A 57,671-nucleotide genomic window follows, 5' to 3' on the forward strand; every position below is an offset into this window, starting at 1 on the left:
CGGTGGTGATAGTGGTGGGGAAACGCCCGGTTAACCGTTCCGATCCCGGTAGCTAAGCCCATTCGCGCTGATGGTACTGCAACTTGGTGGTTGTGGGAGAGTAGGTGACTGCCGCAATATTCTTTGCAGGAAAGGGGCTCCATCCTGACTGGTGAAAACCGGTTCGGATGGAGCCCCTTTCTGATATTCACGAACGGAAACCATGACAACTATTGAGACCCTGCAGAACGAACTCGCACAGCACGGCCGTGTAGAGATCCGCTTCGGACGGACCAAACAGTTCCTCCGCTCTGCCGGCACGGCACTGCGACTGCGTCGATCCGAATCGGCAGGCCCGCAGGTCATCATCAGTGACCACGGACTCTGGGCCGATACTCACGATTTCCCCGACACGGTCGTCCCATGGGCTCGCATCCTCGAAGTTCACCTCACCAAAGTCAACGTGAGTTCCTACATCGACGTGAGCATCCGCAGCGCCGACAGCCCCGGTCGCCGGCGGACGCTGCGGCTGCCTCACATGCTCACCGTCGATCCCGAGGCCCTTGCCAAATGGATCGTCATGGAATCGATGGTGCGAGGCGATCCCATCTGAAGCGTGTGTGGTCGACATGATTTCTGTAGTGTGGGGGCCACATCACTATGGAAGGACCTGACCATGATCGACAAGCTTCATGATGCGTTGAGGCTTCGCACGAACCCGGCCATCTTCTTTTCCTCGGCCGCAGTGATCATCATCTTCGTCCTCGGCACGATCTTCTTCACCGACCAGCTCGACGCCGGTGTCTCCGTCGCCTCCGACTGGCTGTTGACGAACCTCGGCTGGTTCTACATCCTCGGCGTCACCGTCTTCCTGGGCTTCCTCATCTACATCGCCGCCTCCCGCTACGGACGAGCGAAGCTCGGCCCCGATGACGAACCGCCCGAACACTCCAACGGGGCCTGGTTCGCGATGCTCTTCGCCGCCGGCATCGGCTCGATCCTCATGTTCTGGGGCGTGGCCGAACCCGTCAGTCACTTCGGCGACCCACCGCGCGCCTCGTTGGGCATCGAAGCGGGCACACCAGCCGCCGCGGTCGATGCCATGAACTTCACCTATTACCACTTCACGCTGCACACGTGGACGATCTTCACGCTGCCCGCTCTGTGCTTTGCGTACTTCATCCACAAGCGCAATCTGCCGCCGCGGGTGAGCTCGATCTTCCAGCCCATCCTCGGCGAGAAGATCCACGGCCCGATCGGCAAGACCATCGACGTCGTCGCCATCATCGGCACCGTCTTCGGCATCGCGGTCTCGATCGGGCTCGGAACTCTCCAGATCAACGGGGGACTGGCTCAGGTCATCGGGATTCCGGAGAACGCCCTCTGGCAGCTCATCATCATCGGCGTCGTCTGCGGACTCGCGACGATCTCCGTGTCGCTCGGCCTCGACAAAGGCATCAAGGTCCTGTCGAACCTCAACATCGTCATGGCCGTTCTGCTGCTCATCTTCATCGTCGTGTTCGGGCCGACCCTATTCATGGCCAAAGGAGTCTTCGAGTCCCTCGGCACCTATATCCAACAGCTGCCGGAACTCGCGCTGTGGAATGACACATTCGCCGATACCGGTTGGCAGAACACGTGGACGGTCTTCTACTGGGCATGGACGATCACCTGGTCGCCCTTCGTCGGCATCTTCATCGCCCGCATCTCCCGCGGACGAACCATTCGCCAGTTCGTCATCGGTGTCCTCGCCATCCCCTCGGCATTCTCGGTTCTGTGGTTCGGCATCTTCGGCTATGCGTCCTTCGACATCGAACTCAACCAGGGCGGCGGACTCGTCGATCGGGTCGTCGATCAGGGAGACATCCCGGGTGCGCTGTTCGCGTTCCTCGACCACTACCCGCTGGCGGCACCGATCTCGGTCATCGCCATCATCCTCGTGGTCATCTTCTTCGTCACCTCGGTCGACTCGGCTGCGCTGGTCGTCGACACGATGAACAACGGCCACGAAGACTTCAACCCGCTTCCGCAGCGGATTTTCTGGGCCGCAGCCATCGCCGTGGTCACCGCCGCTCTGCTCGTGTTCTCCGGCTCAGGCGGACTCGAAGCTCTGCAGTCGACGATCATCCTCGTCGGTCTGCCGTTCTTCATCATCGCCTACTTCCAGATCTACGCCCTCATGCGTGCCCTGCGCGAGGACGCCGGTGCGCTGCCTCGAGTGCGTATGCGGCGGTGGAAGAAGGTCCTCCCGCCCGAAGAGGTCGAACGCCGCGACGGCGACGATGACGAATTCAGCCACGAATACGACGGTGACGAAGACGTCGTCACCAGACCCGAAGCGGTCGAACCCGCGCCGAAGTTCCGCGACCCGTACGTCGAGACGTCTCGTCACAAGGGACGACGAGAAGGGACTCTGGCCAGTCGGACGGGCAGCCGAACCGCGACCCGGGACGACGATGCCGGATGACGTAAGGAACCGAATATGACGCAGGGGCCGGAGCAATCATGCTCCGGCCCCTGTCGCCTCGGTGCGCGGCCGCACGAGCGTGCTTCGTGACCGGCTGTGCAGCTCTCGGCCGACGAGATCCGTCTGTGAACAACGTCAGCGTTTACCGGCTAAACATCGTTCGTTGGGATTCAGCGTTTTCCAGTTTCCCGTTCCTGAATGCTTGTCGAACTCCTCACCGCGTGCAACGATGAAGTTGTCTGCAAGGTCAGATGCAAATGAATAGCGACTTCCGAATACATACCGAGGGAGAGAACGCATGAACGCATCAACCATCATCTGGATCGTCGTCGCCATCGTCGTCGTCCTGATAGTCGTAGGAATCATCATTGCCGTCAGCCGGAAGGCCGCAGCGAAGAAGCGCGAACGGCAACGGGAAGAAGCGGCCCAGCTGCGTCAGCAGGCTGCTGAAAACGAGCCCGAAGTCCGTGCCCATGAAGCAGAGGTAGAGAAGCAGCGGGCGGAGGCCAAGATGGCGAAAGCCAACGCCGACGCTCGCGCAGCCGAAGCTGATCGGCAGGCGGCTGCGGCAGCACAGCTCGACTCCGAAGCAGAGAAGCGTGAACAGGCAGTGCAGGAGGAACGCCTGGCTCACGAACGTCGTCTGGAACGTGCTGATGATCTCGATCCGGACTCTGGACCGCAGCAGGCCCCGGGCCGCGAGAGTGACCAGCGAGCTGAGGGCAACGCGGCTGCGAATGCCGATCGTCCTGTCCCCGGGCCCGAACGCGGTGCTGCCGATGATGGTCGCTACGTGTCCGAACAGGACATCGATGCGGAGTCACTGCGGCGGGGTGACGTCCGTCCTCCCGACAGCGACGGTTCCGAGCCGAAACACTGACCGCCGCTGACACTCTGAACCGGGGTGTCGTCCTCAGCTGAATCCGGCTGGGGACGACGACTTCGAACACGACGAAGGGGCCACTGCAATACGCAGCGGGGCCCCTTCGTCGTGATCAGCTCAGCTTCGTCATGACCGGCTCAGCCACCTCGGCGGGGGAGAACCGATCATCGATCGGTCACTGACCGGACTTGATCATCTCCGCGCACTTCTCGCCCATCATCATCACGGTGATGTTCGGGTTGACGGTGGTGATCTCCGGCATCGCTGAGGCATCGACGACGCGCAGACGGTTCACGCCCTTGACCCGCAGCTGCGGATCCAGCGGCGACATCTCGTCATCGGGGGCACCCATCCGCGTCGTACCGACCGGGTGGTAGACGGTGTTGTGGGTGCGGCTGATGTAATCGGCGATCTGCTCGTCGGTCTGCACATCCTTGCCCGGGAACAGCTCCTCGCCGGCCCACTCGGACATGGCGTCCTGCGACACGATCTCACGCGCCTTCTTGATGCCGGCGACCATGACGCGCATGTCGTGACCCTCGGGATCGGTGAAATAGCGGGGATCGACCTTCGGCTTGTCCCGGAAGTCCTTCGACCGCAGACGCACCGTGCCGCGCGACTTCGCATGCGTGACATTCGGGGTCAGGCAGAACGTGTTCTCCGCAGTCGGGTATCCCTGACGCAGAGTGTGCATGTCGAAGGGCACCGAACCGTAGTGGAACATCAGATCCGGACGATCGAGACCTTCCTCGGTGGGGGAGAAGATGCCGATCTCCCACCACTGGGTCGAATCCTCGACCATCGGCTTCTTCGCCTCCCACGAGATGACACCCTCCGGATGGTCACCGAGGTGCTCACCGACTCCCGGCGAATCCACACGAGCCTCGATGCCCACCTCGGCGAGGTGGTCCTTCGGGCCGATGCCGGAGAGCATGAGCAGCTGCGGGGTGTTGATCGCGCCGGCGGAGACGATGACCTCGCGCTTGGCTTCGATCCGGTTGGTCTTGCCGAAGGCGTTGTTGACCACGTGCACGGCGGTGCAGTTGTCGTTCTCATCGAACTCGAGCTCCTTGGCTTGAGTGTCGGTGAGGATGGTGAGGTTCTCACGGTCGAGGATCGGGTGCAGGTAGGACACCGAGGACGACGAGCGGGTACCGTCCGCCTTGCGGTTGACCTGGAAGAAGTTCGCCCCGTTGATGATGGTCTCACCCTCGTTGAACTGCACCCGCGGGATGCCTGCCTGCTCACAGGCGTCGAGGAGGGCGACGCCGCATGGATCGACCGGCGGCACGTTCATCAGGCTGACCGGACCGTCATGGCCGTGGTGGTCTCCGGGCAGTTCGTTGTTCTCGAGCTTCTTGTACAGGCCGAAGGTGTCCTTCGATCCCCAGCCGGTCGCGCCGAATTTGTTCTCCCAGTCATCGAGGTCCTCGCGTGGGGCCCAGAAGGCGATGCACGAGTTGTGGGAGGAACAGCCGCCGAGCACCTTCGCACGCGCATGACGCATGTACGAGTTGCCGTTCTCCTGCTCTTCGATCGGGTAGTCCCAGTCGAAACCGGATTCGAGGAGTTCCATCCAGCGGTTGAGGCGCAGGATGACGTCCTCGTCGACATCGGTCGGGCCGGCCTCGAGCAGGCCGACGGTGACCTCAGGGTCCTCGCTCAGGCGCGCGGCGACCGCGGCTCCGGCGGAGCCGCCGCCCACGACAACGTAGTCAAAGCTGTGAGTGGTCTTCACTATCTGATCTCCTTAGTTCTCGATGTGCGTGTTCCGGGGTTCCGGGCTCACTTGGTGTGGTCGGGGAACCATCCGGTGACGGCGGGTTCGAGGTTGTGGTAGATGTGCTTGGCTTCCTGGTATTCGGCCAGGCCCGTGGGGCCGAGTTCGCGACCGAAACCGGACTGCTTGTAGCCGCCCCATTCCGCCTGCGGCAGGTAGGGGTGGAAGTCGTTGATCCAGATCGTGCCGTGGCGCAGGCGCTGGGCGACCAGCTGGGTCTTGCCGGCGTCTTGGCTCCACACGGCACCGGCGAGTCCGTAGTAGGTGTCGTTGGCGATCTCGACCGCCTCGTCGACGGTGGAGAACGTCTCGACGGTGACGACGGGACCGAATGCTTCGTCGGAGACGACGGACATGCCGCGCTTGACCTGATCGAGCACGGTCGGCAGATAGTAGTAGCCCTTCTCCAGTTCACCCTCGCCGAACTTTCCGCCGCAGCGCAGGCGGGCGCCTTCGGCGACACCCTTCTCGACGTAGGCAGCGACCTTCTCACGGTGAGCCTTCGAGATCAGCGGACCGGACTCGGCGGCCTCATCGAAGGGTCCACCGAGGCGGATCTGCTGGGCACGCTCGACGAGGCGGTCGACGAACTCCTCGGCGATGGATTCCTCGACGATGAGTCGGGCACCGGCCGAGCACACCTGGCCGGAGTGGACGAACGCGGCGTTGAGCGCGTTGTCCAGAGCTGCGTCGAAGTCGGCGTCGGCGAAGACGACGTTGGGGTTCTTCCCCCCCAGCTCGAGAGCGATCTTCTTGATAGTCGCCGCAGCGTTCTTCGCCAGCAGGCGACCGGTGACCAGACCGCCGGTGAAGGAGACCATGTCGATGTCTTCGTGCGTGGACAGGGGAGCACCCGCGTCGGCGCCCGCACCGAGGATGAGGTTGCCGACACCCGCCGGCAGACCGAGCTCCTCGAGGACCTGCATCGTGAGGATCGCGGTGTGCGGGGTGAGCTCGGCCGGCTTGAGGATGAACGTGTTTCCGGCGGCCAGGGCCGGAGCGATCTTCCACGCGGCCTGCAGCAACGGGTAGTTCCACGGGGTGATGAGTGCGCACACGCCGACGGGCTCGTGCACGATCCGCGAGGCCACGGTGTCGGTGCCGGCGTCGACGACGCGACCGGCGTCGTTGGCAGCGAGCTTGCCGAAGTAGTCGAAGCAGTTCGCGATGTCGTCCATGTCGATCTGCGATTCGACGAAGCGCTTGCCTGTGTCCAGGGACTCGGCGTTGGCGAATTCGTCCTTGCGCTCACGCAGGGTGGCGGCGAACTTCAGCAGCAGGTCGCCGCGTTCGCTGGTGGGCACGGATGACCACACGCCGGAGTCGAAGGCGCGGCGGGCGGCCTTGATCGCCAGTTCGGTATCGGCCGGGCTGGCCTCGTCCACCTCGGCGACTAAGCTGCCGTCGGCCGGATTGCTGATCGTGCGGGTTCCGCCGTTGACAGCAGACACCCACTTTCCGTCGATATAGAGAGTGTTGGGCACGATATCTCCTTTTCCTAGCTGGCTGATGGCTGGTGAACGATCGGGGATCTACAGGTGCGAGAGCGCCGCTGACCTGGCGCGACAGTGCCGAAACCGACGTTGTCGGGCACCACGATAGGCGAAGTGAGGGGGCGAATGCGCAATCCGATGACACTGGTCACAGTCGCCGTCGCATGTGAGGTTGGTCGTGGTGGTGAGGCCGGTCGGATCGCTGAGGCCGGAGAGCGTGGTTGAGTCGGTCGGTGCTGCGGAGATTCTGCTCGTGGAAGTGCGGAGACATCCGTCATCCGCACGCATCTCTTCCACGTCAGATTTCATTCATCCCCTGGTGCCTGAGGCGGCGCGTTCTGCCGCTGCCGCCGAACCGATACGAATTCTGTTGGCCTGTCGACTGGATTCGCCTCGATTCTAACAGAGGGGCACGGCGGTGACCTGGGCGGCGATTCGCTTGCGGGCGCCCGTGAACGCACCCAGCGACGTGTCCCCGCCCACAGGGCGATGAGGCTGTGAGTGCACTAGAATGGACCGGAATCATCGAAAAGACTTCATAGGGAGAATCGTGGCCCAAGGGGATTCGCGAGACAGCCAGGACAACCGCCGCGCAGATGGCGGTCGCCGCTCAGATCGCGACAATAATCGCAACCGCCGACCGGATGACCGGGGCGGCCGCGGGCCACGTCAGTCCGACCGCCGTGACGATCGCCGAGGCGGCTACCAGGGAAACCGCCGGAACGACGACGACCGTCGGGGCGGCTACCAAGGAAATCGCCGCGACGACGATCGCCGCGGTGGCTACCAGGGGAACCGCCGGAACGACGATGACCGTCGCGGTGGATACCAGGGCAACCGTCGTGATGATGATCGCCGAGGCGGTTACGGGCAGAACCGCCGCAATGACGATGAGCGTCGGGGCGGCTACCAAGGAAATCGTCGCGACGACGACCGTCGCGGGGGCTTCAACCGGGATCGTCGCAACGATGATGATCGTCGTGGTGGATACCAGGGCAACCGTCGTGACGACGATCGTCGCGGGGGCTACCAAGGGAACCGTCGCAACGACGACGACCGCCGTGGCGGCTACCAGGGCAACCGCGACGACCGCCGAGGCAACCGCGACGACCGCGGAGGACGCGGTCGCGGGGGATACGGTCGCAACGACAACGATCGCCGCGCATCGCGCAAGACCGACACCGGCGACTATGCACGCGAACAGCGTGCCCGGCGACCGCGCATCCAGGAACCCGAGATCCCCGAAGACATCACCGGCCGCGAGCTCGACAAGGAGATCTTCGGGCAGCTGCGTTCCCTCGACAAGGAGAACGCGACGATGGTCGCCAAGCACCTCGTCGCCGCCGGTGGTCTGCTCGACCTCGACCCGGAACGTGCGCACGAGCATGCGAAAGCTGCGATGGCCCGCGCCGGCCGTGTCGCCGTCGTCCGCGAAGCCCTCGGCATCGCCGCGTACTACGTCGAGCAGTACGACGAAGCCGTGCGCGAGCTGCGCACGCACCGTCGGATCTCCGGATCGAACGACAACATCGCGCTCATCGCGGACGCCGAACGCGGCCGTGGCAAGCCGGAGAAGGCACTCGAGCTGCTGAAGGCCTCGGACGAACTCGAGCTCGACAATGACACTCGCACCGAGCTCGTCATCGTCGCGGCCGGCGCGAAGTCCGACCTCGAGGACATCGCCGGAGCCCGCCGACTCATCGAGGCCGAGGACTTCACGCAGAAGCCCAGCGGCGCACTCGTCCGACTCATGGCCGCCTACGCCGAGGTCCTGCGCATCGACGGCGAACCCGAACTCGCCGACAAGTACGAAGAGCTCTCCCGTCGCACCGCCAAGGCGACCGGCACCCTCTTCGGCGACGAGGAACCCGACCCGAATGCCGGAGTCCTCATCGAGACCGTTGAGGAGATCGAAGACGAGCCGGAAGCCTCGGACGACGAATCCGCAGACAGTGCGAACGCAGAATCCGCCGAGAATGCCGGCGAGTCGACTGATACCGAGGCAGCTGTTGTGGCAGCTGACGCAGAAGTGACTGGTGAGCCTGCCGCTGCTGAGGTTGCCGACGCTGAATCCGAGACCGACTCCGTCGCCGAGGCCGCGGCTGCAGCTCCCGCCGCTTCGAAGACGCACATCTCGGCCAAAGAACTCAAGTCGGTCAAGGTCACCGACGACGAGATCGAAGCCGAACTCGACGAGATCCTCGCCGACGCAGAAGCCGACAGCGAAAGCGTCGCCGATGCTGACGCTGACGCTGAGGACGCCTCGACCCCGGAGGCCGACGAAGAGCAGTGACAGTCACGGTCGAACAGGCACAGAACTCCGACGGTTCCACATCCGAGCCCGTGGATGCGTCCGAGGCTTCGAGCATGACCGAGCCCTCGGACACACCCATCGACTGTGTCCTGTTCGACCTCGACGGGGTCGTCTACCACGGCCCTCGAGCGATCTACGGCGCCGTGGACGGCATCAACTGGCTTCACGACCATGCGATCCCCGTCAACTACGTGACGAACAACGCCACCCGCACCCCGGAAACGGTCGCCGACCACATCAGCCGGATCGGGATCGACACGTCGACTGACGAGGTCACCACCTCGGCGCAGGTGCTTGCTGAACGCCTCGCCGAGCGCTTCGGCAAAGGTGCCCGCATCCACCTGATCGGAACCACCGGACTGCGCACCGCGCTCGACGCCGCCGGCCTCGAGATCACGGACTCGGCCGACGCGAACCCCGTCGCCGTCGCCCAGGGGCTCGACCCCCACATCGATTACGACACGATCGTGCGCGCCTGCGAGATCATCCGCTCCGGCGCCGAATGGTGGGCCAGCAACCCCGACTACTCACTGCTGACCGTCACCGGCAAGGTCCCCGGCAACGGAGCGTTCGTCGAACTCATGGCCCGGCTCACCGACACCGAACCGGTCATCGTCGGCAAGCCCGCCCCGCACATGATGGAATTCGCAGCCGACCGCCTCGGCGCCCGCCGCCCGCTCATGGTCGGCGACCGCCTCAACACGGACATCGAAGGCGGCAATGCGGCGGGCATCGACACCGCGCTCGTGCTCACCGGCATCCACGACATCCACGATGCACTGCGCGCCGAGCCCGAACGCCGCCCGACCTTCATCCTGCCGAACCTGCGCAGCCTGCCCGGCCTCATCACCGCCGGCGACCGCGGGGACTGCCCACGCATCGAAGCAGAACTGGGCCGAGCCTGGGACGCCATCGACGCCGGAACCACCGACGCCGAGGCGATCCTGGCCGAAGGACGCCTGCCGCGGACCATCGCCGGACCGGTCGACTCCGAACCCGGCACTGCCCCGGCCGGCACTGCCGGCGACGCATACGAGGAGGACACGTGACCGACGAAACCGCCCCGACGTCTGCTCCCGCCTCGACCGCACCACATCCCACCTCGTCACCCGCACCGACGCCGGCCTCGGTGAGCGGGGAGGTGCCCGTCGAAGCCTGGCGGTCCCGTCTCGAGGAGACGAAGACCCTGCCCGCCGCGCAGCGCCACGACCACCTCGGCGCTCTGCTCGATGACCTCGACGCGCAGGTCGGCTCCTTGTGAGCAGGCTCGACCGGGCACTCGTCGAACGCGGGATCCTGTCCTCTCGCTCCCGCGCCGCCCGTGAGATCGCCGCCGGACGCGTCGATGTCAATGGGTGCACCGTCACGAAGTCCTCCCACGACGTGGCCGAATCCGACGAAATCACCGTCACCGAACCCGACCCCTGGGTCGCCCGCAGCGCCCACAAACTCCTCGGCGCCCTCGCCGCCTTCGACCTCCTCGGTGCTCATGGCACGGCTGACCCCGGCAGCCCAGCCGAAGCAGGCCCCCTCGCCGGGCTCACCGCGCTCGATGCGGGTGCCTCCACCGGCGGGTTCACCCAGGTCCTCCTCCGTCACGGAGTCAGCGAAGTCTGGGCCGTCGACGTCGGCCATGACCAACTCGCCCCGATCCTCCGTGACGACCCGCGCGTGCATGTCCGCGAAGGACTCAACCTCCGCGACCTCGCCGCCTCCGACGTGCCCACCGTCGACCTCGTCGTCGCCGACGTCTCGTTCATCTCCCTGCGTCTGCTCATCGGCCCGCTCCTGGCTGCCACGGCATCCGACGGTCAACTCCTGCTCATGGTCAAACCCCAGTTCGAACTCGCTCGCGCCTCACTCGACAAACACGGCGTCGTCACCAGCCCGGCCAACCGCCGCCGCGCGATCGATTCCGTCCTCGACGCTGTGAGCGAACACGACGCGCGCGTGACCGACATCGCGCCCTCACCGCTGCCGGGACCCAGCGGAAACAGAGAGTACTTCCTGCGTGTTCGCCCAGGCCGAACCCCGGTCACGTCCGATAGGCTCGACGAAGCATCCATCCCCGCCCACCTGGAGACGATCATGAGAGGAGAGTCGTGACCAGACACATCATGGTGCTCCTGCACCCGCAGCGCGAAGAGTCGGCCGTGGCCGCCGTCAGCGTATTCAAAGCTCTCCTCGACGACGGCGTCACCCCCGTCGTCCTCTCCGACGAGATCGTCGGCATCCGCACCCGCCAGATCGAATCCACCGGCGGCGACGGCATCCTCACCCACTGCACCATCATCGACGACTCCGAACTGGCAGAGTGGCGGGACCGCTGCGAACTCGTCATCGTCCTCGGCGGTGACGGCACCATCCTGCGCGCAGCCGAACGCTTCCACGGCTCCGGCGTCCCCCTCATGGGCGTCAACTTGGGCCACGTCGGCTTCCTCGCCGAAAGCGAGAGGGAAGACCTCGCCGAGGCGGTCCACCGTGTCTCCCAACGCGACTACCTCGTCGAGGAAAGGCTCGCCCTCGACGTGTCCGTGTGGCACGAAGGCGAGAACATCTTCAACTCCTGGGCGCTCAACGAAGCGACGATCGAGAAGACCTCGAAGTCCCGGATGATCGACGTCGTCCTCGGCGTCGACGCCCGCCCCGTGTCCTCCTTCGGCTGCGACGGCGTCATCCTCGCCACCCCCACCGGCTCCACCGCGTACTCCTTCTCCGCCGGCGGACCCATCGTGTGGCCCGAGGTCGAAGCACTCCTCCTCGTGCCCATCTCCGCCCACGCCCTCTTCGCCGAACCCCTGGTCGTCAGCCCCAACTCCCGCCTCGGCGTCGAGATCTCACCGAACAACCCCGAACACTCCGCGGTCCTGTGGTGCGACGGCCGCCGCGCCCTCGAACTGCCCGCAGGCGCCCGCGTCGAAGCCACCCGATCGGCCTCGCCGATTCGTCTCGCCCGCCTGCACACAGGACCGTTCACCGACCGACTCGTCGCAAAATTCCGCCTGCCCGTCTCCGGTTGGCGGGGACCAATCAAGGAGGCCTGAATGATCTCCGAACTGCGGATCTCCCACCTCGGCGTGATCGCCGAAGCCGAGGTCGAACTCGACACCGGCTTCACCGTCGTCACCGGTGAGACCGGCGCCGGAAAGACCATGTTCGTCTCCGCCCTGTCCCTGCTCATGGGCCGCAAGGTCGGCTCCGGAGTCGTCCGCAAGGGCGCGGAGAAAGCCGAGGTCGAGGGCATCTTCACCTCTGTGGCCGACACCGTGCGCGACCGCATCGAAGAGGCCGGCGGCTCCGCCGACGAGGAAGCGATCATCTCCCGCACCGTCGCACTCAAGGGCCGTGCCCGAGCCACCGCGGGCGGGCGCACCGTGCCGATCTCCGTGCTCACCGACATCTCCTCCGACCTCATCACCCTCCACGGCCAGTCCGAACAGCTGCGCCTCAAGGGCGCCGCCCAGCAGCGGCAGCTCCTCGACGCCGCCGGAGGGCAGGAACTCGCCGAGGTGGCCGACCGTTACCGTGCCGCGTACGAGTCCTGGAAGGAGACCGAAACCCGAGTCGCGCGCATCAAGGACTCCACCGCCGCCCGCCGGGAACGCATCCTCTGGCTGCGCGGCTGCCTCGAAGCCATCGACGCCGTCCGACCCGAACCCGGTGAGGACGAGACCCTGGCCGCCCAGTCGGCGAAGCTCGGCGCCGCAACCGAGATCACCCGCGCCGTCGGCACCGCCCATGACCTGCTGCTGGGCGGGGAAGTCGACGACGCCGGCGCCGCCGTCGACCTCGTCCACCAGGCGATCTCAGCCATCGCCGATGTCGAAGGCTCCGACAAGGAACTCGTCACCATCCGCGAAGCACTGGGTGACGCGGTGCTCAGGCTCTCGGACTCTGCGGCCGAACTCTCCTCCTACCTCTCCGGGTTCGACGAGCTCGGAGAGACCTCCTTGGAAGAGACCGAAGCCCGCCGCGCCGAGCTCGGCACCCTTGCTCCTTATGGTCAGGACGTCACCGAGGTCCTCGACTTCGAATCCCGCTCGGCCGCCGAACTGGCCGAGCTCGAGGCCGAAGACCGCGACCTCGACGGACTCGACGCCGAACTCACTGAGGCGCGCGCCGCCATGGACGAAGCCGCCTCGGCGCTGACGACGATCCGCACGGCCACGGCGCAGAAGTTCTCTCAAGACGTGAGCGAAGAGCTGGCCGCCCTGTCGATGCCGAAGGCCGCCGTCGCCTTCGAGATCACCGAACGCGAACCCACCAGCCACGGCGCCGACGAGGTGCGGCTGACCTTCGCCGCCCACGAATCCTCGACACCGGACGACATCGGCAAGATCGCCAGCGGCGGTGAGCTCTCCCGCGTCATGCTCGCCATCGAGGTCGTCCGCGCGGCCAGCGAATCCATCCCCACCTACGTCTTCGACGAGGTCGACGCCGGCGTCGGCGGCAAGGCCGCCGTCGAGATCGGCCGCAGGCTCGCGAAACTCGCCCGCAATGCCCAGGTCATCGTCGTCACCCACCTGCCGCAGGTCGCCGCATGGGCCGACACGCACGTGACCATCGTCAAGGACGATGACGCGGAGACCGTGCGCTCGGGCGTGCAGGAGCTGACCGATGCCGAACGCGTCACCGAACTCTCCCGGATGCTGGCAGGCATGGACGACTCCGCCTCGGCGCGGGCCCATGCCGCGGAACTCCTCGACTCCGCACGGCAGGTCAAAGAGGAGGCGACGACAGGCGCATGAGACAATGGGCGGACCATGAAAGTGCGTAGACACCGCGAGAACCTCACCGCAACCAACCGGTTCGGTCCGGCTCCTGCCCGGCTCGACCGACGCACGAAAGACCTCACCAAGCGTCTCCAACCCGGCGACATCGCCGTCATCAAACACGCCGACATCGACCGGATCTCCGCCGAAGCCCTCGTCGCCTGCCGACCCGTCGCGGTGATCAATGCCGACAAATCGATCTCCGGACGCTACCCGAACCTCGGCCCGGGCATCATCGTCGACGCCGGCATCCCCCTCATCGACGCCGCCGGAGCCGAGATCTTCGACGCCGTCGACGAAGGCGAAGAGATCAGCATCGAGGACAACATCGTCCACCTCGGGGGGAAGGAGATCGCCTCCGGCGTCCTGCAGAACCCCGAGACCATCGCCGAGGATATGCACGCTGCCGAAGCCGGCATGAACTCCGTGCTCGTGGACTTCATCGACAACACGATCGAATACATCCGCAAGGACTCCGACCTCCTCTCGGCCGAACTCGTCGTCCCCGAGGTGAAGACCGCCTTCACCGACCGGCACGTGCTCATCGTCGTCCGCGGCTACCACTACAAGGAGGACCTGGCGATGCTGGCCTCCTATATCCGCGAATACCGGCCGCTGCTCATCGGTGTCGACGGCGGAGCCGACGCCATCATCGAAGCCGGCTACAAACCGGATATGATCGTCGGGGACATGGACTCCGTGTCCGACACCGCACTGACCTCAGGGGCCGAGATCGTCGTCCACGCCTACCGCGACGGCACCGCACCGGGCACCGAGAGAGTCCATGCCCTCGGCGTCGACTGTGTGGCCTTCGCCGCCTCGGGCACGAGCGAGGACATCGCGATGCTGCTGGCCGACGACAAGGGCGCCGAACTCATCGTCGCCGTCGGCACCCACGACACCGTCATGGAGTTCCTCGACAAGGGACGCAAGGGCATGGCCTCGACCTTCATCACCCGCCTGCGGGTGGGCTCGAAGCTCATCGACGCGAAAGGCGTGTCCCTGCTCTATCGGCAGCGCATCTCCAGCCTGCAGCTGGCCGTGCTCATCGTCGCCGGCCTCGTCGCCCTCGTCGTGGCGATGACCGCGACCTCGGCGGGTCAGACCTTCCTCGGCCTCATCGGCGCCCAACTCGACGGTTTCTTCGGCTGGATCGGCTCCCTGTTCGGCGGGGATCCCGCGGCCGCCGCCGCATCCGCAGGCTTCATCCAAGGACGTATTCCGTGATTGACTTCCGCTACCACCTCGTCTCCCTCGTCTCGGTGTTCCTCGCCCTGGCCGTCGGCATCGTCCTCGGTGCGGGACCGCTGAAGGAACCGATCGGCGAATCCCTGCAGAGCCAGGTCGACGCGCTGCGGTCCGACCGCGACAACCTGCGCACCGACCTCGACGCTGCGAAGGGCAACATCGACAAGCAGAACGACTTCGTCACCGCTTCCGCACCCGAACTCATCGGGGGCGCGCTCAAGGACCAGGACGTCAGCATCATCGCCGCCCCCGACGCCGACTCCGAACAGGTCGAAGAGGTCAGCAACCGGGTCAAGGAAGCCGACGGCACCATCGCCGGAGACGTGTCCTTCGTCGACAACACGCTCAGCCTCCAGGACTCCACCGACTTCCTCGAAAAGCTGCGCACCATCGTCCCGGACCTGCCGCAGGACGACTCGACCGCGATCCGCGCCGCCCTCGTCATCGCGCTGACCGGAAACGCCTCGATGCTCGAGGACGACGAGGATCGGGAGGCCGCAGAGAAGGCGTCGACGAAACTCTACGACGCGTTCGTCGATGCCGACCGGCTGCGTACCGACACCGACCACAAGACGACCTCGCTGTTCATCGTCGTCGACGACGAGAACTCGACCCTGGCCGAGGAGACGAAGTCGAGCCCCAGGGCCAGCGGCGACAAGGCCACCCGCAGCCTCGTCACCGATTTCATCACCGCGCTCACCGCCGATTCCACCTCGGTCGTCGTCGCCGGCGATGCGGCCTCGGCGCAGAACGGACTCGTCAACATCCTCCGCACGGAGAAGTCCCGGGCCAGCACCGTCGACGGCCTCGGCCTCGGCGCCGGACCCGTCATCACCGTCCGCGCTCTGGCCGCCGGTGAGGACGGCACCCACGGCCACTTCGGCTTCGCCGACGATGCCGAGGAGATCCTCCCGGGCAAGACCACCGCCGAGAAGAAAGACGCCAAATGATCCGCTCGATCATCAGCTCAGCCGTGGCCGGACTCGCCGGCTACGCCGCGACCACGGCCGTGCTCAAGTCGCGTCTGCGCACCCGCCCCGAGGTCGTGCGCACCAATCACGCCGGCCGCGACGTCTCACTCATCGAAGGACCTGCCGTGACCGCGGGTCTGCTCGCCGGCGGACTGCTCATCGAAGATCCGCGGCAGCGCGTCGCCACCCTGCTGGCCACGGCTGCGGCAGGCAGCCTCGGCGCCGTCGACGACTTCCTCGAATCCGGGTCGTCGAAAGGGCTGCGCGGGCACCTCTCGGCTCTGGCCCGCGGCGAGATCACGACCGGTGCCCTCAAGGTCACCGGCATCCCGCTGGCCTCGATCGCAGCCGCCGCGATCCTGCGCACCGGAACCCGCAAGACCGGCCTCTTCGCCGTGTCTCGGCAGGATGATTCGAACTGGGTGTCCAGAGCCTGCGACATCGTCGTCACCGGGGGAGTGATCGCCGGATCGGCGAACCTCTTCAACCTACTCGACCTCCGCCCCGGCCGCGCGCTCAAGGCCGGAGCGCTCACCCTGGCGTTCACCGATCACGACCACGCGGTCTCCTGGGCACCGAGTGCGGCGATCGCCGGCGCCAGCGCCGCCGCATGGCCGGACGACCTGGCCGGAGAGGTCATGCTCGGCGACACCGGTGCCAACGCTTTGGGTGCGGCGATCGGCACGATCCTCGCCGAGACCGCGAGCCCCGGACAGCGCCGCATCGTCCTCGCCGTCCTCGCCGGGCTGACCCTGGCCAGCGAGAAGGTCTCCTTCACCTCAGTCATCGAGTCGACCCCCGGACTGCGGGAGATCGACTCCTTCGGCCGCGAGGGCGTGTGAGCAGGCTCGTCCGAGTCCTCGCCTCAACGGCGCTGCTCGTCTCGATCATCACTCTGCTGACCCGACTCGTCGGGTTCCTCCGCTGGTTGGTGTTCTCTCCGACCGTCGGCGCCGGTACCGTCGGCACCGCCTACCAGAGTGCGAACCAGGTCCCGAACATCCTCTTCGAGGTCGTCGCAGGTGGAGCCCTTGCTGGGGCTGTCATCCCGCTGCTTGCGATCCCGCTGGCCCGCGCGGATCGGGACACTGCTGGACGGATCGCCTCAGGACTGCTGACCTGGGCGGTGTCGGTGACCCTGCCCCTGTCGATCCTGCTCGCGGTCTTCGCCGAACCCATCGCGAGCCTCCTCGTCGACGCGAAGTCCACCGATACCGAGCTCCACGCGACCGCGCAGCTGCTGCTGATGTTCTCCCCGCAGCTCGTCCTCTACGGCATCGGCGCAGTGCTCACGGGTGTACTCCAAGCGCACCGAAAGTTCCTCTGGCCGGCCTTCGCCCCGCTGCTGTCCAGTCTCGTCGTCATCGGCTGCTATATCGCCTACAGCGCCGTCGGCGGCAATGATGATACGTGGCAGACACACCTCGGCTGGCTGGGCTGGGGCACCACTCTCGGCGTTGCCGCACTGGCCCTGCCCTTGGCACTGCCGATGTCAACGACCGGCCTCAAGCTGCGTCCCACCTACTCGTTCCCTCCCGGAGTCGGCCGCCGTGCCCTTCGTCTCGCCGGCGCCGGAATGGCGGCCCTGCTCGCACAGCAGGCAGCGGTGCTTGCCACCCTGACTCTGTCGAATCATTCGGGCGGCAAAGGCACCTTCGTTCTCTTCAGCTACATCAACGCCGTCTACCTCCTGCCGTATGCGGTTCTCGCTGTACCGGTGGCCACCGTGATGTTCCCGACCCTGTCGACCTGGGTCGGGCGGTCCACCGACCCAGAAGCGACCGAGCATGACCGTGCCGAGGCAGGAACTCGACTGCGCGCCGTGACGTCGACGACGACCGCCCTGATTCTCACCATCGGCGGACTCGGGGCGGTCATCCTGCTCTCTGCCGCCGGGCCCCTGCAGATCTTCTTCACCGCGATCGACGCGGCCAAGGACGTCGCCTCTGTGCCCTTCGACTCGATGGCCCGCGCCATCATGGTCATGGCCCTGGCCGTGCCCGGTTGGTCGTTCGTCGCCTGGGGCACCCGCGTCTTCTACGCCGTGGAGCGCTCACGCCATTCTGCAGTGGCCACGACCACCGGGTGGATCCTCGTCATCGTCGGCATGATCCTCGCCATCCTCATCACTGACGCCAACGGTGACCCCGGCCTGACGCTGGTCGCCATCTGCTGCGGCTACGTGCTCGGGATGACGGTGGCCGGCGGCTTCCTGCTCGTGTCCATCCGTCGCGTGCTCGGCCCCACTGGCATCGCCAGGGTCGGTCGGCGCGGTCTGCTCGCTCTCGGCGCGGCCGGCGTTGCTGGTGCCGCCGGCATCGTCACCTCGCAGTGGCTCGGCGGACTGCTCGACAATTCGGCATCCTCGGCGGTCATCGCCGGAGTCGTCGCCGCGCTGCTCGGCTGCGTGATCTTCGGAGCCATCGTCCTCGTCATCGACCATGGTTTCCTCGGAGAGATCCGTGGGCTGCTCGCCGACCGCAACCGCGGTGACGGCGGACAGAACCCCGTGACCGAAGAGGGCACAGACATCGCGCAGCACCCCGTCGCTGAACCGGGGACAGGCACCGTCATGGAACGCGGGACAGGAACCGGCAGAGAATCTGTGACAGAGCCCGGGACAGACTTCGTCCAGAACCCCCACACCCGAGACGACAGGGAGGAAGACTCATGAGGATCGTCTTCGTCATCGGCACCTCCACCGGGGGAGTCGGCACCCATGTCAGGGCCCTGGCCCGCGAGCTGACCGCCGCCGGGCACGAGATCGGCGTCATCGGCCCCGCCGCCACCGACGAACACTTCGGGTTCTCACTGCTGCCGGGAGTCCGCTTCGCCGTCCTCGAACTCGGCACCGGCATCGGGGTCGGCGACGCCGCCCTCGTCCGCCGCCAACGCACCCTGCTGCGCAGCTTCGCCCCCGACATCGTCCACGCCCACGGATTCCGCGCCGGGCTCATCACCCTCCTGACCGTGCGCACACTGCGCACCCGCCCCCGATTCGTCCTCAGCCTGCACAACCAGGCCAGCGGGCAGGGCATGCGCGGCAAGGTGGAAACACAGGTGGAGACGATGCTCGCCCGCGGCGCCGACCTCGTGCTCGGCGCGAGCACCGACCTCGTCGACCGGGCGCGACAGCTGGGTGCGAACGACGCCCGTTTCCTGCCGGCCGCGGCCCCGCAGGTCGAGCAGATCCCCGCCGCGGCGGCCGCCGCCACCCGTGCGACGCTCGCCGCCGACTTCGGCTTCGACGAAGGAGCCCTCATCGTCCTCGCCGTCGGACGCGTGGCACCGCAGAAGAACTACCCGATGCTCATCCGCGCCCTCGGCCGGCTCGGGGAGAGGGACGGCGCTCTCGGCCGCCTCGGCGAAGGGGAGGCGATACCCGCGACCGGACGGTCCGACGAACGGTCGCAGGCTGCCTCGGTGGTCGTGCTCATCGCCGGCGCCGCCGACGAATCGGTGCTCAACGAGGTCCGCACACAATACGACCGGCTCAGCGCCGCCTCGGCGATCCCTGACCTGCACTTCCTCGGCGCCCGCGACGACGTGGCCGCGCTCGCCGCGGCAGCCGACGTCTACGTGCTCACGAGCGTGTGGGAGGCTCGCGCCCTCGTGCTGCAGGAGGCACTGAAAGCGGGCAAGGCGATCGTCGCCACCGCCACCGGCGGCACGCCCGAACTCGTCGGCGATGCGGGCATCGTCGTCGATGACGACGACGACCGGGCCCTTGCCGAAGCCGTCGCCGAACTCGCCGTCGACCCCGCCCGCCGAGCCGAACTCGGCCGCCGCGCAGTGGCACGGGGAGCCGAGCTTCCCGATGAACGAGAAGTCGCCGAAGAACTCGTGGGCATTTACACGGAACTCGGACCCGCCCAGGTAGGCTAGAACCAGCGTCGAACGAGAGCGTCGAACGAAAGAAGAGGATGAGGAAATGAGCGAATCCGGCGAGGTCAGAACACTGAGCGCAGACACGAGGATTCTGCACGTGCTCGCCGAAACCTCGGGGCCGGTCGTCGAAGTGGCGAAGCTCGCCGTGCTCGGTCATCTCAAGGCCGGGTACAAGGTCGCCGTCGCCGCCCACCGGTCACTGCTCGGCACGTTCGGAGTCCCCGAGGAACTGTCCGGCGAATTCCGAGAGATCGAACTCGCGGCACGCCGACGCTTCACGATGGCAGACCCGAACACCGCCTTCACTCTTCACAAGTACTACCAGCACGTCGACGTCGTCCACGCGCACGGACTGCACGCGGCCACCCTTGCCGGGCTCGCCTTCACCGGACTGCCCGCCCGCCTGCACCCGAAGGTCGTCGCCACGATCGAATCCTTCGACTCCGCGAACGTCATCGAGAAGACCGGGGCCGAAATCGTCGGCCGCACGGCCACCGCAGTGCTCGGCACCACCGAACCCGTCGTCGACTACTTCGGCGGGAAGGTGCCGATCGTCGAACGCGCCGAACTCGTCCACCCCGACATCGACGTCGACCTCACGGTGCGCACCCCACGCGCCGAGGTCCGCAGCGAACTCGGCATCGGCGAGGGCACCTGGATGATCGCCAGCCCCATCGCCCTGCGCGACCACACGGCACTGGCGACCGTCCTCGACGCCGCCGACCAGATCAACCAGCGCCGCCCCGACCGCAAGGTCGTCACGGTGCTCACCGGCACCGGCAAGGATCGGTCGACGATCGCGCGGGAGTTCTCCGACCGCGGCGTCATCGTCGCACCGGCCGGCGACCTCGTCGATGTGGCCGCCGCGGCTGACCTCGTCATCGCCAGCGAGACGATGACCGGGCTTTCGCATGAGGACCTCATGCAGCTGTCGAAGCCCGCCGTCTTCATCGGCAGCGAACGCCGCGCCGGCATCTGGGGTGAGGCCGCGAAGGGTGTGGCCGCCGACGACACGGACGGACTGCTGAGTGAGATCAATCATCTTCTCGACGACCCGGCCGGACGCGGCACCTCCGCGGTGGCCGCGAAGAAGCGGGTCATCGACGTCAACAACGGGGCCGCGATCTCGACGACCCTGCTCGATCTCTACGCGGAAGCCGAATCGGCCTCGGATTCGTCGGCCGGACTTTGATAGAATCAAATCCCGTGGTGAATCGAACTGGCCCAGGCGGCACACATACGGCAAAGCACATCTTCGTCACGGGAGGCGTCGCCTCTTCGTTGGGCAAGGGACTGACGGCCTCGAGCCTCGGGCACCTGCTCACCCAGCGCGGCCTCACGGTCGCCATGCAGAAGCTGGATCCCTACCTCAATGTGGATCCCGGCACGATGAATCCCTTCCAACACGGTGAGGTCTTCGTCACCGAGGACGGCGCCGAGACCGACCTCGACATCGGCCACTACGAGCGCTTCCTCGACAACGACCTCGACGGAGCCGCGAACGTCACGACCGGTCAGGTCTACTCCTCGGTCATCGCGAAGGAACGCCGCGGTGCCTACCTCGGCGACACCGTGCAGGTCATCCCGCACATCACCGATGAGATCAAGGCGCGGATGCGTACGCAGGCCGAACGCCCCGAGGCGGACCGTCCCGACGTCATCATCACCGAGATCGGCGGCACCGTCGGCGACATCGAATCCCAGCCCTTCCTCGAGGCGGCCCGCCAGGTCCGCCACGACATCGGCCGGGACAATGTGTTCTTCATCCACGTCTCCCTCGTGCCCTACCTCGGGCCCTCCGGAGAGCTGAAGACGAAGCCGACCCAGCACTCGGTGGCCACACTGCGCTCGATCGGCATCCAGCCCGATGCGATCGTGTTGCGCTCCGACCGCGAACTGCCGGACTCGATCCGGTCGAAGATCGCCGGCGCCTGCGACGTCGAGACCGACGCCGTCGTCTCCTGCGTCGACGCCCCGAGCATCTACGACATCCCGAAGGTCCTCCACGACGGCGGCCTCGACGTGTTCGTCATCCGCTCCCTCAACCTGCCCTTCCGCGACGTCGACTGGACGAAGTGGGACCGGGTGCTCGAACGCGTGCACAACCCGTCCCGCGAGGTCACGATCGGCATCGTCGGCAAATACATCGACCTGCCCGATGCCTACCTGTCGGTGACCGAGGCACTGCGTCACGGCGGCTTCGCCAACGACGCGAAGGTCAAGGTCCGCTGGATCCAGTCCGATGAGTGCGACACTCCCGCCGGTGCGGAGAAGGCCCTGGCCGGTCTCGACGCGATCTGCGTGCCCGGCGGCTTCGGCATCCGCGGCATCGAGGGCAAGCTCGGCGCCCTCGAATACACCCGCACCCACAACATCCCGACCCTCGGCCTGTGCCTGGGCCTGCAGTGCATGGTCATCGAGTATGCACGCAACGTCGCCGGCATCGCGGACGCCTCGTCCTCCGAGTTCGACCCGGAGACGACCGTCCCGGTGATCGCGACCATGGCCGAGCAGCTCTCCATCGTCGAAGGCGAAGGCGACCTCGGCGGCACCATGCGCTTGGGCACCTACGAGGCGAAGCTGACCGAAGGCAGCGTCGTCGCCGGAGTCTACGGCGATACGACGATCAGCGAACGCCACCGCCACCGCTACGAGGTCAACAACGCCTACCGCGATGAGCTCGCCGAGGCGGGGCTGTCCTTCTCCGGCACCTCGCCCAATGGTGAGCTCGTCGAGTTCGTCGAACTGGACCAGGAGACGCACCCGTTCTACGTCTCGACGCAGGCTCACCCCGAGCTGAAGTCGCGTCCGACCTCACCGCACCCGTTGTTCGCGGGGCTCGTCGCCGCCGCGCTCAAGCGTCAGTGACACCTGAGTTCAGGGGCCGATGACCAGTGCTCACGGACCGATGACCACCTGATGCGGCGAATGCCGTCGGCCGATGCGCCGGCGGCATTCGCCGATTCACCACCGACTGCTTGGAGGCAGCAGATGAGCGAACTGCACGACGAACCGTACGACCCGAGAATCACCTCATCCGAGGTCGCCTACCACGGTGCCGTCTGGGACATCCGACGCGAGACCTTCGATCTGCCCGAAGCCCCCGGACTCGTCCGCGACCTCATGGCCCACACCGGTGCCGTCGGCGTGGCCGTCGTCGACGATCAACAGCGGATCCTGCTCGTCCAGCAGTACCGGCACCCGGTGCGGGCGCGCCTGTGGGAGGTCCCGGCCGGCCTCCTCGACGTCCCCGGTGAGGACCCGTGGGACGCAGCCAAACGCGAACTCGTCGAGGAGGCCGACCTCACGGCCGATCGCTGGGAGGTCCTCAGCGACTCCTGCCTGACTCCCGGCGGCAGCAGCGAGACGATGCGCCTCTACCTCGCCCGCGGCCTGCACGAGGTGCCCGAAGCCGACCGGCATCAGCGCAGCGAAGAGGAAGCCGGATTCCGCTTCCGCTGGGTGAGCATCGACGAGGCCCTCGACGCCGTCGTCGAGGGGCGGGTGACGAATGCGATCGCACAGCTGGCGATCCTCCAGGTCTCCCGGATCCTCCGCGCCGAGGCGGCCGGGACTCCCGTGCAGCTGCGCGCTGTCGACTCGCCCAGGCGCCTCGTCGACGGCCGCCCCGACTTCGGCCGCGGAGCCGAGGTCGACACGACCGGGCCGGCTGCGGACGGAGCGGACGCGAACGCGGCGGCGCCAGGGGATGCAGTCGCCGGGCCGGCCCGTCTCGGCGAGGACTGATACCGCGTGGCTCGGCACGGGGCCGAACTGCTGCCGGCTGATCAGCCCGAAGGGCTGCGCCGCAGATTCGAGTCGTACCTGAACTCCCTGCGCTTCGAACGGGGCCTGTCGCGGAACTCCATCGACGCCTACGCCCGGGACCTCGCCCGGTACGGAACCTGGCTGACCGAGGAGGGGATCGGCAGCCTCGGCGAGGTGGAACGGGCCACGGTCGAAGGCTACGCACTGCATCTGCTCGATTCGGGACTCGCACCGCGGAGTCGAGCGCGTGCGCTGGTGGCGGTGCGGCGATTCCACACTTTCGCCGCCTCAGAGAACCTCACGCCCACGGATCCGGCCTCCGAGGTCAGCCCGCCGCAGGAGGGCCTGCGGCTGCCCAAAGCGCTCGGCCTCGATGACATCGAGGCGATTCTGGCGACCACTGCAGGGGAGGAGCCGGCACAGATCAGGGCCGCAGCCCTCCTCGAACTCCTCTACGCCACGGGTGCCCGGATCTCCGAGGCGGTCGGGGTCGACCTCGACGACGTCGATCTCGACTCCGGGCTCGTCCGCCTCTACGGCAAGGGCGGGAAGGAGAGGATCGTGCCCTTCGGCTCGCACGCGGCCCGCGCCTTGGGTGCCTGGGTGTCCCGGGTGCGGCCGTCGATGGCGGCGAAGGCGAAGTCGTCCGCGCCTGCGGGTGCGCTGTTCCTCAATGCGCGCGGAACCCGACTCTCCCGGGTCTCGGCGTGGCAGATCGTCAAGGACGCGGCCGAAGCGGCGAAGATCGGGGCCGAGGTCTCCCCGCACACATTCAGACATTCGTTCGCCACGCATCTGCTCGAGGGCGGGGCGGACATCCGCGTCGTCCAGGAGCTGCTCGGGCACGCCTCGGTGACGACGACGCAGATCTATACGAAGGTCTCCGAGGAGACACTGCGGGAAGTGTACGCGACCTCGCACCCCCGGGCGCGGTAGGGTTGGATCAAGAGCAACGAAAGGTGGCCGTCCGAGTGATGAATACGCAAGAGGCGTTGGACATTCCCCAGCAGAGGACCGCGGGGCAGCCGCAGGATTTCCCGGAGCCGGCCCCGCTGGATTCGCATGGGCCCGCCCGCATCATCGCCATGGTCAACCAGAAGGGCGGCGTCGGGAAGACGACGTCGTCGATCAACCTCGGCGCGTCCCTGGCCGCGTACGGCCGGAAGATGCTGCTCGTCGACTTCGACCCGCAGGGTGCACTGTCGGTGGGACTCGGACTCAACCCGTATGACGTCGACATCAGCGTGTACAACCTGCTGATGAACCCGCGTCTCGATCCGCATGAGGTCATCGTCGAAACGGACTTCGAGGACATCGACATCCTGCCGGCGAACATCGACCTCTCTGCCGCCGAGGTGCAGCTCGTCGGCGAGGTCGCCCGCGAACAGGTGCTCGCCCGGGCGCTGCAGAAGGTCGCCGACGAATACGACGTCATCCTCATCGACTGCCAGCCCTCGCTCGGGCTGCTCACCGTCAACGCGCTCACCGCCGCCCACGGGGTGGTCATTCCGCTCGAGACGGAGTTCTTCGCGCTGCGCGGCGTCGCCCTGCTCGTCGAGACGATCGAGAAGGTCCAGGACCGGCTCAATCCCTCGCTCGAGATCGACGGGATCCTCGCGACGATGTTCGACTCGCGCACCCTGCACTCGAAAGAGGTGATGTCGCGGGTCACCGAGGCCTTCGGCGACAAGGTCTTCGAAACCGTCATCAACCGCACCGTGAAGTTCCCCGACGCCTCCGTGGCCGCCGAACCGATCACGAGCTTCGCACCCAAACACGCGGGCTCCGAGGCGTACCGGCGCCTGGCCCGGGAACTCATCGCCCGCGGAGGCGCACCCTGAGCGACGTCGTCACAACTGGGAGCCAGGTCGTCACTCCAGGGAGTGAGGCGGCCGTCGACGGTGAGGACACAGCCGAGACTCACGCCCAGGGCTTCCAGGTCGAACTCGAGAACTTCACCGGACCGTTCGACCTCCTCCTCGGGCTGATCTCGAAGCGGCGCCTCGACGTCACGGAGATCGCCTTGGCCGAGGTCACCGACGAATTCCTCGCCTACACCACCGAACTCAAGGACCGGGCGAACCTCGCGGAGATCTCGCAGTTCCTCCTCGTCGCCGCGACCCTGCTCGACCTCAAGGTCGCCAGGCTCCTGCCGCATGAAGAGGGCGAAGAGGTCCTCGACCTCGAACTGCTCGAGGCCCGCGACCTCCTCTTCGCCCGCCTGCTTCAGTACAAGGCGTACAAGTCAGTGTCCGGATACCTCGCCGAGGCGATGGCCGCAGGGTCGATCCGGGCCCCTCGTGACGTCGGACTCGAAGCCGAGTTCCAGGACGTGCTGCCACCACTCGAGCTCAACATCGGCCCGGGGGAGCTGGCCGGGATCTTCGCGACAGTGCTCCAGCGCGACCACACCCCGCCGAGCGTCGCCGTCGACCACATCCACCTGCCGCTGGTCAGCGTGTCCGAACAGCGCGGACACATCCTCGGCCTGCTGCGCGCCGGCGAGGTCGACTTCAAGGATCTGCTGGAGACGTCCGAGAACACCCTGGTCGTCGTCGCCCGCTTCCTCGCCCTGCTCGAACTGTTCAAGGTCGGTCTCTGCGACTTCGACCAGCCCGAACCTCTGGGGCGCCTGCTCATCCACCGCACCGAGATGAGCGAGGACGGCGTCGACCTGCGCACCGAGGGCGACTGGAGCGGCGACGAGGATGAGATTGGGGTAAGTGACACCGACGACGAGGGAGAACACGCATGATCGACGACGAGGTCCTCGCCGGCATCGAAGCCGTGCTCATGATCATCGACTCAGCGGTCACCACCGATGAGCTCGCAACCTCCCTCGGCCTCGACGAGGACACCGTCCTCGAAGCCATCGCCGCGCTCAAGGCCGACTACGACGGGGATGAAACCCACCGGCAGCGCGGCTTCGAGATCCGCCACGTCGCCGGCGGCTTCCGCATCTTCTCACGCGGGGACTACCACGAGGTGGTCAAGGACTTCCTCACCTCAGGACAGAGCGCGAAGCTCTCCCAAGCCGCCCTCGAAACTCTGGCCGTCATCGCCTACCGGCAGCCGATCTCACGCCCGCGGATCGCCGCGATCCGCGGAGTCAGCGTCGACGGCGTCATTCGTACCCTGCTGCTGCGCGGACTCATCGTCGAAGCCGGGAAGGAAGCGTCCACCTCGGCGCTGCTCTATGCGACCACGCCACAGTTCCTCGACACGATGGGCATGAACTCGATCGACGACCTGCCCGACATCGCCCCCTACCTGCCCGAAGATGCCGACGTCGCCGAGCTCGGCGCCGAGGACACCGAAGTGCTCGCCGAGATCGACGGGGACCTGGACGAGGACGACGATCTTCCGGCCATTCCGCACGCGCAGGCCACCGGCGCAGCGGAGGACACCGGGGACGATCTCGCCGATGAGCGCACAGAGATGTCACGAGTCGACGTTTGATTTGAGACAATGGTCCTATGAGTCCCTACCGTGATCCTCGTGCGCCCGGCGGGCGCCAGAACCGACCGAGCCGAAAACAGCGCGCATCGACCTCTTCGAAGGCCCCCAACCGGGGTGGCTCCGGTTCAGGTCAGGCGTCGGACGCCCATGTCAGCGGGGGTGTGCGGCTGCAGAAGGTGCTCGCCGAGGCGGGCCTGGGCTCGCGTCGTGCCTGCGAGCAGCTCATCACCGACGGGCGGGTCGAGGTCGACGGGTCGATCGTGACCGAACTGGGCACTCGGATCGACCCCGAGACGCAGTCCGTGTACGTCGATACGGTGAGAATTTCGACACAGACCAAGAAGGTCTACCTCGTGCTCAACAAGCCCGCCGGAGTCGTCTCGACCATGAGCGACCCCGAGGGCCGTCCCAGCCTGGCCGACTACGTGCGCAACAACACCGAGCGCCTCTTCCACGTCGGTCGCCTCGACACCGACACCGAGGGCCTCATCCTGTTGACCAACGACGGCGAGCTGAGCAACCGGCTGGCCCACCCGCGCTACGAGATCCCGAAGACCTACCTTGCGAAGGTCAAGGGTCAGTTGGCCAAGGACGCCGGCGCCGTCCTCAAGGCCGGACTCGACCTCGAGGACGGCTTCGTCAAGGTCGACGACTTCAAACTCGTCGATTCGACCCCGGGCCACTCCGTCGTCGAACTCACCCTGCACTCCGGGCGCAACCGGATCGTGCGGCGTCTGCTCGAGGAGATCGGGCACCCCGTCGAACGCCTCGTGCGCCTGCGCTTCGGACCGATCGTCCTCGACGAACAGAAGCAGGGCAAGATCCGCCCACTGCGCTCCGACGAGGTCGGCTCCCTCTTCGAGGCCGTCGGCCTGTGAGAGTCCACATCATCGGCACCGGCCTGCTCGGTGCCAGCCTGGGGTTGGCGCTGAGCGCGAAGGGCAACCAGGTGACCCTCGAAGACGCCTCACCCACCGCCCAGCAGCTCGCCGCCGACCTCGGTGCCGGGCAGGTCGTTCGCTCACGTTCGAGTGCCGACGGCGGCGATTCCGAAGGACAGTCACCAGCGACTGCCGCCGACCCGGACATCGTGGTCGTCGCGACTCCGCCCGATGTCGCCGCGGAGGTCATCGCCCGGTCCCTCGAGACCTACCCGAGAGCCACCGTCACGGACGTCGCCAGCGTCAAGACCCGCCTGCTGGAATCCGTGAAGTCCCTGGTCACCGGTGAACAGCTCGATCGGTACATCGGCAGCCATCCGATGGCCGGGCGGGAGAAGTCCGGGGCGATCGCCGCTCAGGCGGATCTGTTCACGGCCCGACCCTGGGTGATCTGCTCTGACGAGGACACACCGTCCGACCGCCTCGGCGAGGTCATCACCATGGCCGAGGACACGGGCGCCTCGGTGCTCCACCTCGATCCGCGCATCCACGATGCCGCGGTCGCGAAGGTCTCGCACGTGCCGCAGGTCGTGTCCTCCCTCGTGGCCTCCCAGCTGCGCCACGCTCCGCTCGAGGAGATCGCCCTGGCCGGGCAGGGACTGCGCGACGTCACTCGCATCGCCGCCTCCGACCCGGGTCTGTGGACGCAGATCCTCACCGGCAACGCCGACGAGGTGCGGTCCGTGCTCATGGATCTGCGCACCGAACTCGACGACGTCATCGCCGCCCTCGAACTCGGGCCGGGGTCGACGGGCCTGCTGGCGAAGGCGATCGCGCTGGGCAATGAAGGCCACGACCGGATTCCCGGCAAGCACGGGCAGCCGCCCACCACCTATGCTGTTGTCACGATCCTGGTTCCGGACACACCCGGAATGCTGGCCCGGCTGTTCAAGGACATCGGCGACCTCGGCGTCAATGTCGAAGACTTCCGGATGGATCACGCCTCCGGCCGGAAGCTCGGCATGGTCGATGTGTCCGTGGTCCCGGCCATCCAACAGGAGCTGGAGATCGGTTTGTTGTCGAAGGGATGGCAGATCCCTGAATCCGCCATTGAGAGAGAAGGAACTGCATGAGCGTCGTAGCCATTGACGGACCGTCCGGAGTGGGCAAGTCGAGCACCGCCAAGGAGGTGGCGCGTCGGCTGGGCTACCAGTACCTCGACACAGGTGCGATGTACCGTGCGATGGCGTGGCTGTGCCTCAACCGCGGGGTCACCGATCCCGTCGACGTGCTCGAGCAGGTCCGCGGCGCCGATCTCGAGATCTCGCTGAGCCCCGACGAGTTCTTCGTCTCCGTCGACGACATCGACGTCACCGAGGACATCCGCGGTCAGGACGTGTCGGCGAACGTGCAGACGGTCTCCGGCGTCGTCGACGCCCGCGAGGAGCTCATCGAGAAGCAGCGCGACTACATCAGGGCCGCACCCGAGGGCATCGTCGTCGAGGGCCGTGACATCACCACCGTCGTCGCCCCCGATGCGCCGGTGCGCATCCTCATGACCGCCCGCGACGAGGTGCGGGTGGCCCGCCGGGCCAAAGAGGTGCACGGCAATGCCGACGCCGAGGCGATCGCCGCCACCGAAGACCTCGTCACCGGCCGTGACGCCAAGGACTCCGTCACGACGAGCTTCTTGGAAGCCGCCGACGGAGTGTACACACTCGATACCAGCGACATCGACTTCGACCAGGTGGTCGAGACGGTGCTGCAGCTGGTGAAGGACGCACAATGAGCGAATCCGAATTCCACGAGACACCCGACGAGGACCTCGTCGACCGTGTCGAGAGCATCAGCGACGAAGAGGCCGAGCAGCGGGCGACCGCGCTCGAGGCCGGACTCGAGAGCTATGAGCTCGAAGACGAGGACCGGGCGCTGCTGCGCGCCCACGGCTTCGACGACCAAGACGAGGAGGAGTTCGGAGCCGCCCCCGTGCTCGCCATCGTCGGTCGACCCAACGTCGGCAAGTCGACGCTGGTCAACAGGGTGCTCGGTCGCCGTGAGGCCGTCGTCGAGGACGTTCCCGGAGTCACCCGCGACCGGGTGAGCTACCGGGCGGAATGGAACACGAAGGAGTTCACCCTCGTCGACACCGGCGGTTGGGATCAGGACTCGAAGGGAATGGCCTCGCGGATCGCGATCCAGTCCGAGATCGCCGTGGACATGGCCGATGCCGTCGTCCTCGTCGTCGACGCCACGACGGGTCCGACCTCGACCGATGAGATGGTCGTGAAGATGCTGCGGCGGAAGAAGAAGCCGGTCATCCTCGCCGCGAACAAGGTCGACGACGAACGCGGTGAGCTCATGGCCGCCGAACTCTGGGGCCTGGGCCTGGGGCAGCCGTGGACGGTGTCCGCGCTGCACGGTCGCGGGGTCGCCGACCTCCTCGACGAAGTGCTCACCGTGCTGCCCGAGGTCTCGGCCGTCGACACCCGCGTCGAAGAAGGCGGGCCGCGCCGAGTGGCACTCGTCGGTCGCCCGAACGTCGGGAAGTCCTCCCTGCTCAACCAGCTCATCGGCACCGAACGTGTGCTCGTGGACAATGTCGCCGGCACCACCCGCGACCCCGTCGACGAACTCATCGAGCTCGGCGGGAAGCAGTGGCGATTCGTCGACACCGCCGGAATCCGCCGTCGCGCCCATCAGGCCAGCGGCGCCGACTTCTATGCGGCGCTGCGGACGCAGACCGCACTCGAACGCGCCGAGGTGGCCATCGTCCTCCTCGAAGTGCAGGAGCCGCTGAGCGAGCAGGACGTCCGGATCGTCACCACGGCCGTCGAGGCCGGGCGAGCGATCGTGCTTGCGTTCAACAAATGGGATCTCCTCGACGACGAACGCCGGTACTACCTCGAGCGGGAGATCGAACGGGACCTGGGCCATGTCGCGTGGGCGCCGCGCGTGAACATCTCGGCGAAGACCGGTCGGCACGCGGAGAAGCTCGTGCCCGCGATGGAGACAGCCCTGGACGGCTGGGACACCCGGATTCCGACGGGACGGCTCAATGCGTTCCTCGGCGAGTTGGTCGCGGCCAACCCGCACCCCGTGCGCGGGGGAAAGCAGCCGCGCATCCTCTTCGGCACGCAGGCGCAGTCGCGTCCGCCGAAGTTCGTGCTCTTCACAACCGGGTTCCTCGACCCCGGATACCGCCGTTTCATCACTCGTCGTCTGCGTGAGACCTTCGGGTTCAAGGGCACCCCGATCGAGGTGTCGATGCGCATCCGCGAGAAGCGGCGGCGGCGCTGAATGAACGAGGACGAGCAGGCGAACGGCGCGAAGGAGTGGTCGCAGGGATCGGCCGAGCAGCCGCAGAGCACTGAACCGCACGTGAGCGGCGCGGCCGATGCCGATCGTCGGGCAGCCTCGGCGACGGGTGAACCCGGCTCAGCTGGGACCGCAGTCGATGCCGATCGTCGGGCAGCCTCGGCGACGGGTGAACCCGGCTCAGCTGGGACCGCAGTCGATACGGATCGTCGGGCAGCCTCCGCGACGGGGGACTCCGAGTCGACCGGACGCGAACCCGACGTGGCGCCGTGGTACACGCGCACACCGGCACGCGCTCTGATGATCGCCGTGACGATGGCGGGGCTGGCCTATGCGCTGATGTTCTTCCGCGGGCTCCAGGACATCGTGGCACCGGTGTTCCTCGCGCTGAACTTCTACATCGTCGTCTACCCGGTGCAGCGGATCCTCACCCGGTTCAAGGTCCCACGCGCGATCGGCGCGTGCATCTCGGTCATCCTCGTGCTGTGCATGATCATCGCGTTCTTCGGCCTCACCGCATGGTCCGTCGCCGAACTCGTCATCCTCATCCCCAGCTACAGCAACGAACTCGTCAACACCTACCAGAGCACCCTGGCACTGCTCTCGGACATCGGGGTGACGTCCTCGGTCATCCAACAGCAGCTCTCAGCCTTCGACGTCCGCTCCGTCCTCGACGCGATCTACCCGCTGCTGACGAATCTGTCATCGGTCGCGGGCCTGCTGACCACTGTCATCATGGCCGTGTTCTTCGTGGCGATGGACTCGATGGGCATCGACCGGCGGATGGGGATGCTGCTGCGGGTCAAACCCTCGCTGTCGGCCTCGATCGGCAACTTCGCCGTGGGCGTGCGCCGCTACTGGGTGGTAGCGACGATCTTCGGCCTCATCGTCGCGTTCCTCGACGTCATCGCGCTGGCCATCATCGACGTGCCGCTGATCTGGGTGTGGGGCGTGCTCGCGTTCCTGACGAACTACATTCCGAACATCGGCTTCGTCATCGGCCTCGTCCCGCCGGCGCTGCTGGCGCTGGTCGACAGCGGCTGGCAGTCGGCACTGTGGGTTGTCATCGCCTACAGTGTGCTCAACTTCGTCATCCAGGCGATCATCCAGCCGAAGTTCACCGGCGAATCGGTGGGCGTAACCCCGTTGATCTCGTTCCTCTCGCTGCTGTTCTGGGTGTGGATCCTCGGCTGGCTCGGCGCTCTGCTGGCGCTGCCGGCGACCCTGCTGCTCAAAGCGCTGCTCGTCGATGCCGACCCGCGGTCGAGATGGGTCAACATCCTGCTCGCCTCGGACCCGGATACCGGGAGACCGGACGACCCAGATTCTGGTTCTGACATGGGAAGAAACTCGGCTGCCCTCTCGCCCCCGCGCGTATGAGTAGATAGCATGAAGTATGGTGACACTACTGAATATCCATCCGGAGAACCCACAGAACCGACTGATCGAGCAGGCCGCCGAGACCTTGAGAGGCGGAGGGCTGATCGCCTATCCCACGGACTCCTGCTATGCGCTCGGCTGCGCGCTCGAGAACAAGGACGGAATCGAACGGATCACCCGCATCCGCCAGCTCGGCTCGAAGCACCACTTCACACTGATGTGCCATGACTTCGCGCAGCTGGGACAGTTCGTCATCGTCGACAATTCGGACTTCCGTGCCATCAAATCGATGACGCCCGGACCGTATACGTTCATCATGAAGGCCACGAAAGAGGTGCCGCGGCGGATGATGCACCCGAAGAAGCATTCGGTCGGTGCCCGCATTCCGCAGAACGTCACCGCGCTGGCGCTCGTCGAGGCGATGGGGGAGCCGATCCTCTCCTCGACCCTGCTGCTGCCCGGCGATGAGGACCCGCTCACTCACGCCGAGGACGTCATGGACCAGCTCGGCAACGACCTCGATATCGTCATCGAGTCCGGTGTCCCCGGAGTCGTGCCGACCTCCGTCATCGACTTCACCGGCCGCTTCCCCGAGGTGGCCCGCGTCGGCGCCGGCGACGTCTCCCGCTTCGCCGAGGAGTGAGCTCGGGGTCCCTGCTGGGACCGTCATCACTACGCGAGGGACGCACCCCTCGCCGAGGTGGCCCCGCCTCGGCGAGGGGTGACCGTCCGTTTGTCGCGAGCCGAGGCAGGCAGCCTGGATCGGCCGTGACGAAGCAGCACCGCCTCGACTGCGGAGCACCGCCTCGGCGACCTTGGTTCGACACGACCAACCCGCACGTTCACGGATCGGTTCGGGCTGTCCGGTTCGAGCGGTCGTTCCGTCACAGTCCGAGGTAGGCTGCCTGCACCTCGGGATTGTCGAGCAGGTTGGCGGCCTCGTCTGCCAAGACGATCCGACCTTCGGCAATGACATAGCCGCGGTGGGCGATCGCCAACGACGCCTTGGCATTCTGCTCGCTGAGCAGGACCCCGATACCCTTGTCATTGATCTGTGCCACGGAGGCGAGGACCTGATCGACGACGATCGGAGCCAGACCCATCGACGGTTCGTCGAGGATGAGCAGACTCGGATCCGACATCAGGGCACGGCCGATGGCCACCATCTGCTGCTGCCCGCCGGAGAGCGATCCGGCCGGCTGCTTCGCCTTCTCTGCCAGGATCGGAAACAGGTCGAGCACCTCGGTGAAGATCTCCTCCGTTCGCGCCTTGTCCCGGTGTGGGTACGAACCCAGGCGCAGGTTCTTCTCCACGGACATCTTCCCGAACAGGTGCCGCCCCTCCGGACAATGGGCGATCCCGGCCTTGACGATCGCATTCGGCCGCGACCGGTTGAGCTTGCGACCTTCGTATTCCACCGAACCGGCACGGATCGGCATGAGCCCGCTGATCGTCTTGAACAGAGTGGTCTTGCCCGAACCGTTCGCGCCGAGGATGACGGTGAGCTCCCCTGGCCGCGCGGTGATGCTCACGTCGTGGAGAACATCGATGGCGTCATATCCGGTACTGACATTGTCGAGGGTGAGCATCACTTCTTCTCCTCTGCGGTCGAGCCGAGGTAGGCACGGATGACGTCCGGATTCGACTGGATCTCCGCCGGCGTTCCCAACGCGAGCTTCTGCCCGTGGTCGAGCACGAGGATGGTGTCCGCGAGCCCCATGATCATGCTCATCTTGTGCTCGACGAGGAGCACGGACACACCGCGCTTCGGCAGGGAGCGGATGAGATTGCCGAAATCGGTCGTCTCCTCCTCAGGGATGCCGCCGGCAGGTTCGTCGAGGAGCAGCAGCTCTGGTTCGGTGGCCAGAGCCATCGCGACCGCCGTCCGCTTCTGCACCTCCTGGGGAACGTTGGACGCCAGATCGTGACGGTGGGTATCGATCTCGCAGAATTCCAGCGCCTCCATCGCCTTGTCCTTATTGATGCGTGACTCCCGGCGGTGGCGCGGGGTGTGGAAGACGGCGTCGAAGATCGTCGACTTCGACCGCACGATCCGACCGGCCAGGACGTTCTCGAGAAGGGTGCTGTCATCGAAGAGATGGGTGGTCTGGAATGTCCGAGCAATGCCGTCGGCGACCGCGTGGTGAGGGGAGGAGTTCGTGATGTCGTCGCCCTTGAACGTGACCGACCCGGACGTGGGCCGATAATAGCCGTGGATGAGGTTGAACAACGTCGACTTGCCCGCCCCGTTGGGGCCGATGACCGCGGTGATCCGGCCTTCCTCCACGTCGAGGCTGACGTCCTTGACCGCGTCGAGTCCACCGAACCGTTTGCCGAGGTCGCGTATCTCCAACAGTGTCATTTCGTCTCCTCGGGATCGATACCGCTTGTGACGGTGCCGCTCTTGGCGGTGTCGTACTCAGGGGAGGCTCCATCCGCAGTGCGACGAGCCTCGGCGATCTTCTGCTTCCGACTGCGTCGGTCGACGATTCCGCCGAGGTAGCCGATGATCCCGCGCGGAGCGAAGATGACGAGGGCGACGATGATCGGGCCCAGGACGATGAATCGATACGCCTGGAAATCCTGGAAGAGTTCGAACAGGAAGGTCACGATCATGCTTCCCAGAAGCGGCCCGGCCACTGTCCCCATGCCGCCGACGAGGATGAACATGAGGAACTCGAAGGTTTTGTCGATGGAAGCGGAATCGGGGCCGATGAACCCGACGACCGTCGCGTAGAGTCCACCGCCGATCCCACCGAGCACCGCCGACGCCGCAAACGCGAGCTGTTTGCTGAAGCCGACCCGGACGCCGATCGCATCGGCCAGATCCTCACTGGTGCGGATGGTCAGCAGCGTGCGGCCGACGCTGGAGCGGCGAATCGCGTGAGTGACGTAGATGCAGATGAGCAGGATGACGAAGACCAGGTAGAACATGGCGACGGGGGATTCGAAGTCGATGATCCCGCCGCCTTCGGGGAATTTCACATTGTTGACTCCCGAATGGGCGTGGGTGACCGATTCCCACCGGCTGATGACCAAGAAGATGATGAACCCGATCGCCATGGTGAAGATCGCGAAGTATTCGTCCTTCGTGCGCAGTGCGATCAGCCCGCAGAGGTAGCCGACGGCTGCGGTGCCGATGATCGTGACGATGAACGCCGACCAGAACGACCAGTCGAAGTCGGTCGTCAGCAGTCCCACGCCGTAGGCACCGATTCCGAAGAAACCGCCTTGGGCCAGGGACAGCTGTCCGGTGAATCCGAGGATGATGTTGAGTCCGTAGACGGCGATGGCCGCACACATCCCGACAGTGACGACACGCATCGCGTAGTTCTGTTCGGCGAAGAAGATCGGAGCTGCGGCGAGGACGATCACGACGGCGAGCATGCCGAGGAGTCGGGGATTCTTCAGCGCATTCATCGTTGCACCGCCTTCGTGAACAGGCCCGTGGGTTTGATCGCGAGGACCGCGACGAGCACGATGAAGGCGACCGCCTCTCCCACACCGGACGAGATGTATGTCGCGGTCATCGTCTCGGCAATGGCCAAGGCGAATCCTCCGACGATGGCCCCGGGCAGCGATCCGAGCCCGCCGAGGATGATGATCGCGAACACCTTGAGGTTGAGAGCATCGCCCATCGTCGGCGAGAGGAGGTTGATCGGTGCGACCAGGCCGGCGGCGATCGTCGCGAGGAGCGCGGAGAGACCGAGCGTCAGCATCGACACCATGGAGGGGTTGATCCCCACCAGTGAGGCGCCGACGCGATCCTGCTCGATGGCTTCGATCGTCTGTCCGTGGATGGAGCGTTTGATGAACCAGGCGAGCAGGGCGAGCACGATGACCGCGACGACGATGATGACGATGCGCTGGGCGGAGATCTCCGCGCCGAGGATGCGCAGCTCGCCCGTGATGGGCGTGTCCATACGGCGGAAGTCGGCTCCCCAGATCGCCTGAGCCAGAGCCTGGAAGAAGAACATCGCCCCGACCGCCGCGATCATGTGGTGGGTGTGAGGTGAGTTCCGCAGCGGATGGAACACCAGCCGCTCGAGTCCGACGCCAACGACGAAGAGCATGATCGCGGCGATGCCGATGGCGGCGATATAGGGGACGCCGATGGTCGTGAGGAAGAAGTAGGTGAGGTAGGCGCCGAGCATGTACAGCGCACCGTGAGCCAGATTCGGAATGCGCAGCACACCGAAGACCAAGGTCAGACCGATGGCGGCGAGACAGTACACGCCGCCCAACGCGAGACCGTTGAAGAGCTGTTGGATGAAGAGAGTCATGAAGTCGAGTCCTCTGGAGACAGGTGGACGGCACGGGCAGGGTGCGCTCGGCACAGGCAGGGTGCGCTCGGCACAGGCGCTCGCCATCAGCGGTCGGCATGAGCGGTCGGCACCCTGCCCTTATGTGTGCCGGGGCGTCACTTGGCGTCGGACACCTGGTCGATGGGCACCTTCGTGTACTCGCCGTCATCGTCGAGGTAGGTTGCTTCGAGGTTCGGATTGAGCAGATGGCCCTGGTCGGTGATCTCGTCGGGGAAGCCGTTGACCTTGTACTTGTCATCTACTTCGGGCAGGGCGTCGGAGATGGAGGCTCGGATCTTCTCCGGATCGTCGGTGGATCCCGAAACTTCCATGGCCTTAGTGATGATCGCAATACCCTGGTAGTTCAGAGCCGTTTCGCTGGTCGGGACCTTCTTGTCTCCGGCCTTGTCTGCGAACTTGTCGATGAAGTCCTTGGTACCCGGATCCTCATACTCCGAGACGGGCAGCACGCCGACCGAATTCGTGAGATTGTCGATCTTCGCCACCGTCGCCATCTCATCGAGCTTCGCCTGGTCCATGACGAGGAAGCTTCCTTCGAAGCCCTGCTTGCGGGCCTCTTCCATGATCAGTGCGGTCGGCTGGGAGGGACCGCCGACGAAGATAGCGTCGGGTTTGTCGGCCAGCGCCTTGGAGACCGGTCCAGCGAAGTCGGAGACAGTGGCGTAGTCGACGCTGTTGTCGCCGCCGACCGAACCTCCGGCTTCCTTCCACGCATCCGTGATCGATTTCGTCCACTGCTGGCCGTATTCGCTCTGCGTTCCCAGCAGTGCGAGCTTCTTCCCGCCGTGTTTCATCCCAGTCTCGGTGAACTCGGAGGCATAGGACTCGAAGTTCGGCGGGATCATCATCGTCAGCGGATTGTCCGACTGCACGATCGCCGGATCGGAGGTGTAGGCGGAGATGAGGAAGTTCGAGCGTCCGCTGTTGATCTGCTGAATCGCTTTGATCGCACCGGCATTGGGGGAGACGACGACCGGGGCTTTGTCCTGATCCGCCAGACGTTGCGCATTGCTTGCCGCAGTCGAGGGAGCGTACTTGTCGTCGAGGGACTTCAGCTCGAGGGTGACCGGTTTGCCGTCCACCTCGACGCCGTCATCGTTGAGGTCGTCGACGGCCATCTCAAGACCGATCTTCACATTCTCGCCATAGGCAGCGCCGCCGCCGCTGAGCGGTCCGGTGTAGCCGATGACGACGGTGTCTCCTCCATCGCCGGAGCCTCCGCCGCCGCACGCAGCGATCGTGAAAACGAGGGTGCCGATCGCCGCCGAGGACAGAAGCCTTCGACTACGGGTTCGCGGGACAGAGTTCATCTTTTCTCCTTTGAAAAGCTCCTGGAGCGAGTCCGCTCCGCACAGTGCCCGAGGTGTCTTCGGTGACCGTTCTCGGAGTCGCCGTCGTGACATGATCAACAGCGACTGACTTGAACCTTTCCAAATCCGATTTGCTAAGTCAATGGTTTTTCAACAGATTTTTGAACGTTCGATAATCTGCTCTGATCAGCTGTCTCTCTGACGTGAATGACGAGGTCGGGGCCTATAGCGACGCGTCTGCTCACTTCTGTGTTCGGCGCTCGCCGGATGGTCTGAGGGGATCTGACCACGCCTTGAGCAATCAATCGTTCAGTGCGCAGAATGGGCTAGAGTGGTGGCAGTTGCGCAAGAGAGCTCGGTCACACCGGCAGCGAAGGAATCGCTGAAGGCGACCGACCGTGCGAGGCGAAACAGTCACCGAAGACCACCATCGTGAGGAGCACGAATATGACTCGGACAGCAATCGTCACCGGCGGAGGACGCGGCATCGGGGCTGCCATCGCCAAGCGCCTCGGCGCCGACGGACTCAAGGTCGCCGTTCTCGACATGGGCCCGACCGACGACACCGTGGCCGCGATCAAAGCCGACGGGGGCGAAGCGATCGGTCTCGAGGCCGATGTGTCAAACGAAGAATCGGTCAATGCTGCGGTCAAGGAGGTCGCCGATACCCTGGGTGCTCCTACCGTGTTGGTCAACAACGCAGGGATCCTGCGTGACAACCTCCTGTTCAAGATGACCTACGAGGAGTTCAACAAGGTCCTCTCCGTCCACCTCGGCGGGGCATTCCTCATGGCCAAGGCCGTCCAGTCGTACATGGTCGAGGAGAAGTTCGGGCGCATCATCTCGATGTCCTCGACCTCGGCGCTCGGCAATCGCGGACAGACGAACTACTCGGCAGCGAAGGCCGGTATCCAGGGCATCACGAAGACCTGGGCGATCGAACTCGGCAAGTTCGGCATCACGGCCAATGCGATCGCCCCCGGCTTCATCGAGACCGACATGACCAAGGCGACGGCAGAGCGCGTGGGAATGGGCTTCGACGACTTCGTCGCGGCCGCCGCCAAGGAGATCCCGGTCGCCCGGTCGGGCAAGCCCGAGGACATCGCGCACACTGCGTCCTTCCTCGCCTCGGAAGGCGCCGGATTCGTCTCCGGCCAAGTCATCTACGTCGCCGGCGGCCCGCGCGACTGACCTGGGCAGACTCCCCACGAGACTGACCCAGGCTGGCGGCTCACGGGACTGACCCAGGCTGGCGCCCGCGGGACTCACCCAGGCTGGTGGCCCTCGGGGTTGACCCGTCAGATGCCCTGTCGGGCTGATCTAGACGAAATCAGAGCACGGCGCCCGCACTGAGGGCGTGGTGCAGACAATCAGGACGCGTTGTTCGACTTCATTGAAAGGTTTGACCCATGAGGGAAGCAGTAATCGTTTCGACGGCACGCACGCCGATCGGCAAGGCCTACAGGGGTGCGTTCAACGACACCCAGGCCCAGGAACTGGCGGGGCATGCGGTCAAGCATGCGGTCTCCCGGGCGGGTCTCGATGACGGTGAAGTCGAGGACGTCATCCTCGGCGCCGCTCTGCAGCAGGGCAGCCAGGGAACGAACGTGGCCAGGCAGGCCGCCCTGCGTGCCGGACTCCCGGTGACGGTCCCCGGTATGTCGATCGACCGGCAGTGCTCCTCGGGGCTGATGGCCATCGCGACGGCCGCGAAGCAGATCCTCGTCGACGGTCAGGAGATCGCGGTCGGCGGCGGGGTTGAGTCGGTCTCGCTGGTGCAGAACGACAAGATGAACAATTTCCGGGCCAAGGATCCGTGGCTCGAAGAGAACGTTCCCGGGATCTACTATCCGATGTTGGCCACCGCCGAGGTGGTGGCGGAGCGCTACGGCGTCAGCCGGGAAGCGCAGGACGAATATTCGCTGAGCTCACAGCAGCGCACCGCTGCCGCTCAGGAGGCCGGTCGATTCGACGACGAGATCGTGCCCCTGCCGACGACGAAGGTCGTCGTCGACAAGGAGACGAAGGAGACGTCGAAGCAGGATGTGGTCCTCGAAGCCGATGAGGGCAACCGCCCCTCGACCACGCTGGAGAGCCTGGCCGGGCTGAACCCGGTCCTCGACCCCGGTGTGGCATCGAAGGTTCCGTCGATCACCGCCGGCAATGCGTCGCAGCTCTCCGACGGCGCTTCGGCTTCGGTGCTGATGTCGAGCGAGGAGGCCAGTCGTCGCGGTCTCGAACCGATGGGCATCTACCGGGGAATGGCGGTTGCCGGCTGCGCGCCGGACGAGATGGGCATCGGGCCGGTCTTCGCCATTCCGAAGCTGCTGAAGACTCATGGTCTGTCGATCGACGATATCGGACTGTGGGAACTCAACGAAGCGTTCGCCGTGCAGGCCCTGTACTGCCGCGATCGTCTCGGGATCGATCCCGAGAAGTACAACGTCGACGGCGGCGGCATCTCGGTGGGCCACCCCTACGGCATGACCGGTGCTCGTCTGGTCGGGCATGCACTGATCGAAGGTCGTCGTCGCGGCGTGAAGTACGTGGTCGTGACGATGTGCATCGGGGGCGGTCAGGGCGCTGCAGGTCTCTTCGAGGTCTGCTGAGTCCGAGGGGCTGGTCCGGCCAGTCCCCGCGCTCGGTTCAGAACGGCGGGGGCTCGCCGGAGTCCCAGAACCAGTCGCGGAGTTCGGTAGAGTCCGTGTGCGAATCGGACGCGTCGACGTAGGCCGCGAAAGGGTCGGAGGGAGCCTCGCGCCACCCCGGCTGTCCCTCCGCGGCGGCAGGCTCGGGACACTCCCGTGCCTGCCGCCGCTGGCCGCGGGCAGGGGTCTCTTCGGTCGACGGCGTGTCGTCCGTCGGGAGCTCTGACGCGACCGGGCGGTTTGCCCGTGGCATGGCACTGCCGAAACGCTCGAGGAACAGGCGCGCGTGCTCGACGTTGAGCGGGTTGTCCGGAGCAATGACTTCGACGGTGACTCCACGGCGAAACACGTACTCGAGGTGACCGGGCTCAGTCATCCGGACGTCGAACTTCTTCGCGGTCTTGAGGCTGTGGTGCAGCTTGCACAGACAATGGATGTTGCCGAAACGAGTCAGTCCTCCCCGGTTCGGGTCGGCGTGGTCGAACGGGTCGATGTGGTCAACTTCCGAGGTTTCGGCGGGCAGGGTGCAGCCGGGGAACGTGCAGGTCACGTACTGTGCAACGAGCGTTTTGCGCACGTTGTTGGGAATGGCGTACGTCTTTGCCTTGGCGTCGATCGGCGTCCCGGTCGCAGGGTCGGTGAGCAGGCGCGTCCACGTGGTGGAGTAGCCCGCGACCCTGCGCGCCATGTCGGCCGGGATCGGTGAACCGTCTGGAAGCATGCCGGCTAGATCGCACACTTCTTCTGACGACAGCTGTTTCGCCGCTGGCGTCGCTGCGTCTGTGTTTGGAGTCAGTGTTGTGGCCGGTGGTGTTGGTGTGGTGGTCGTTGGTGATTCTGGGGGCGTCGGTGGACCGCCGTGGTGGGGCGGTGGGTCTGTGGTGTCCGCGAACGCGGTCGCTGTCGGACGCTCTTCTGCTTCGCCCGCCGGTGCAGGTGCCTGGCTGCCCTCGCCATCCACACGGTTCGTGAACTGGCTGAGCAGGGTGAGCATGGGCACGGTGATGAACGTGCTCGCTTGGTTCGCCAACCAGTACTCGCTGGTGGGCATGTCGAGGAGGAACTCGAAGCTGATTCGGTGACCGCCCTCGTTGCGGATGGTGTTTCCGAACGCATCGACTGCGCCGTCAGCGGCCGCCTCGGTTCCCTCGGCGGCAGGGCGAGCCCCGCTCGCACGCGATCCGATCAGCGACGAGAGCGCGTCGTTGATGTCGGTGCGATTGACGCTGTTCTGCGCTCCGAAGTCGGTGGTGGTCATTGCGTTCCTGGCGCCGGCGTTTGTCGGGTGGCCGGTGGCCTCGTGGCTCGTGTTGCTGCTGAGGATAGCTTCGAGGATCTGTGACTCGAAGGTGCGGTCGGCCGGAGTTGTCGTTCCTGCGGACGCCGCTGCTGAGCCGATCGTCTCGGCGACATCGGCTTCGGTCCCGGTTCCGGTCTCATCCTCAGGGCCGGCCCCAGGCGCAGTGTCAAGCTCAGGGCCGACAAAGGCCTCAGCTCCAGCTTCAGTCTCATTCGAGACAGACTTCTCCCCTGAAGCCTCGGCGTACCCGGTCTCGTGAAGGTCGTCGAAGACGCGTTCAATGTAGTCGAGCAGTGACTCGCCTTCGTGCATGGGGACTCCGTCGGGCCCGGCGAACAGCCCGTCGAGTGGGAAGTCGGTGCTCGTCGACGCGCCGTCGGCGTCATTGGTGCTGATGATGCGCAGCTTCATCTGCGGCCTCGTACGAGTGAGGATGTCGAACATCAGTGCCGAGATGGACTGGTCCTCGTCGAAGCAGTCCCCGGACTTGAGCTGATCGGAGAACGCGCTGGTGTTGCTCTTGTACACGGCCCGAGCGAACGCATCGAGCCTGCGGAAGCACGCCTGAAGCTCCGGTGCGGGACCGGTCAGGGTGAGGTGTGCAGTGCCGTCGTCGCCGGTGGTGAGGTCGACCCGACGGCGCAGAGCAACGTTCTTGAGCGTATCTTCGGGAGCTTGGGTCGCGGCGATCTTGAACGCGAGCGAGCGCTTGAAGGTCTCGATCGTGATGTCTGCGCGCCTCTGAGCGAGGAACCTATCAATGGTCGGCAGGTTCTCGAAGTGGAGGTCACGGCAGGCACGCGTCACGCAGTCGACGTGCTCGATGGTGAAGTCACCGTCGAGACAGCGACGCAGGAACTTCGGCAGCCCGTGAGCGAACGTCATCGACGCGGTCATGTGCCGCAGGGCATTGCTCGTCGTGGCTCCGAGCAGGCTCGAATACACTCCGGCCTCGGTCGGTTCGAGGTTGCCGCGCAGCCAGGTGAAGAACGTCTGAGTCGGTTCGTAACCTGGGAAATCGGGCAGGGGAGCCGGATTGGAGAGGATCTCTTCGGCCCGCTCAGCGGCGCGACGAAGGAGGCGGCCCGCTGCACGGTTCTTCTTCTGACCCTTGCCTTTAGCGAACGTCGTGCCGGTCTCGGCCTCGACCTGCGTCTTGGCCTCTGCCCATGCCGCTGCCTCAGCAGCAGTGAGGGCCGCGAGCGACGTGGGCGGGAATCGGTCGGAGGTCGCTTCTGTGGCGGACGCGTCGTCAGACCCGGCGGCCGAATCGGCGCGTTCAGCCGCTGCCAGACCGTCGGCGCCTGCGACACCGCTGGAACCTGCGCCGTCCGCTTCGCTGCTGCCGGCCTCATCGGGTTCCTTCGCGTCGGCGGACGCATCGTTTCCGGTCTCCCGGTGGCGGGCAACGGTCTCGGTGAACGACGCGAACTCGTAGACGTCATCGAGCTGCGCGCCGGTGAGCCCGAGGACGTAGGCGACATCCTGAACGACGACCTTGCTGGTGGCGACGAGCGAGTTGACCTGGGCGATGCTGCTCTCTGCGTAGGCGTGGAGCAGGTCGACGAGTTCATAGTCTTCGGCGACTTCGAGCCGGCGACCGTGTGCGCGACGATGCTCGGACAGCGTCGCCAAGTCCGCGTCGGCCGGGGGAGCCGACGGCAGGTTCGATGCCGAGCTGCTGCTGTCGCCGATGTTCTTCATCGGTACTTCCCCCTCTCCACGTCGGTGTGGAAGTCGGCCATCTGAATCGGTGCCTATCTCAATGATAGGAGCGCTGTATCGCAATTAACATCACAATACGATTACAAATAGAACAGCAGATAAAATCCGGTCGCTCAAATCTCTTCTACGAACTTTCCGCCTGTCCATGATCGATTTGTTCCTCAACCGTATCGATCGCCACTGACACGAGATCGGCGCGTGATCCACCACCAATTCGGCGCGCGCTCCACCGCTCGCCCGCTGCTGACCCCACCGCCCGCCCCATCACACTCCCCACCAGGCACGCCGTCGGGCACGTTGCCGAGCACGCAGCCAGTCGTGTCCGCCCGGTTCGTTAGAATCGGGGTGTGGCAGCGATCGACAAAGACATTCTCCGTTTGGCACTTCCGGCCCTCGGAGCACTGATCGCCGAACCCGTTTTCCTGCTCACCGACACGGCCATGGTCGGCCACCTCGGCGCGCATGCCCTGGGATCGCTCGCGATCGCATCGACGATCCTGCAGACGGTGCTGGGGCTGATGATCTTCCTCGCCTACGCCACGACCCCACGGGTTGCGAAACGCATTGGATCCGGCGACCGGGCGGGTGCGATCACGGCCGGATTCGACGGGATCTGGCTCGCGCTGGGCACCTCGTTGCTGCTCATCATCATCGGCCTGCCCCTGCTCAACACTGCGATCTCGGCCTTCGACCCGGGGCCGGGGATCACCGAGGGTGCACACGCCTACCTGGCGATCTCGTGGTGGGGGCTGCCGTTCATGCTCATGGTCGTCGCCGCCACCGGGCTGCTGCGCGGCCTCCAGGACACGAAGACGCCGCTGATCGTCGCCGCCGTCGGATGTGTGGCGAACATCGGACTCAACGCGATCTTCATCTACGGGCTCGACATGGGCGTGGCCGGATCCGCGATGGGAACCGTCATCGCCCAGGCCGGCATGTGCGCGGTCTACCTCACCATCTCCGTGCGAGCCGCAAAGAGACTGCATGCCAGCGTCCGCCCCGACTGGTCGGGAGTGTTCACCTCGGCGAAGACCTCGGGGTGGCTGCTCGTGCGCAACGCCTCACTGCGTGCGGCGCTCATCATCCTCGTGTTCATCGCGACCTCACTGGGCACGACCGATCTTGCCGCGATCCAGGTCGCACAGAGCCTGTTCTTTGCGCTCGCTCTCGCCTTGGATTCCCTGGCCATCGCAGGTCAGGCGATGATCGGACTCGAACTGGGCGCGCGGAACATCGACGCCGTGGCCGCGCTCAACCGACGTCTGTGCCTGTGGGGGATCGTCTTCGGCATCGTCGTCGGCATCGTCCTGTTCGCCGGGTCCAGAACCATCCCGCGTGCCTTCGCCTCCGAGCCCGAGGTCATCGATGCGCTCAGCACACTCCTGCCGGTGCTCGCGCTGAGCATGCCGATCGCCGGCTACGTCTTCGTCCTCGACGGGGTCCTGATGGGAGCCGAGGACGCCCGCTACCTCGCTCTGGCACAATTGGTCGCTGTGGTCGGGTACGCGATCCTGCTCATCCCGATCGTCTCGATCTGGCCGGGAGCACCGGGGCTCTGGGCCGGTTTCTGCATCGGATTCGTCGGATTCCGAGCGCTGACCCTGGGCTGGCGAGTCCGCAACCGGGCGTGGATCGATCGCGCCGTCGAGAAAGGAATCTCATGAACGCTGAGCCGAATCACGGTGCACCTGAAGCGTCGGAGGCTGATGACTCCCGCGCCGAGGCGGGGGCCGGGGCCGCGGATTCCGCGTCCTCCCTGCGCGGACGGATCCGTCCTCTGCCGGCCGAGACCGATGACGAGATCTTTCTGCCGTTCCTCGACCTGTGCTTCAACTGGTCGATGGACAGACCGCGCATCGAGATCGACGAGCTCCGCAACCGCAGTGACGCCGCCTTCTACTATCGCGACTGGGGGCGGGACGGCGACATCGCGGTGGCCGCCCATGCTGAGGCCGATTCCGAATCGCCGATCGTCGGGCTGGCCTGGGTGCGGCTGGCCGACATCGCCGACGTCGTGGGCAAGGCCGATGATCGTGTCGGCGGCGACTTCGCCGCAGCATTGGGCAAGACCGGCGCCGAGGTGGTCCGCAGCGAGGTTGTTCCCGACCGGGAATCCGGTGGTGGGAAGCCCGCCGACAGTGAGGCCGGTGGCGGGGAAACCGGTGACGGGAAGCTTGTCGACGGGGAATCCGGTGACGGGAAGCTTGTCGACGGGGAATCCGGTGACGGGGAGCCCGTCGACGGGGAATCCGGTGACGGGGAGCCCGTCGACGGGGAATCCGGTGACGGGGAGCCCGTCGACGGGAACAAGCGCGATGACCAGTCCGCCGATCACGAATCGACCGCGAACCTGTCGTCGACCGCGAACCTGGCCACGTCTGAAGACGGTGCGCCGTTCACCGGTTACGGGTGGGTCGCCGCGGACATCCCCGAACTCTCGATCGCGGTGCTGCCTGATCATCAGGGGCAGGGCATCGGCGGGGCGCTCGTCGACACCGTGTGCGCACTCGCGCGAATGAGCGGCTTCCCGGCCGTGAGCCTGTCCGTGTCGGACGGCAACGGGGCAGCGAAGCTCTACACCGACCACGGCTTCGTCTCTGTGGGACGCAGCGGGGACTCCGACGTCCTCGTCCGCCGCCTCGGCTGAGCTGAACACCCCGGTTCGGGAACCCACCGCGGCGACTCGTCGGCGAACGGCCCGCTGACATACATCCGTGCCCGGTCCGTTGGCCAGCAACCAGTGCAGGAATCGGCGACACGAACCGGACCGATGCCACCGACCGGGCCCGTGCAGCCGGCCCGCAAATCCCCTACGGCAGCGGCGGGAGTTCGAACTCGTCGAGCCAGGGACGGACCACCTCGGCGATATCGCGTCCGGCCACCTGGGAGACGCAGGCGATGAAGTCCTCGGTGCTCACCGATGAATGACGGTGCTTCGTCGTCCACTCACCGAGGCTCGCGAAGAAGTCGGCATCTCCGATCTCCCGGCGCAGGGCGTGCAGGCACAGCGCCCCGCGCTTGTACACGCGATCGTCGAACATGTCGGGTCCGCCCGGATCACCGAGCAGGATATCCTGCGGCTGAGCGGCCAGATCCTCCCACCATTCCTCGGCACGTTCGTGCGCGGTCGCCCGACCCGACTCCTCCGACCACAGCCACTCGGCGTAGCAGGCGAAGCCTTCATTGAGCCAGATGTCCTGCCACCGCGACGGGGTCAGCGAATTGCCGAACCACTGGTGAGCCATCTCGTGGGCGACGAGGCGCTCGGCCTCCCAGTCGTTGCCCAGATGATTGGGACCGAGCACGGACAGCGGCTGCGACTCGAGGGGGATCTCGAGCTCATCATCGGTCACGACCACGTCGTAGAGATCGAACGGATACGGTCCGAAACGGTCGATGAACAGGTTCATCATCCCGTGCTGCACGCCGAGCCGGCCCAGCGCCGCATCCCAATGATCGTCGGCATAGAGTCCGAGCGGGACCGGAGACTCGGCCGGCTCATCTTTGCCGGCACCCTTCAACGCACTCGCCACGGCATCCTTGGCCGAACCCGCAACAGCATCCTTCGCGGCACCGAGCACCGCGGCTCCGACCCCCGAACCCCCCGAACTCACGGGAATCGCGCCGTTGCGGTACCGGCCGATCTGCACCGTGGCCAGATACGTCGCCAGGGGAGTCGTCGACTCATATGTCCACTGTGTGCGGCCGGCCTTGCGCACCTTCTCCGTCAGTGCGCCGTTGGACACGACCGTGTACTCGCTCTCGACGAGCACCCTGATGCGGTACTTCGCCTTGTCCGAGGGGTGATCATTGCACGGGAACCACGTCGACGCCCCGACCGGCTGGCCGGCCACGAGCACCCCGTCCTCGAGCTCCTCCCACCCGATGTCGCCCCACGTGCCGATCGCCGGCTGCGGATTGCCCGCATAGCTGATGTCGATGCGCACAGGCTGGTCCTTGCTCAGCTGCGACGTCGTCAGCCGCAGCTTCATCCCCCGGGCCGAGAACCGGACCTTCGTCCCGTTGACGCTGGCCTTGCTCACCCGCAGCCCCGTGAGATCGAGGACGATCGACTTCGTCTCGGTCAGCACCCGACCGGTGAGCACCGCTCTGCCTGAGAGCCGGTTCGGCCCGATCCGATAGTCGAGATCGAGGTCGTAGTGGTCGATGCTCAGATCGGCGCTGCCGACTCCGGGCGTGTAGGGATCAAGCGTGTGACCGCTGTGGGACAGCATCGTCGCGCCCTTCGTGCTCGAGTGTGGGAAGTTCTGGGGCATCCACCCAGGGTATGACAGGATTCCCGCTGAAATACGCATGTGCCGGGACGTATTCTCCGCGCATGACCAACGAGGTGGCCCCGACCGTCGCGTTCTCGCCCAGTGTCGAAGCGGGCAGGACGACGCTGTTGGGTCCCAGCGTGGCGCCGGGTTCGAGTTCGACGTCATCGAGACTCATCACCCGATCGTGGAAGAGGTGCGTCTGCACGACGCAGCCGCGATTGATCGTCGAATTGTCGCCGAGGCGGACGAGGTCGGTCTCCGGCAGCCAGTAGCTCTCACACCACACGCCGTGCCCGATCCTCGCCCCCATCGCCCGCAGATACCACACGATCGCGGGTGTTCCCACGGCGTTGCGGGTGAACCACGGAGCAGCCACGAGCTCGACGAAGCAGTCGGCGACCTCGTTGCGCCAGATGAACGACGACCACAGCGGATGCTCCCAGGCGGAGATGCGACCGACGAGGATCCACTTCGCGGCCACGGCCAGTCCCGCCGCCACCGCACCCGCGGCCATCATCACGACCCCAGAGGTGAGCAGGGCGAGGGCGACCGAGGCGACGAATCCCGTGGCCTCCGCCGCCACCCCGCCGGGCAGGCCGAGCAGGAACCAGATCGTGAGCACGACCGCCGTGATGAGGACACCGCCGGCAATCACCGAGGTGATCCGCAGCGTCTCCCAGAACCCGCGGGCCGCCTTCACTCCGACGGTCGGGGCATAGGTCAGCGACTCATCGGATTCGACGGCGGCACGACGCAGCTGCACCGGGGGAGACCCGAGCCACGACGAGCCCTTCTTCGCCTTCGCCGGGGCCGCCGACAGGACGGCGACCAAGGCGTTCTTCGGCACCCTCCGACCCTGTGAGGCGATGCCCGAATTCCCGAGGAACGCGCGTTTGCCGACCTTCGCACGACCGGCCCGCATCCATCCGTGTCCGAGTTCGTAGCTGGCGACCATGGTGTCATCGGCGAGGAAGGCCCCGGCAGCGATCGTCGTCATTCTCGGCACGAACACGACCGTCGAGATCTCCGTGCCCGGCCCCACCTTCGCCCCGAGCAGCCGCAGCCAAGTCGGGGTGAGCATCGAGGCATAGAGCGGGAAGAGCAGATCACGTGCCAGGTCGAGCAGCCGCTCCGTCGCCCACACCCGATACCCACGCGCCGAGCGGACGGGGAACTCTCCCTCCTCCATCCCGATCGCGAGGATCCGGACGGAGGCGAGGATGAGCAGCGCCGTGATGATGAACCACAGGCACGCCAGCGCCGGCGACCACGCCAGGAGCAGCCACGGCGACTCGAGGACCTCAACACCCGATACGCCGAGCATGAGTGCGAGCCCCGGAATCACCGCCAGGTAGGGAAGCGCCGCGTTGAGCTGGGAGCCGGCGGCATAGAACAGGAACGGCAGGCGTCGCCTCGGCGGGGGATCGGGCCACGCCTTCTTCGCCTTCCCGACCCGCACGGCTGGGGAACCCGAATAGATCTGTTTCTTCCTCACTGACCCGGTCACCGCTGAGCCGGCTTCGACGAGGGCCCCGGTCCCCACCTCGGCGCCGGGCATGAGCGTCGAGCGTGCACCGACGGTGGCGCCGCTGCGGATGTCGATGCGGCCGATGCGCAGCAGATCCCCATCGACCCACCAGCCCTTGAGGTCGACCTCGGGTTCGACGGCGGCCCCTTCGCCGAGGGTGAGGAAACCGGTCACCGGCGGTGCCGAATGCAGGTCGGCATCGGCCCCGATCCGATTGCCCAGCAGCTTCGCATACCAGGTCACCCAGGGTGCGCTCGCCACCGAGACAGCCGCGGCGAGGTCGGCGATGTGCTCGGCCAGCCACAGCCGCTTGTGCACCCACCCCGACCGCGGATAGGCACCGGGTCGGATGCCGGTCATGAGCAGCCGCGCGGCTCCTGCCGCGATGAGCATCCGTCCCCACGCGGTGACGAAGAGAAGGAAGAGGACGATGACGACCGGCCACGGCGTGAACGGCAGATCCGCACCCAGACCGACGCCGAGGTTGGCTGCGAGCATCGCGAGCACGACCCAGCGGACCCCGCCGAGGATATGCACCGGAATCCCGAGCAGGACCTGGAAGATCTGCATCCCCCGTGAGGTGCGTCCGATCGTGCGTCTGGGTCCCGTGGGGCCGATCCCCGATCCTTCCTCGCCGAGGCAGAGCCGGGCCAGAGCGGTAAAGCGCGGGTGTGCGTAGATGTCGCCGACGGTGACGCTGGGATGGCGGGTGCGCAGGCGGGAGACCAGCTGGGCGGCGGCAAGCGATCCGCCGCCCGCGGTGAAGAAGTCCGTGTCGCTGCCGGGCCGGGCACCGAGGACGGCGGCCCACTGCTGTGCGACCCAGTCGGTGTCCTCATCGAAGGTCTCTTCGGTTCCGGCTGACTCATCGCCGTCGTCGAGTGGCCAGGGCAGTGCGTTGCGGTCGACCTTGCCCGAGGTCTTCGTCGGCAGTTCGTCGACGAGGGCGAGCCGGGGCACGAGAGCGGCTGGAAGCTCCTCGCGCAGCCGAGCCTCCCAACCGGGGATGTCGGATTCGCCGGCGTCGGCTCCGATACTGACTTCGGCTCCGGGTCCGGCACCGTCACTGCCCGAGCCACCGAGGGCGAGGTAGCCGATGAGGATGTCCGTGCCCGCCGGAGTCGTCTTCACCGCGGCCGCGGCCCCTTCGACGCCGGGCAGCGCCTGCAGAGCGGCATCGATCTCACCGAGTTCGATGCGTCGGCCCCCGAGCTTGATCTGCTCATCGGCACGGCCGACGAAGACCAGCCCTTCGGGGTCGTTGACCACGAGGTCTCCGGACCGGTAGGCCCGCTCCCAGCCGAGAGTGGGTATGGGAGCGAACTTCTCGGCATCCTTGGCCGGGTCGAGATAGCGGGCCAGCCCGACCCCGCCGATGATGAGCTCTCCGGTCTCGCCTTCGGACACGGGAACACCATCGGCATCGACGACGGCCAGAGCCCAACCCGTCAGCGGCAACCCGATGCGCACCGGGTCGGAACCGTCGAGCATGGCCGCGCATGCGACGACGGTGGCCTCGGTGGGCCCGTACGTGTTCCACACCTCACGGTCATCATCGCTCAGCCTCCGGCCGAGCTCCGGGGGACAGGCCTCGCCGCCGAAGATGAGCAGCCGGACGTTGGCGAGACTCTCGGCCGGCCACAGGGCGGCCAGGGTCGGCACGGTCGAGACGACGGTGATCTGCCGTGAGGACAGCCACGGCCCCAGATCCATTCCGGACTTCACGAGGGCGCGTGGGGCGGGCACGAGGCAGGCGCCGCTGCGCCACGCCAGCCACATCTCCTCGCAGCTGGCGTCGAAGGCCACGGACAGGCCCGCGAGCACCCGGTCCCCGGGGCCCAGCGGTTCCGGCCGGCAGAACAGAGCGGCCTCGGCGTCGACGAAGGCCGCGGCGCTGCGATGAGTCACGGCCACACCCTTCGGGGTGCCCGTCGAACCGGAGGTGAAGATCACCCAGCAGTCGTCGTCGGGTGTGGGGGAACGCAGCTGCGAACGCTCCAGCGGTCCGCGGTCGTTCCGGGATTCGATGCGGGACCCGGCGGTGATGACTCCGGTCACGGCCGCCTCGGCGAATACGGTGCGGGCCCGCTCATCGGGATCGTCGACGTCGACGGGAACGTATGCGGCGCCGAGCATGAGGGTGGCGAGGATCGCCAGGTACAGATCGACCGAGCCCGAGGGAACACGGATGCCGACCTTGTCACCGGGACCGATGCCGGCCTCGGCCATGTGCAGGGCGAGGTCGCGGATGGCGATGACGAGCTCGCGATAGCTGAGCACGCGGGTGCCGTCGTCGAGGGCGGGCTGATCGGGATGATCGCCGGCGGTCTCCGAGAGGACGTCGATGAGGGTGCGGTCCTCACGAGGTCGAGGGGGTGCTGGGAACTGCGGTGCGTAGTCTCTCACGTGTCTTCCGGGTCGATCGGGAACAGTCCGCGGCGGGCGCCGCCGACTGACATCGCCGGTGACCATAGCCTGTGAAGGTGTCGTGAACATGAACAGAGGTCACGGACGGACCTCGCGCCTCTCGTCATCGGTGTCCGTCCGTGATAGATGTGAAGGACGAGCCGATGCCGCACCGGCACCGACCGCCAGCTGATCGTCCATGATGAGGAGTCCGCCCCATGTCCACCGTCCTGTCCCACGCCACCGTCTTCGACGGCACCCGCTTCCTCCCCGGCACCCGCGACGTCGTCATCGACTCCGGCCGGGTCGCCTCGGTGACGGAAGGCGGTCAGGGCTCGCACGACGCCGGGGACGACTTCGTCGACTGCTCGGGCAAGACGATCATCCCCGGCGTCATCGACTGCCACGTGCACCTGACGAGTTCGGGAGCCGCATCCACCTCGAACTTCCACGACCCGTTCTCGCTGCAGTTCTACAACTCGGTCGCCCATATGGAGGCCACCCTCAAGGGCGGAGTGACCACGGTGCGCGACGCCGGAGGCACCGACCTCGGAGCCAAGGTCGCCGTGGAGACCGGAATCGTGCGGGGCCCGCGCCTGTCGATCGCGGTCAACATCATGTCCCAGACGGGCGGGCACGGGGACTTCCACCTCGTCTCCGGCGCCGAATCCCCGTTCCTCTCGCCCCACCCGGGCCGCCCCTCAGGCGTGGCCGACGGGCTCGAAGGCGTCCAGCGGAAGACCCGCGAGCTGCTGCGGGCAGGCGCCGACCACATCAAGATCTGCTCCACCGGCGGTGTGCTCTCACCCCGGGACGACCCCCGGCACTCCCAGTTCACCGAGGCCGAGATCGCCGTCATCGTCGCCGAGGCGGCCGCCCAAGGCGCCCATGTCATGTCCCACGCCCAGGGCGCACCGGGGATCAAGAACGCCGTGCGCGCCGGTGTCCGTTCGATCGAGCACGGCATCTTCCTCGACGAGGAGGCCATCGACCTCATGCTCGAACACGGCACCTACCTCGTCCCGACCCTGCAGGCCCCGCAGGCAGTCATCAAGGCCGCCGAGGCGGGGGCCGGCCTGCCGCCGTCCGTCGTGGACAAGGCCCACCGTGTGGTCGAGGCCCACCGGGAATCGATCGCCCGGGCCCACGAGGCAGGCGTGCCGATCGCTCTGGGCACCGATGCCGGAGTCGGCCCGCACGGGGAGAACCTCGAGGAGATCAGCCTCCTCGCCGAAGTGGGGCTCTCAACGGTCGAGGCTCTCGCCGCCGGCACCGCGGTGGCCGCCCGCGTGCTCGACGATGATCGGGTGGGCCACCTCGGTGAGGGCGGTCTTGCCGACCTCGTCGTCGTGGGTGGGGACCTGCGCACGGCCGACGTCCGCGGCATCGAGAACCGGGTGGACGCGGTCTACCTCGGAGGAGAACTCGTCTGAGGTGAGACAGCGGCGCCGGTGAGGGAAACCTAACCTCAGCAGGTTATGATGGGCGGGTACAGACAAGAGGAGTGCACACCCACGATGAACCCGCTCGAGTGGTCGTTCCCGATCGCTGTCACCTGGCTGATCCTGTTCGGCATCATCCTTGCCCGTGCCGGCGGAACCTTTCTGCTCGGACGCCTGGCGCGCACAGGCATCCGCAAGATCGAACGCGTCGATCGCCTCATGTCGGGACCGAAGTACCGCAAGGCCGAGAGCATGATCGAACGGTTCGGAGCTCCCGTGATCGCGGTGAGCTTCATCATGATCGGAGTCCAGACGGTGCTCAACCTCGCCGCCGGCACGACGGGGATGAGCTACCGCAGGTACATTCCGGCGCTCGCCGTCGGCGGCGCGATGTGGGCGACGATCTACTCGACCGTCGGCCTCATCGGCTTCAAGGCTCTGGCAGCCGGGTATCAGGCCGCACCGGGGCTGACCATCGGAGTCGCCGTGTGCTTCGTTCTCGCCATCGCAGGCCTCGTCATCGGGCTGAAGAAGCCGAGAGCCTCCGCCGAGGAGACCGATGGGGCAGAGACCGAGCCGGCGCTCGGCGACGACACCGGGTCTGCCCACACCGGGTCTGCCCACAATGGTGGGTCCCGTACGAACGGGACCCTGATAGACGGGACCCTGATGGACGGGACCTCTACTCACGGTGTCCGCGCGGATGAGTCCCGGACGGACGCGAAGACCACCGAGGCCTGATCTCCGTCAGCTGAGCCCCGCCTCGGCGAGGATGCCGCCGGCGAAGACATCACCTGCGGGGACACCACCTGCGGGCTGGGCCGCCTCTGCGAAGGTCTCGTCCACCTGGCCGACTCGCTCCGGCAGGCCCGCTCCGTCGACCGTCGCAGCGGTCCAGTAGAGTCGGATTCGGTCAGAGTCGACACGACGGGTGCGCCCGTCGACAGTCAGTGAAGGAGGGCCCGCATGGTCGTGGCCTGGTGGAGCATCATTCCGTTCGTGCTTCTGCTCGGGTGCATCGCAGTGCTCCCGCTGATCCCGGCCACGGAGAAGATCTGGGACCGCAACCTCGTCAAACTCATCGTCGCCCTCCTCCTCGGCGTCCCCATTGCGGTGTGGTTCCTCCTCGGCGGAGAAGGCGGCACCGTCGCCCATGCGCTCCTCGAATACTTCCAGTTCATCGTCCTCATCGGCAGCCTCTTCGTCGCCTCGGGCGGAATCTTCCTCGTCGGCGACATCAAGGCCACGCCGAAGAACAACACGATCTTCCTCGCCGTCGGGGGAGTGCTCGCCTCTTTCATCGGCACCACCGGCGCGGCGATGCTGCTCATCCGCCCGATCCTCAACACGAACCAGGACCGCACCCACCGGACACACACCGTCATCTACACGATCTTCATCGTCGCCAACTGCGGCGGCCTGCTCACCCCGCTGGGCGACCCGCCGCTGTTCCTCGGAATGCTGCGCGGGGTGCCCTTCGAATGGACGTTCGGGCTGTGGCCGTACTGGCTGTTCGTCAACGCGCTGCTGCTCGTCTCCTTCTATGCGCTCGATTCGAAGATGTACGCGAAGGAACCGGCCGAGGCGCTGGCGAAGGACGCCGAATACGCGACGAAGCTGGGCCTGCGCGGAGCCAGCGGCCTCGTGTTCCTCGCGATCATCATCATCGCGGTCGCCTTCATCCCCTCCGTCGACGCCCACGCGATCGAGACCGGTCACGCGAGCTTCGCCGACTATGTGCCCTGGCGCGAACTCGTCATGCTCGCCTCCGCGATGACCTCGTTCCTCTTCGGCGACCGAGGCGCCCGCTTCAACCTCAACAAGTTCACGTGGACGCCGATCCTCGAAGTGGGGGCGCTCTTCATCGGCATCTTCCTCACGATGATGCCTGCGCTGGCCTACCTCGGCCAGGTCGCCCATAAGATTCCTCTGGGCGAGATCTCGCTGTTCGTCTTCACGGGCGGACTCTCCTCCGTCCTCGACAACGCCCCGACCTACGTCACGTTCTTCGAGATGGCCGCCCAGGTCCCCGGCGAGCCGCGAGTCGCCGGAGTCGCCGAGGCGCTGCTCATCGCCGTCTCACTCGGTGCGGTGATGGGAGGAGCGATCACGTATATCGGCAACGGGCCGAACTTCATGGTCAAGTCCGTGGCCGATTCGGCGAATGTCGCCATGCCCAGCTTCGGCGGCTACGTGTGGTGGTCGCTGCGTCGCCTTGTGCCGGTGCTCGCAGCGATGGTGCTCATCTTCATGACCGAAGGCCTGTGGCTGAGCCTGGTCGGAGTGCTGCTCGCCCTGCTCATCCTCGGCCAGGCCGGTCGGGACCTGCGCGCGGCGAAGGCGCCGTCCGGGACATGAGGTCCGGCGGTACGGGTCCGCGGGCGGCCGCCGGTGTCGGGCTCTGGTTCGCCGGCAACGGCGCGATCTATGCCGCGCTCCTGCCGTGGTATCCGCTGCTGGTGGACCGTCTCGGACTGAGTTCCTGGCAGTTCGGACTCGTCGTCGCCTGCTTCGCCGCAGGATCCCTGCTGTCCTCGGCGCTGCCAGCGGCGCTCATCGCGCGCTTCGGAGCGGACCGGGTCGTCATCGGCGGCACCGTCATGCTCGGCCTGGCGGCCGCCGCGACCGCATGGTCGGTCAACGGCGTGATAATGGCGATCTGCCTGCTCCTGCTCGGCTGCTGCGATGCGATCGTCGACGTCGCGCAGAACGTCGTCGGCATCACCGTGCAGGATCGGCTCGGCCGAACCATCCTGTCCTCGATGCATGCGCTGTGGAGCCTCGGCGGACTGCTCAGCGGTGCGGCCGCCACGGCTGCCGCGAGTTCGGGTGCCGACACGCGCGTGTGGCTGGCCGCGATGGCGGTCGCTGCGGTCGTCCTCACACTGATCGGACGGCGGCTCATCGGTGACGCAGCGTCACCTCGGCGCGTGGCCGATGCGGATTCCGGACAGACGGGGGGGCCGCGGACGGCTCAGCGGCCGAGTGCGCTGACGGCTCGGGTGCACGGCGGTCGAAGCGGGTCGTCCTCCTCGCGGCGCTGCCGTTGGCGATCATCGCGATCTGCGGGTCGGCCGTCGAGGACATCGCGAACAACTGGGCGGGGCTGGCCGCCGTCGATTTCGCAGACGTGCCGGCCGCCTCGGCGGGGATCGCATTCAGCATCGTCATCGGCTCTCAGTGCCTCGGCCGCTTCACTGGGGACGTGCTCGTGACACGGTTCGGGGCCGGTCGCATCGCCCGCCTCGGCGGCGGTCTCATCACCTTGGGTGGGGTCGGCGCCGTCCTCGCGCACGAACCGGTTCTGCTGTTGGCGTCGATGGCAGCGCTCGGCTTCGGTTCGGCGACGCTGGTGCCCGGCGCGCTCGGCGCCGCCGCACGGCTGTCCGGGGTGGATCGTGCCGGGGGAGTGACGCTTGTGAACTGGCTGATGCGCGTGGGGTTCCTCGGCACCAGTCCGCTGGTGGGCGTCATTGCCGCCGAGGTGGGTCTGCGCTGGGGTCTGAGCATCCTCGCGCTCGTCGGAGTGCTCACGGTGATCTTCGCTCACCGACTCGACTCACCGGAACGGAGGCCGTGCTGATTCGGGCAGCTGGGATTCAGAGTTTCGGGGGACCCGTTTCGGGAATCAGGGTGGACGGGCGATCCGCGAACCAGGGTTCCGTGACCGAATCGTCAGGTGTGGAAGGTCCTGCGGGGAAAACGAAGAATGTGCCGCGTCACTGAAGGAACGATGTCGCGACACATTGGAATGTCGGGCTAGCGGGATTTGAACCCACGACCTCTTCACCCCCAGTGAAGCGCGCTACCAAGCTGCGCCATAGCCCGTTACCGTACTCCCTCGTGGGCAACGAGAACCAGCTTATACCGATGACGGGCCAAGTGCCAAAACCACGTACCGTGACCTTAGAAAAGCAGGTATCATCCCAGGTGGATACCGACGAAGCGGGTCTCAGGCAGGGCCTGACCGGTGACTCGGTAACATTTCCGTTTCGTGATTGTTATGAAAGTGGCCCAGGCGGCTATGCTTGGTACACCGACAAACTAGAGGAGTCGACATGGCAGATCTGGATTATCCAGTGTCTTACCGGTACTCGCGCGACCATGAG

The 57,671-nt window shown here is 66.3% G+C and carries 48 protein-coding genes, 1 tRNA gene and 1 rRNA gene (1 of these 50 running past the window's edge); 38 read left to right on the forward strand and 12 right to left on the reverse strand.

Annotation, left to right across the window (positions count from 1 at the left end):
* The 4 genes from rrf to HK401_RS03315 all read left to right on the forward strand — a co-directional run.
* Window positions 1-117, forward strand: a 5S ribosomal RNA gene (gene rrf, locus HK401_RS03300); the annotation flags it as partial.
* Between the two features lie 85 nt (window positions 118-202).
* On the forward strand, window positions 203-592 hold the full coding sequence (locus HK401_RS03305; RefSeq protein ID WP_181273280.1) for a hypothetical protein: 390 nt from the start codon (window positions 203-205) through the stop codon (window positions 590-592).
* 63 nt (window positions 593-655) lie between these two features.
* The gene (locus HK401_RS03310; protein WP_181273281.1) at window positions 656-2,446 is read left to right on the forward strand and encodes a BCCT family transporter; all 1,791 of its coding nucleotides are present in this window, start codon (window positions 656-658) and stop codon (window positions 2,444-2,446) included.
* Between the two features lie 298 nt (window positions 2,447-2,744).
* A complete protein-coding gene (locus HK401_RS03315; RefSeq protein WP_181273282.1) occupies window positions 2,745-3,326 on the forward strand; it encodes a hypothetical protein in 582 nt (193 codons plus the stop codon).
* A 178-nt stretch (window positions 3,327-3,504) separates the two neighbouring features.
* On the opposite strand, the gene HK401_RS03320 is transcribed toward HK401_RS03315, so the two are convergent.
* The 3 genes from HK401_RS03320 to HK401_RS03330 form a co-directional block, all read right to left on the reverse strand.
* Entirely contained in the window at window positions 3,505-5,067 is a 1,563-nt protein-coding gene (locus HK401_RS03320) for a GMC family oxidoreductase (RefSeq protein ID WP_181273283.1), read from the reverse strand.
* Between the two features lie 47 nt (window positions 5,068-5,114).
* A complete protein-coding gene (locus tag HK401_RS03325; protein WP_181273284.1) occupies window positions 5,115-6,593 on the reverse strand; it encodes an aldehyde dehydrogenase family protein in 1,479 nt (492 codons plus the stop codon).
* A gap of 619 nt (window positions 6,594-7,212) precedes the next feature.
* The gene (locus HK401_RS03330) at window positions 7,213-7,989 is read right to left on the reverse strand and encodes a hypothetical protein (protein WP_181273285.1); all 777 of its coding nucleotides are present in this window, start codon (window positions 7,987-7,989) and stop codon (window positions 7,213-7,215) included.
* On the opposite strand from HK401_RS03330, the gene HK401_RS03335 reads away from it, so the two are divergent.
* The 24 genes from HK401_RS03335 (at window position 7,921) to HK401_RS03450 (ending at window position 33,241) form a co-directional block, all read left to right on the forward strand.
* Window positions 7,921-8,895: a hypothetical protein gene (locus tag HK401_RS03335; RefSeq protein ID WP_258233986.1), complete on the forward strand. Its 975-nt coding sequence runs from the start codon at window positions 7,921-7,923 to the stop codon at window positions 8,893-8,895. The genes HK401_RS03330 and HK401_RS03335 overlap by 69 nt on opposite strands.
* Window positions 8,896-8,969: 74 nt before the next feature.
* On the forward strand, window positions 8,970-9,965 hold the full coding sequence (locus HK401_RS03340; protein WP_181273286.1) for an HAD-IIA family hydrolase: 996 nt from the start codon (window positions 8,970-8,972) through the stop codon (window positions 9,963-9,965).
* Complete coding sequence (locus tag HK401_RS03345; RefSeq protein WP_181273287.1) at window positions 9,962-10,177, forward strand: hypothetical protein; 216 nt, start codon at window positions 9,962-9,964, stop codon at window positions 10,175-10,177. The genes HK401_RS03340 and HK401_RS03345 overlap by 4 nt, the downstream gene beginning before the upstream one ends.
* Entirely contained in the window at window positions 10,174-11,022 is an 849-nt protein-coding gene (locus tag HK401_RS03350) for a TlyA family RNA methyltransferase (RefSeq protein ID WP_181273288.1), read from the forward strand. The genes HK401_RS03345 and HK401_RS03350 overlap by 4 nt, the downstream gene beginning before the upstream one ends.
* Window positions 11,019-11,960, forward strand: coding sequence for an NAD kinase (locus HK401_RS03355; protein ID WP_181273289.1), 942 nt, complete (start codon window positions 11,019-11,021; stop codon window positions 11,958-11,960). Before HK401_RS03350 ends, HK401_RS03355 begins: the two co-directional genes overlap by 4 nt.
* On the forward strand, window positions 11,961-13,664 hold the full coding sequence (gene recN / locus HK401_RS03360; RefSeq protein ID WP_181273290.1) for a DNA repair protein RecN: 1,704 nt from the start codon (window positions 11,961-11,963) through the stop codon (window positions 13,662-13,664).
* Window positions 13,665-13,679: 15 nt separating this feature from the next.
* Window positions 13,680-14,915, forward strand: a complete 1,236-nt coding sequence (gene steA, locus HK401_RS03365; RefSeq protein ID WP_181273291.1) for a putative cytokinetic ring protein SteA — start codon at window positions 13,680-13,682, stop codon at window positions 14,913-14,915.
* Window positions 14,912-15,886: a copper transporter gene (locus HK401_RS03370; protein ID WP_181273292.1), complete on the forward strand. Its 975-nt coding sequence runs from the start codon at window positions 14,912-14,914 to the stop codon at window positions 15,884-15,886. Before steA ends, HK401_RS03370 begins: the two co-directional genes overlap by 4 nt.
* The gene (locus HK401_RS03375) at window positions 15,883-16,749 is read left to right on the forward strand and encodes a hypothetical protein (protein ID WP_181273293.1); all 867 of its coding nucleotides are present in this window, start codon (window positions 15,883-15,885) and stop codon (window positions 16,747-16,749) included. The genes HK401_RS03370 and HK401_RS03375 overlap by 4 nt, the downstream gene beginning before the upstream one ends.
* Window positions 16,746-18,581 carry a murein biosynthesis integral membrane protein MurJ gene (gene murJ / locus HK401_RS03380; RefSeq protein ID WP_181273294.1) on the forward strand — a complete coding sequence of 612 codons (1,836 nt, stop codon included), beginning with the start codon at window positions 16,746-16,748 and terminating at the stop codon, window positions 18,579-18,581. The genes HK401_RS03375 and murJ overlap by 4 nt, the downstream gene beginning before the upstream one ends.
* Window positions 18,578-19,792: a glycosyltransferase family 4 protein gene (locus tag HK401_RS03385; RefSeq protein WP_181273295.1), complete on the forward strand. Its 1,215-nt coding sequence runs from the start codon at window positions 18,578-18,580 to the stop codon at window positions 19,790-19,792. The genes murJ and HK401_RS03385 overlap by 4 nt, the downstream gene beginning before the upstream one ends.
* 46 nt (window positions 19,793-19,838) lie before the next feature.
* Window positions 19,839-20,987, forward strand: coding sequence for a glycosyltransferase family protein (locus HK401_RS03390; protein ID WP_181273296.1), 1,149 nt, complete (start codon window positions 19,839-19,841; stop codon window positions 20,985-20,987).
* On the forward strand, window positions 20,984-22,663 hold the full coding sequence (pyrG, locus tag HK401_RS03395) for a CTP synthase (protein WP_219921710.1): 1,680 nt from the start codon (window positions 20,984-20,986) through the stop codon (window positions 22,661-22,663). The genes HK401_RS03390 and pyrG overlap by 4 nt, the downstream gene beginning before the upstream one ends.
* A gap of 123 nt (window positions 22,664-22,786) precedes the next feature.
* Window positions 22,787-23,542 (forward strand): NUDIX domain-containing protein, encoded by a 756-nt coding sequence (locus HK401_RS03400; protein ID WP_181273298.1) that lies wholly within the window; start codon window positions 22,787-22,789, stop codon window positions 23,540-23,542.
* Window positions 23,543-23,548: 6 nt separating this feature from the next.
* A complete protein-coding gene (gene xerD, locus HK401_RS03405; RefSeq protein ID WP_181273299.1) occupies window positions 23,549-24,499 on the forward strand; it encodes a site-specific tyrosine recombinase XerD in 951 nt (316 codons plus the stop codon).
* A 38-nt stretch (window positions 24,500-24,537) separates the two neighbouring features.
* Window positions 24,538-25,404, forward strand: coding sequence for a ParA family protein (locus HK401_RS03410; protein WP_181273300.1), 867 nt, complete (start codon window positions 24,538-24,540; stop codon window positions 25,402-25,404).
* Window positions 25,405-25,550: 146 nt separating this feature from the next.
* Window positions 25,551-26,318 carry a segregation and condensation protein A gene (locus HK401_RS03415; protein WP_309135921.1) on the forward strand — a complete coding sequence of 256 codons (768 nt, stop codon included), beginning with the start codon at window positions 25,551-25,553 and terminating at the stop codon, window positions 26,316-26,318.
* On the forward strand, window positions 26,315-27,022 hold the full coding sequence (gene scpB, locus HK401_RS03420; RefSeq protein WP_181273301.1) for an SMC-Scp complex subunit ScpB: 708 nt from the start codon (window positions 26,315-26,317) through the stop codon (window positions 27,020-27,022). Before HK401_RS03415 ends, scpB begins: the two co-directional genes overlap by 4 nt.
* Before the next feature lie 17 nt (window positions 27,023-27,039).
* Complete coding sequence (locus tag HK401_RS03425; protein WP_181273302.1) at window positions 27,040-27,900, forward strand: pseudouridine synthase; 861 nt, start codon at window positions 27,040-27,042, stop codon at window positions 27,898-27,900.
* Window positions 27,897-29,036: a prephenate dehydrogenase gene (locus tag HK401_RS03430; protein ID WP_181273303.1), complete on the forward strand. Its 1,140-nt coding sequence runs from the start codon at window positions 27,897-27,899 to the stop codon at window positions 29,034-29,036. Before HK401_RS03425 ends, HK401_RS03430 begins: the two co-directional genes overlap by 4 nt.
* The gene (gene cmk, locus HK401_RS03435) at window positions 29,033-29,692 is read left to right on the forward strand and encodes a (d)CMP kinase (protein ID WP_181273304.1); all 660 of its coding nucleotides are present in this window, start codon (window positions 29,033-29,035) and stop codon (window positions 29,690-29,692) included. The genes HK401_RS03430 and cmk overlap by 4 nt, the downstream gene beginning before the upstream one ends.
* Window positions 29,689-31,200, forward strand: a complete 1,512-nt coding sequence (gene der, locus HK401_RS03440) for a ribosome biogenesis GTPase Der (RefSeq protein WP_181273305.1) — start codon at window positions 29,689-29,691, stop codon at window positions 31,198-31,200. The genes cmk and der overlap by 4 nt, the downstream gene beginning before the upstream one ends.
* Window positions 31,201-32,598, forward strand: coding sequence for an AI-2E family transporter (locus tag HK401_RS03445; protein WP_258233987.1), 1,398 nt, complete (start codon window positions 31,201-31,203; stop codon window positions 32,596-32,598).
* 16 nt (window positions 32,599-32,614) lie between these two features.
* On the forward strand, window positions 32,615-33,241 hold the full coding sequence (locus HK401_RS03450; protein WP_181273306.1) for an L-threonylcarbamoyladenylate synthase: 627 nt from the start codon (window positions 32,615-32,617) through the stop codon (window positions 33,239-33,241).
* A gap of 241 nt (window positions 33,242-33,482) precedes the next feature.
* Here HK401_RS03450 and HK401_RS03455 read toward each other — a convergent pair whose 3' ends face one another.
* The 5 genes from HK401_RS03455 to HK401_RS03475 all read right to left on the reverse strand — a co-directional run bounded on the left by HK401_RS03455 (window position 33,483) and on the right by HK401_RS03475 (window position 38,233).
* Window positions 33,483-34,187, reverse strand: coding sequence for an ABC transporter ATP-binding protein (locus tag HK401_RS03455; protein WP_181273830.1), 705 nt, complete (start codon window positions 34,185-34,187; stop codon window positions 33,483-33,485).
* Window positions 34,187-34,960 (reverse strand): ABC transporter ATP-binding protein, encoded by a 774-nt coding sequence (locus HK401_RS03460; protein WP_181273307.1) that lies wholly within the window; start codon window positions 34,958-34,960, stop codon window positions 34,187-34,189. Before HK401_RS03460 ends, HK401_RS03455 begins: the two co-directional genes overlap by 1 nt.
* The gene (locus HK401_RS03465; protein WP_181273308.1) at window positions 34,957-36,018 is read right to left on the reverse strand and encodes a branched-chain amino acid ABC transporter permease; all 1,062 of its coding nucleotides are present in this window, start codon (window positions 36,016-36,018) and stop codon (window positions 34,957-34,959) included. Before HK401_RS03465 ends, HK401_RS03460 begins: the two co-directional genes overlap by 4 nt.
* A complete protein-coding gene (locus HK401_RS03470) occupies window positions 36,015-36,881 on the reverse strand; it encodes a branched-chain amino acid ABC transporter permease (RefSeq protein ID WP_181273309.1) in 867 nt (288 codons plus the stop codon). Before HK401_RS03470 ends, HK401_RS03465 begins: the two co-directional genes overlap by 4 nt.
* 137 nt (window positions 36,882-37,018) lie before the next feature.
* The gene (locus HK401_RS03475; protein WP_181273310.1) at window positions 37,019-38,233 is read right to left on the reverse strand and encodes an ABC transporter substrate-binding protein; all 1,215 of its coding nucleotides are present in this window, start codon (window positions 38,231-38,233) and stop codon (window positions 37,019-37,021) included.
* Window positions 38,234-38,680: 447 nt separating this feature from the next.
* On the opposite strand from HK401_RS03475, the gene HK401_RS03480 reads away from it, so the two are divergent.
* The gene (locus tag HK401_RS03480) at window positions 38,681-39,424 is read left to right on the forward strand and encodes an SDR family oxidoreductase (RefSeq protein WP_181273311.1); all 744 of its coding nucleotides are present in this window, start codon (window positions 38,681-38,683) and stop codon (window positions 39,422-39,424) included.
* A gap of 218 nt (window positions 39,425-39,642) precedes the next feature.
* Complete coding sequence (locus HK401_RS03485) at window positions 39,643-40,842, forward strand: acetyl-CoA C-acyltransferase (RefSeq protein ID WP_181273312.1); 1,200 nt, start codon at window positions 39,643-39,645, stop codon at window positions 40,840-40,842.
* Window positions 40,843-40,879: 37 nt separating this feature from the next.
* On the opposite strand, the gene HK401_RS03490 is transcribed toward HK401_RS03485, so the two are convergent.
* On the reverse strand, window positions 40,880-43,885 hold the full coding sequence (locus HK401_RS03490) for an HNH endonuclease signature motif containing protein (protein WP_181273313.1): 3,006 nt from the start codon (window positions 43,883-43,885) through the stop codon (window positions 40,880-40,882).
* 368 nt (window positions 43,886-44,253) lie between these two features.
* Between HK401_RS03490 and HK401_RS03495 the strand changes: the two genes are divergently transcribed.
* Window positions 44,254-45,570, forward strand: a complete 1,317-nt coding sequence (locus tag HK401_RS03495) for an MATE family efflux transporter (RefSeq protein ID WP_181273314.1) — start codon at window positions 44,254-44,256, stop codon at window positions 45,568-45,570.
* On the forward strand, window positions 45,567-46,553 hold the full coding sequence (locus tag HK401_RS03500; RefSeq protein WP_181273315.1) for a GNAT family N-acetyltransferase: 987 nt from the start codon (window positions 45,567-45,569) through the stop codon (window positions 46,551-46,553). The genes HK401_RS03495 and HK401_RS03500 overlap by 4 nt, the downstream gene beginning before the upstream one ends.
* A 163-nt stretch (window positions 46,554-46,716) precedes the next feature.
* On the opposite strand, the gene HK401_RS20575 is transcribed toward HK401_RS03500, so the two are convergent.
* The gene (locus HK401_RS20575) at window positions 46,717-48,183 is read right to left on the reverse strand and encodes a M1 family metallopeptidase (RefSeq protein WP_258233989.1); all 1,467 of its coding nucleotides are present in this window, start codon (window positions 48,181-48,183) and stop codon (window positions 46,717-46,719) included.
* Entirely contained in the window at window positions 48,113-52,120 is a 4,008-nt protein-coding gene (locus HK401_RS03515) for a Pls/PosA family non-ribosomal peptide synthetase (RefSeq protein WP_181273316.1), read from the reverse strand. Before HK401_RS03515 ends, HK401_RS20575 begins: the two co-directional genes overlap by 71 nt.
* Window positions 52,121-52,338: 218 nt before the next feature.
* Here HK401_RS03515 and HK401_RS03520 point away from each other — a divergent pair, with 218 nt between their 5' ends.
* The 5 genes from HK401_RS03520 (at window position 52,339) to HK401_RS20440 (ending at window position 57,145) form a co-directional block, all read left to right on the forward strand.
* Complete coding sequence (locus HK401_RS03520) at window positions 52,339-53,553, forward strand: metal-dependent hydrolase family protein (RefSeq protein ID WP_181273317.1); 1,215 nt, start codon at window positions 52,339-52,341, stop codon at window positions 53,551-53,553.
* Between the two features lie 84 nt (window positions 53,554-53,637).
* The gene (locus HK401_RS03525) at window positions 53,638-54,303 is read left to right on the forward strand and encodes a DedA family protein (RefSeq protein ID WP_258233990.1); all 666 of its coding nucleotides are present in this window, start codon (window positions 53,638-53,640) and stop codon (window positions 54,301-54,303) included.
* 225 nt (window positions 54,304-54,528) lie between these two features.
* Complete coding sequence (locus HK401_RS03530) at window positions 54,529-55,920, forward strand: sodium:proton antiporter (RefSeq protein ID WP_181273318.1); 1,392 nt, start codon at window positions 54,529-54,531, stop codon at window positions 55,918-55,920.
* Window positions 55,917-56,777: an MFS transporter gene (locus HK401_RS03535; RefSeq protein WP_219921711.1), complete on the forward strand. Its 861-nt coding sequence runs from the start codon at window positions 55,917-55,919 to the stop codon at window positions 56,775-56,777. Before HK401_RS03530 ends, HK401_RS03535 begins: the two co-directional genes overlap by 4 nt.
* Window positions 56,693-57,145 carry an MFS transporter gene (locus HK401_RS20440; protein ID WP_219921712.1) on the forward strand — a complete coding sequence of 151 codons (453 nt, stop codon included), beginning with the start codon at window positions 56,693-56,695 and terminating at the stop codon, window positions 57,143-57,145. Before HK401_RS03535 ends, HK401_RS20440 begins: the two co-directional genes overlap by 85 nt.
* A gap of 171 nt (window positions 57,146-57,316) precedes the next feature.
* Here the strand turns inward: HK401_RS20440 and HK401_RS03540 are convergent.
* A tRNA-Pro gene (locus HK401_RS03540) sits at window positions 57,317-57,390 on the reverse strand.
* Between the two features lie 230 nt (window positions 57,391-57,620).
* Between HK401_RS03540 and gcvH the strand changes: the two genes are divergently transcribed.
* Window positions 57,621-57,671, forward strand: partial view of a glycine cleavage system protein GcvH gene (gene gcvH / locus HK401_RS03545; RefSeq protein ID WP_181273319.1) — the 5' end (the start) only. The gene runs 354 nt beyond the window's last position; the window shows 51 of its 405 coding nt (coding positions 1-51); its start codon is at window positions 57,621-57,623; its stop codon lies off the right edge, out of view.

Origin of the sequence: Brevibacterium oceani, assembly GCF_013623835.1 — a bacterium.
In the GTDB taxonomy this organism is placed as follows: domain Bacteria; phylum Actinomycetota; class Actinomycetes; order Actinomycetales; family Brevibacteriaceae; genus Brevibacterium; species Brevibacterium oceani.

What these genes read in the sequence shown, in the direction of transcription:
- HK401_RS03315 (WP_181273282.1), top strand. Translation starts at nt 2,745, where the DNA reads ATGAACGCATCAACCATCATCTGGATCGTCGTCGCCATCGTCGTCGTC.
- HK401_RS03410 (WP_181273300.1), top strand. Translation starts at nt 24,538, where the DNA reads ATGAATACGCAAGAGGCGTTGGACATTCCCCAGCAGAGGACCGCGGGG.
- der (WP_181273305.1), top strand. Translation starts at nt 29,689, where the DNA reads ATGAGCGAATCCGAATTCCACGAGACACCCGACGAGGACCTCGTCGAC.
- cmk (WP_181273304.1), top strand. Translation starts at nt 29,033, where the DNA reads ATGAGCGTCGTAGCCATTGACGGACCGTCCGGAGTGGGCAAGTCGAGC.
- HK401_RS03385 (WP_181273295.1), top strand. Translation starts at nt 18,578, where the DNA reads ATGAGGATCGTCTTCGTCATCGGCACCTCCACCGGGGGAGTCGGCACC.
- HK401_RS03375 (WP_181273293.1), top strand. Translation starts at nt 15,883, where the DNA reads ATGATCCGCTCGATCATCAGCTCAGCCGTGGCCGGACTCGCCGGCTAC.
- HK401_RS03490 (WP_181273313.1), bottom strand. Translation starts at nt 43,885, where the DNA reads ATGAAGAACATCGGCGACAGCAGCAGCTCGGCATCGAACCTGCCGTCG.
- HK401_RS03480 (WP_181273311.1), top strand. Translation starts at nt 38,681, where the DNA reads ATGACTCGGACAGCAATCGTCACCGGCGGAGGACGCGGCATCGGGGCT.
- recN (WP_181273290.1), top strand. Translation starts at nt 11,961, where the DNA reads ATGATCTCCGAACTGCGGATCTCCCACCTCGGCGTGATCGCCGAAGCC.
- HK401_RS03335 (WP_258233986.1), top strand. Translation starts at nt 7,921, where the DNA reads ATGGTCGCCAAGCACCTCGTCGCCGCCGGTGGTCTGCTCGACCTCGAC.
- HK401_RS03520 (WP_181273317.1), top strand. Translation starts at nt 52,339, where the DNA reads ATGTCCACCGTCCTGTCCCACGCCACCGTCTTCGACGGCACCCGCTTC.
- HK401_RS03340 (WP_181273286.1), top strand. Translation starts at nt 8,970, where the DNA reads ATGACCGAGCCCTCGGACACACCCATCGACTGTGTCCTGTTCGACCTC.
- HK401_RS03525 (WP_258233990.1), top strand. Translation starts at nt 53,638, where the DNA reads ATGAACCCGCTCGAGTGGTCGTTCCCGATCGCTGTCACCTGGCTGATC.
- HK401_RS03305 (WP_181273280.1), top strand. Translation starts at nt 203, where the DNA reads ATGACAACTATTGAGACCCTGCAGAACGAACTCGCACAGCACGGCCGT.
- HK401_RS03460 (WP_181273307.1), bottom strand. Translation starts at nt 34,960, where the DNA reads ATGACACTGTTGGAGATACGCGACCTCGGCAAACGGTTCGGTGGACTC.
- HK401_RS03475 (WP_181273310.1), bottom strand. Translation starts at nt 38,233, where the DNA reads ATGAACTCTGTCCCGCGAACCCGTAGTCGAAGGCTTCTGTCCTCGGCG.
- HK401_RS03530 (WP_181273318.1), top strand. Translation starts at nt 54,529, where the DNA reads ATGGTCGTGGCCTGGTGGAGCATCATTCCGTTCGTGCTTCTGCTCGGG.
- HK401_RS03455 (WP_181273830.1), bottom strand. Translation starts at nt 34,187, where the DNA reads ATGCTCACCCTCGACAATGTCAGTACCGGATATGACGCCATCGATGTT.
- HK401_RS20575 (WP_258233989.1), bottom strand. Translation starts at nt 48,183, where the DNA reads ATGCCCCAGAACTTCCCACACTCGAGCACGAAGGGCGCGACGATGCTG.
- HK401_RS03485 (WP_181273312.1), top strand. Translation starts at nt 39,643, where the DNA reads ATGAGGGAAGCAGTAATCGTTTCGACGGCACGCACGCCGATCGGCAAG.
- HK401_RS03425 (WP_181273302.1), top strand. Translation starts at nt 27,040, where the DNA reads ATGAGTCCCTACCGTGATCCTCGTGCGCCCGGCGGGCGCCAGAACCGA.
- HK401_RS03330 (WP_181273285.1), bottom strand. Translation starts at nt 7,989, where the DNA reads ATGCTCGTGCGCACGTTCCGGGTCGAGGTCGAGCAGACCACCGGCGGC.
- HK401_RS03470 (WP_181273309.1), bottom strand. Translation starts at nt 36,881, where the DNA reads ATGACTCTCTTCATCCAACAGCTCTTCAACGGTCTCGCGTTGGGCGGC.
- HK401_RS03390 (WP_181273296.1), top strand. Translation starts at nt 19,839, where the DNA reads ATGAGCGAATCCGGCGAGGTCAGAACACTGAGCGCAGACACGAGGATT.
- HK401_RS03450 (WP_181273306.1), top strand. Translation starts at nt 32,615, where the DNA reads ATGGTGACACTACTGAATATCCATCCGGAGAACCCACAGAACCGACTG.
- HK401_RS03445 (WP_258233987.1), top strand. Translation starts at nt 31,201, where the DNA reads ATGAACGAGGACGAGCAGGCGAACGGCGCGAAGGAGTGGTCGCAGGGA.
- HK401_RS03535 (WP_219921711.1), top strand. Translation starts at nt 55,917, where the DNA reads ATGAGGTCCGGCGGTACGGGTCCGCGGGCGGCCGCCGGTGTCGGGCTC.
- scpB (WP_181273301.1), top strand. Translation starts at nt 26,315, where the DNA reads ATGATCGACGACGAGGTCCTCGCCGGCATCGAAGCCGTGCTCATGATC.
- steA (WP_181273291.1), top strand. Translation starts at nt 13,680, where the DNA reads ATGAAAGTGCGTAGACACCGCGAGAACCTCACCGCAACCAACCGGTTC.
- HK401_RS03500 (WP_181273315.1), top strand. Translation starts at nt 45,567, where the DNA reads ATGAACGCTGAGCCGAATCACGGTGCACCTGAAGCGTCGGAGGCTGAT.
- HK401_RS03310 (WP_181273281.1), top strand. Translation starts at nt 656, where the DNA reads ATGATCGACAAGCTTCATGATGCGTTGAGGCTTCGCACGAACCCGGCC.
- HK401_RS03400 (WP_181273298.1), top strand. Translation starts at nt 22,787, where the DNA reads ATGAGCGAACTGCACGACGAACCGTACGACCCGAGAATCACCTCATCC.
- HK401_RS03465 (WP_181273308.1), bottom strand. Translation starts at nt 36,018, where the DNA reads ATGAATGCGCTGAAGAATCCCCGACTCCTCGGCATGCTCGCCGTCGTG.